This is a genomic window from Staphylococcus kloosii (assembly GCF_003019255.1).
GTDB lineage: Bacteria > Bacillota > Bacilli > Staphylococcales > Staphylococcaceae > Staphylococcus > Staphylococcus kloosii.
The window spans coordinates 1,557,130-1,614,800 of record NZ_CP027846.1; the positions used below are offsets into that span (position 1 = coordinate 1,557,130).

General features: G+C 33.0%; 61 protein-coding genes, 1 other RNA gene and 1 other annotated feature (2 of these 63 only partly in view). Of the genes, 58 read left to right on the forward strand and 4 right to left on the reverse strand.

Annotated elements, in window-relative coordinates; all coding sequences use genetic code 11:
• From aspS to C7J89_RS07760, 3 genes are all read left to right on the forward strand, one after another.
• On the forward strand, window positions 1–949 hold the 3' portion of the coding sequence (gene aspS, locus C7J89_RS07750) for an aspartate--tRNA ligase (RefSeq protein ID WP_103294712.1). 818 nt of this gene lie to the left of the window's left edge; the window shows 949 of its 1,767 coding nt (coding positions 819–1,767); its start codon lies beyond the left edge, outside the window; the stop codon is at window positions 947–949.
• Window positions 950–1,010: 61 nt separating this feature from the next.
• A non-coding RNA gene (ssrS, locus tag C7J89_RS07755) (6S RNA) lies at window positions 1,011–1,200 on the forward strand.
• A 120-nt stretch (window positions 1,201–1,320) separates the two neighbouring features.
• Window positions 1,321–2,097: a tRNA threonylcarbamoyladenosine dehydratase gene (locus C7J89_RS07760; protein WP_103294713.1), complete on the forward strand. Its 777-nt coding sequence runs from the start codon at window positions 1,321–1,323 to the stop codon at window positions 2,095–2,097.
• A gap of 59 nt (window positions 2,098–2,156) precedes the next feature.
• Here the strand turns inward: C7J89_RS07760 and C7J89_RS07765 are convergent, their stop codons facing one another.
• On the reverse strand, window positions 2,157–3,440 hold the full coding sequence (locus tag C7J89_RS07765) for a replication-associated recombination protein A (RefSeq protein WP_170066445.1): 1,284 nt from the start codon (window positions 3,438–3,440) through the stop codon (window positions 2,157–2,159).
• An 86-nt stretch (window positions 3,441–3,526) separates the two neighbouring features.
• Here C7J89_RS07765 and cymR point away from each other — a divergent pair, with 86 nt between their 5' ends.
• The 3 genes from cymR to C7J89_RS07780 all read left to right on the forward strand — a co-directional run bounded on the left by cymR (window position 3,527) and on the right by C7J89_RS07780 (window position 4,428).
• Complete coding sequence (gene cymR, locus C7J89_RS07770) at window positions 3,527–3,946, forward strand: cysteine metabolism transcriptional regulator CymR (protein WP_061854516.1); 420 nt, start codon at window positions 3,527–3,529, stop codon at window positions 3,944–3,946.
• A gap of 78 nt (window positions 3,947–4,024) precedes the next feature.
• Window positions 4,025–4,207 (forward strand): CsbD family protein, encoded by a 183-nt coding sequence (locus C7J89_RS07775; RefSeq protein WP_061854517.1) that lies wholly within the window; start codon window positions 4,025–4,027, stop codon window positions 4,205–4,207.
• Between the two features lie 32 nt (window positions 4,208–4,239).
• A complete protein-coding gene (locus C7J89_RS07780) occupies window positions 4,240–4,428 on the forward strand; it encodes a hypothetical protein (RefSeq protein ID WP_061854518.1) in 189 nt (62 codons plus the stop codon).
• Between the two features lie 43 nt (window positions 4,429–4,471).
• On the opposite strand, the gene C7J89_RS07785 is transcribed toward C7J89_RS07780, so the two are convergent.
• Complete coding sequence (locus tag C7J89_RS07785) at window positions 4,472–5,479, reverse strand: LLM class flavin-dependent oxidoreductase (RefSeq protein WP_103294714.1); 1,008 nt, start codon at window positions 5,477–5,479, stop codon at window positions 4,472–4,474.
• Window positions 5,480–5,745: 266 nt separating this feature from the next.
• Here C7J89_RS07785 and sal point away from each other — a divergent pair, with 266 nt between their 5' ends.
• The 33 genes from sal to holA all read left to right on the forward strand — a co-directional run bounded on the left by sal (window position 5,746) and on the right by holA (window position 37,418).
• Window positions 5,746–7,380, forward strand: a complete 1,635-nt coding sequence (sal, locus tag C7J89_RS07790; RefSeq protein WP_103294715.1) for a Sal family ABC-F type ribosomal protection protein — start codon at window positions 5,746–5,748, stop codon at window positions 7,378–7,380.
• Window positions 7,381–7,444: 64 nt separating this feature from the next.
• A complete protein-coding gene (locus C7J89_RS07795) occupies window positions 7,445–8,584 on the forward strand; it encodes a cysteine desulfurase family protein (protein ID WP_061854520.1) in 1,140 nt (379 codons plus the stop codon).
• A 3-nt stretch (window positions 8,585–8,587) separates the two neighbouring features.
• Window positions 8,588–9,700: a tRNA 2-thiouridine(34) synthase MnmA gene (gene mnmA / locus C7J89_RS07800; RefSeq protein ID WP_103294716.1), complete on the forward strand. Its 1,113-nt coding sequence runs from the start codon at window positions 8,588–8,590 to the stop codon at window positions 9,698–9,700.
• Between the two features lie 181 nt (window positions 9,701–9,881).
• Complete coding sequence (locus C7J89_RS07805) at window positions 9,882–10,559, forward strand: tetratricopeptide repeat protein (protein WP_103294717.1); 678 nt, start codon at window positions 9,882–9,884, stop codon at window positions 10,557–10,559.
• 4 nt (window positions 10,560–10,563) lie between these two features.
• Complete coding sequence (recD2, locus tag C7J89_RS07810; protein ID WP_103294718.1) at window positions 10,564–12,960, forward strand: SF1B family DNA helicase RecD2; 2,397 nt, start codon at window positions 10,564–10,566, stop codon at window positions 12,958–12,960.
• A 29-nt stretch (window positions 12,961–12,989) separates the two neighbouring features.
• Window positions 12,990–13,193: a binding site (T-box leader), on the forward strand.
• Window positions 13,194–13,264: 71 nt separating this feature from the next.
• Window positions 13,265–15,895, forward strand: a complete 2,631-nt coding sequence (gene alaS / locus C7J89_RS07815; RefSeq protein WP_103294719.1) for an alanine--tRNA ligase — start codon at window positions 13,265–13,267, stop codon at window positions 15,893–15,895.
• 65 nt (window positions 15,896–15,960) lie between these two features.
• A complete protein-coding gene (locus C7J89_RS07820; RefSeq protein WP_061854525.1) occupies window positions 15,961–16,224 on the forward strand; it encodes an IreB family regulatory phosphoprotein in 264 nt (87 codons plus the stop codon).
• 2 nt (window positions 16,225–16,226) lie between these two features.
• Window positions 16,227–16,655: a Holliday junction resolvase RuvX gene (gene ruvX, locus C7J89_RS07825; RefSeq protein ID WP_103294720.1), complete on the forward strand. Its 429-nt coding sequence runs from the start codon at window positions 16,227–16,229 to the stop codon at window positions 16,653–16,655.
• A 16-nt stretch (window positions 16,656–16,671) separates the two neighbouring features.
• Window positions 16,672–17,004: a DUF1292 domain-containing protein gene (locus C7J89_RS07830; RefSeq protein WP_103294721.1), complete on the forward strand. Its 333-nt coding sequence runs from the start codon at window positions 16,672–16,674 to the stop codon at window positions 17,002–17,004.
• Between the two features lie 287 nt (window positions 17,005–17,291).
• Window positions 17,292–17,927: an O-methyltransferase gene (locus C7J89_RS07835; protein ID WP_103296133.1), complete on the forward strand. Its 636-nt coding sequence runs from the start codon at window positions 17,292–17,294 to the stop codon at window positions 17,925–17,927.
• Between the two features lie 2 nt (window positions 17,928–17,929).
• Window positions 17,930–18,853 carry a peptidase U32 family protein gene (locus C7J89_RS07840; protein ID WP_061854528.1) on the forward strand — a complete coding sequence of 308 codons (924 nt, stop codon included), beginning with the start codon at window positions 17,930–17,932 and terminating at the stop codon, window positions 18,851–18,853.
• A gap of 13 nt (window positions 18,854–18,866) precedes the next feature.
• Window positions 18,867–20,138: a peptidase U32 family protein gene (locus tag C7J89_RS07845; protein ID WP_061854529.1), complete on the forward strand. Its 1,272-nt coding sequence runs from the start codon at window positions 18,867–18,869 to the stop codon at window positions 20,136–20,138.
• On the forward strand, window positions 20,138–20,761 hold the full coding sequence (gene udk, locus C7J89_RS07850) for a uridine kinase (protein WP_061854530.1): 624 nt from the start codon (window positions 20,138–20,140) through the stop codon (window positions 20,759–20,761). Before C7J89_RS07845 ends, udk begins: the two co-directional genes overlap by 1 nt.
• Window positions 20,762–20,789: 28 nt before the next feature.
• Window positions 20,790–21,266, forward strand: a complete 477-nt coding sequence (gene greA, locus C7J89_RS07855) for a transcription elongation factor GreA (RefSeq protein WP_061854531.1) — start codon at window positions 20,790–20,792, stop codon at window positions 21,264–21,266.
• A gap of 206 nt (window positions 21,267–21,472) precedes the next feature.
• Entirely contained in the window at window positions 21,473–22,207 is a 735-nt protein-coding gene (pxpB, locus tag C7J89_RS07860; RefSeq protein WP_103296134.1) for a 5-oxoprolinase subunit PxpB, read from the forward strand.
• Window positions 22,197–23,201 (forward strand): 5-oxoprolinase subunit C family protein, encoded by a 1,005-nt coding sequence (locus tag C7J89_RS07865; protein ID WP_103296135.1) that lies wholly within the window; start codon window positions 22,197–22,199, stop codon window positions 23,199–23,201. Before pxpB ends, C7J89_RS07865 begins: the two co-directional genes overlap by 11 nt.
• A gap of 2 nt (window positions 23,202–23,203) precedes the next feature.
• Entirely contained in the window at window positions 23,204–23,650 is a 447-nt protein-coding gene (locus tag C7J89_RS07870) for an acetyl-CoA carboxylase biotin carboxyl carrier protein (protein ID WP_061854534.1), read from the forward strand.
• A 23-nt stretch (window positions 23,651–23,673) separates the two neighbouring features.
• On the forward strand, window positions 23,674–25,029 hold the full coding sequence (locus C7J89_RS07875) for an acetyl-CoA carboxylase biotin carboxylase subunit (RefSeq protein WP_103296136.1): 1,356 nt from the start codon (window positions 23,674–23,676) through the stop codon (window positions 25,027–25,029).
• A gap of 2 nt (window positions 25,030–25,031) precedes the next feature.
• The gene (gene pxpA, locus C7J89_RS07880) at window positions 25,032–25,790 is read left to right on the forward strand and encodes a 5-oxoprolinase subunit PxpA (RefSeq protein ID WP_103296137.1); all 759 of its coding nucleotides are present in this window, start codon (window positions 25,032–25,034) and stop codon (window positions 25,788–25,790) included.
• Window positions 25,791–25,794: 4 nt separating this feature from the next.
• Entirely contained in the window at window positions 25,795–27,027 is a 1,233-nt protein-coding gene (locus C7J89_RS07885; RefSeq protein WP_061854537.1) for an NRAMP family divalent metal transporter, read from the forward strand.
• A gap of 239 nt (window positions 27,028–27,266) precedes the next feature.
• The gene (locus C7J89_RS07890; RefSeq protein WP_061854538.1) at window positions 27,267–27,953 is read left to right on the forward strand and encodes a 5'-methylthioadenosine/adenosylhomocysteine nucleosidase; all 687 of its coding nucleotides are present in this window, start codon (window positions 27,267–27,269) and stop codon (window positions 27,951–27,953) included.
• A 17-nt stretch (window positions 27,954–27,970) separates the two neighbouring features.
• Window positions 27,971–28,498: a YqeG family HAD IIIA-type phosphatase gene (locus C7J89_RS07895; protein ID WP_061854539.1), complete on the forward strand. Its 528-nt coding sequence runs from the start codon at window positions 27,971–27,973 to the stop codon at window positions 28,496–28,498.
• Window positions 28,499–29,605 (forward strand): ribosome biogenesis GTPase YqeH, encoded by a 1,107-nt coding sequence (yqeH, locus tag C7J89_RS07900; RefSeq protein WP_103296138.1) that lies wholly within the window; start codon window positions 28,499–28,501, stop codon window positions 29,603–29,605.
• 12 nt (window positions 29,606–29,617) lie between these two features.
• A complete protein-coding gene (aroE, locus tag C7J89_RS07905; protein WP_103296139.1) occupies window positions 29,618–30,415 on the forward strand; it encodes a shikimate dehydrogenase in 798 nt (265 codons plus the stop codon).
• A gap of 12 nt (window positions 30,416–30,427) precedes the next feature.
• A complete protein-coding gene (gene yhbY / locus C7J89_RS07910) occupies window positions 30,428–30,718 on the forward strand; it encodes a ribosome assembly RNA-binding protein YhbY (RefSeq protein WP_061854542.1) in 291 nt (96 codons plus the stop codon).
• Window positions 30,718–31,290, forward strand: a complete 573-nt coding sequence (locus C7J89_RS07915) for a nicotinate-nucleotide adenylyltransferase (protein ID WP_103296140.1) — start codon at window positions 30,718–30,720, stop codon at window positions 31,288–31,290. The genes yhbY and C7J89_RS07915 overlap by 1 nt, the downstream gene beginning before the upstream one ends.
• Window positions 31,280–31,864 carry a bis(5'-nucleosyl)-tetraphosphatase (symmetrical) YqeK gene (gene yqeK / locus C7J89_RS07920; protein WP_061854544.1) on the forward strand — a complete coding sequence of 195 codons (585 nt, stop codon included), beginning with the start codon at window positions 31,280–31,282 and terminating at the stop codon, window positions 31,862–31,864. The genes C7J89_RS07915 and yqeK overlap by 11 nt, the downstream gene beginning before the upstream one ends.
• Window positions 31,865–32,218: a ribosome silencing factor gene (gene rsfS, locus C7J89_RS07925; protein WP_061854545.1), complete on the forward strand. Its 354-nt coding sequence runs from the start codon at window positions 31,865–31,867 to the stop codon at window positions 32,216–32,218.
• A 2-nt stretch (window positions 32,219–32,220) separates the two neighbouring features.
• Window positions 32,221–32,937 (forward strand): class I SAM-dependent DNA methyltransferase, encoded by a 717-nt coding sequence (locus tag C7J89_RS07930; RefSeq protein WP_103296141.1) that lies wholly within the window; start codon window positions 32,221–32,223, stop codon window positions 32,935–32,937.
• Between the two features lie 49 nt (window positions 32,938–32,986).
• The gene (locus C7J89_RS07935) at window positions 32,987–33,649 is read left to right on the forward strand and encodes a ComEA family DNA-binding protein (RefSeq protein WP_103296142.1); all 663 of its coding nucleotides are present in this window, start codon (window positions 32,987–32,989) and stop codon (window positions 33,647–33,649) included.
• 55 nt (window positions 33,650–33,704) lie between these two features.
• Entirely contained in the window at window positions 33,705–34,166 is a 462-nt protein-coding gene (locus C7J89_RS07940) for a ComE operon protein 2 (protein WP_103296143.1), read from the forward strand.
• Between the two features lie 3 nt (window positions 34,167–34,169).
• The gene (locus C7J89_RS07945) at window positions 34,170–36,368 is read left to right on the forward strand and encodes a DNA internalization-related competence protein ComEC/Rec2 (RefSeq protein WP_103296144.1); all 2,199 of its coding nucleotides are present in this window, start codon (window positions 34,170–34,172) and stop codon (window positions 36,366–36,368) included.
• Window positions 36,369–36,443: 75 nt separating this feature from the next.
• Entirely contained in the window at window positions 36,444–37,418 is a 975-nt protein-coding gene (gene holA, locus C7J89_RS07950; RefSeq protein WP_106884404.1) for a DNA polymerase III subunit delta, read from the forward strand.
• Between the two features lie 47 nt (window positions 37,419–37,465).
• Here the strand turns inward: holA and rpsT are convergent, their stop codons facing one another.
• Window positions 37,466–37,717 (reverse strand): 30S ribosomal protein S20, encoded by a 252-nt coding sequence (gene rpsT / locus C7J89_RS07955; protein WP_061854551.1) that lies wholly within the window; start codon window positions 37,715–37,717, stop codon window positions 37,466–37,468.
• A gap of 301 nt (window positions 37,718–38,018) precedes the next feature.
• Here rpsT and lepA point away from each other — a divergent pair, with 301 nt between their 5' ends.
• From lepA to recO, 19 genes are all read left to right on the forward strand, one after another.
• Complete coding sequence (gene lepA / locus C7J89_RS07960; protein ID WP_061854552.1) at window positions 38,019–39,842, forward strand: translation elongation factor 4; 1,824 nt, start codon at window positions 38,019–38,021, stop codon at window positions 39,840–39,842.
• A 560-nt stretch (window positions 39,843–40,402) separates the two neighbouring features.
• Entirely contained in the window at window positions 40,403–41,527 is a 1,125-nt protein-coding gene (gene hemW, locus C7J89_RS07965) for a radical SAM family heme chaperone HemW (RefSeq protein WP_103295080.1), read from the forward strand.
• Window positions 41,528–41,627: 100 nt separating this feature from the next.
• A complete protein-coding gene (gene hrcA / locus C7J89_RS07970; protein ID WP_061854554.1) occupies window positions 41,628–42,608 on the forward strand; it encodes a heat-inducible transcriptional repressor HrcA in 981 nt (326 codons plus the stop codon).
• A 26-nt stretch (window positions 42,609–42,634) separates the two neighbouring features.
• Complete coding sequence (grpE, locus tag C7J89_RS07975; RefSeq protein ID WP_103295081.1) at window positions 42,635–43,276, forward strand: nucleotide exchange factor GrpE; 642 nt, start codon at window positions 42,635–42,637, stop codon at window positions 43,274–43,276.
• Between the two features lie 51 nt (window positions 43,277–43,327).
• Entirely contained in the window at window positions 43,328–45,163 is a 1,836-nt protein-coding gene (gene dnaK, locus C7J89_RS07980) for a molecular chaperone DnaK (RefSeq protein WP_103295082.1), read from the forward strand.
• Between the two features lie 146 nt (window positions 45,164–45,309).
• Window positions 45,310–46,443, forward strand: a complete 1,134-nt coding sequence (gene dnaJ, locus C7J89_RS07985) for a molecular chaperone DnaJ (RefSeq protein ID WP_103295083.1) — start codon at window positions 45,310–45,312, stop codon at window positions 46,441–46,443.
• Between the two features lie 6 nt (window positions 46,444–46,449).
• A complete protein-coding gene (prmA, locus tag C7J89_RS07990; protein WP_103295084.1) occupies window positions 46,450–47,388 on the forward strand; it encodes a 50S ribosomal protein L11 methyltransferase in 939 nt (312 codons plus the stop codon).
• 2 nt (window positions 47,389–47,390) lie between these two features.
• The gene (locus tag C7J89_RS07995) at window positions 47,391–48,143 is read left to right on the forward strand and encodes a 16S rRNA (uracil(1498)-N(3))-methyltransferase (protein WP_103295085.1); all 753 of its coding nucleotides are present in this window, start codon (window positions 47,391–47,393) and stop codon (window positions 48,141–48,143) included.
• Between the two features lie 5 nt (window positions 48,144–48,148).
• The gene (mtaB, locus tag C7J89_RS08000) at window positions 48,149–49,495 is read left to right on the forward strand and encodes a tRNA (N(6)-L-threonylcarbamoyladenosine(37)-C(2))-methylthiotransferase MtaB (protein ID WP_103295086.1); all 1,347 of its coding nucleotides are present in this window, start codon (window positions 48,149–48,151) and stop codon (window positions 49,493–49,495) included.
• Between the two features lie 117 nt (window positions 49,496–49,612).
• Window positions 49,613–49,789, forward strand: coding sequence for a 30S ribosomal protein S21 (rpsU, locus tag C7J89_RS08005; protein ID WP_000048060.1), 177 nt, complete (start codon window positions 49,613–49,615; stop codon window positions 49,787–49,789).
• A gap of 233 nt (window positions 49,790–50,022) precedes the next feature.
• A complete protein-coding gene (locus C7J89_RS08010; RefSeq protein WP_103295110.1) occupies window positions 50,023–50,691 on the forward strand; it encodes an NfeD family protein in 669 nt (222 codons plus the stop codon).
• A 19-nt stretch (window positions 50,692–50,710) separates the two neighbouring features.
• Complete coding sequence (gene floA / locus C7J89_RS08015; protein ID WP_048793565.1) at window positions 50,711–51,697, forward strand: flotillin-like protein FloA; 987 nt, start codon at window positions 50,711–50,713, stop codon at window positions 51,695–51,697.
• Window positions 51,698–51,708: 11 nt separating this feature from the next.
• Window positions 51,709–52,356, forward strand: coding sequence for a hypothetical protein (locus C7J89_RS08020; protein ID WP_061854561.1), 648 nt, complete (start codon window positions 51,709–51,711; stop codon window positions 52,354–52,356).
• Window positions 52,357–52,619: 263 nt separating this feature from the next.
• Window positions 52,620–53,567, forward strand: a complete 948-nt coding sequence (locus tag C7J89_RS08025) for a PhoH family protein (protein ID WP_061854562.1) — start codon at window positions 52,620–52,622, stop codon at window positions 53,565–53,567.
• A gap of 3 nt (window positions 53,568–53,570) precedes the next feature.
• Window positions 53,571–54,035, forward strand: coding sequence for an rRNA maturation RNase YbeY (gene ybeY, locus C7J89_RS08030; protein ID WP_103295087.1), 465 nt, complete (start codon window positions 53,571–53,573; stop codon window positions 54,033–54,035).
• A 4-nt stretch (window positions 54,036–54,039) separates the two neighbouring features.
• The gene (locus tag C7J89_RS08035; protein WP_103295088.1) at window positions 54,040–54,387 is read left to right on the forward strand and encodes a diacylglycerol kinase family protein; all 348 of its coding nucleotides are present in this window, start codon (window positions 54,040–54,042) and stop codon (window positions 54,385–54,387) included.
• A gap of 61 nt (window positions 54,388–54,448) precedes the next feature.
• Entirely contained in the window at window positions 54,449–54,856 is a 408-nt protein-coding gene (cdd, locus tag C7J89_RS08040; RefSeq protein ID WP_061854565.1) for a cytidine deaminase, read from the forward strand.
• On the forward strand, window positions 54,856–55,752 hold the full coding sequence (gene era / locus C7J89_RS08045; protein WP_103295089.1) for a GTPase Era: 897 nt from the start codon (window positions 54,856–54,858) through the stop codon (window positions 55,750–55,752). The genes cdd and era overlap by 1 nt, the downstream gene beginning before the upstream one ends.
• Window positions 55,753–55,772: 20 nt before the next feature.
• Window positions 55,773–56,534, forward strand: coding sequence for a DNA repair protein RecO (recO, locus tag C7J89_RS08050; protein WP_061854567.1), 762 nt, complete (start codon window positions 55,773–55,775; stop codon window positions 56,532–56,534).
• A 693-nt stretch (window positions 56,535–57,227) separates the two neighbouring features.
• Here recO and C7J89_RS08055 read toward each other — a convergent pair.
• Window positions 57,228–57,671: the end of a glycine--tRNA ligase gene (locus C7J89_RS08055; RefSeq protein WP_106884405.1), read on the reverse strand. 948 nt of this gene lie beyond the right edge of the window; the window shows 444 of its 1,392 coding nt (coding positions 949–1,392); its start codon lies beyond the right edge, outside the window — the gene reads right to left on this strand; its stop codon occupies window positions 57,228–57,230.

The following is a 57,671-nucleotide window of genomic DNA, read 5'->3' on the forward strand; positions in this document are numbered from 1 at the left end:
ATTCCCACGTATGACTTATGACGAAGCGATGAGAAGATATGGTTCAGATAAGCCAGATACACGTTTTGACATGGAATTAATTGATGTATCTGAATTAGGTAAAGTTATGGACTTTAAAGTGTTTAATAGCGCAGTTGAAAAAGGTGGACAAGTTAAAGCTATCGTTGCCAAAGGTGCTGCTGACCAATACACACGAAAAGATATAGATGGATTAACTGAATTTGTAAATATCTATGGTGCTAAAGGTTTAGCATGGGTTAAAGTTGTAGAAGATGGCGTAAGTGGTCCAATAGGACGTTTCTTTGAAGATGATCACGTTGCTACTTTACAAAGCCTAACAGGTGCCGAAGCAGGTGACTTAGTCCTATTCGTAGCAGATTCACAAAGTGTCGTATCACAAAGTTTAGGTGCATTACGTGTGAAATTAGCTCGAGAATTAGGCTTAATTGACGAAAGTAAATTGAACTTCTTATGGGTAACTGATTGGCCATTATTAGAATATGATGAAGAATCTAAACGTTATGTAGCTGCTCACCATCCTTTCACTGCACCAAAAGATGAACATATAGATAAATTGTCTACAGAACCTGAAAACGTGCAAGCTAAAGCATATGACATTGTGTTAAATGGTTATGAGCTTGGCGGTGGTTCAATAAGAATTCACGAAGGCGACTTACAAGCTAAAATGTTCGAAGCTTTAGGTTTCACAGAGGAACAGACAAGAGAGCAATTTGGTTTCTTATTAGATGCATTCAAATATGGTGCGCCACCACATGGCGGTATCGCTTTAGGTCTTGATAGATTAGTAATGTTATTAACAAACAGAACAAATCTTAGAGATACAATTGCATTCCCTAAAACTGCATCAGCTACATGTCTATTAACTGATGCACCTAGCGAAGTATCTGATAAACAATTAGAAGAGTTGTCATTACGCATTAGACATTAATTAGATGCGAGTTTAAATTCTTGCCATTACAAAAAATTGTGGTATGATATATTCATAAGATAGTCATCTGTAATGTTCGTATGTTTGCTTTTTAATTTGGGCCTAACACTCTTTGATCAGGGAGCCCAATGGGTTTTCTTGTAGCGCAAACGCCTCTAGGAGGACTTGCAAAACAAGAAACAGGGCACCCACCTGTATATAGCAGGCCGAATGATCAAGCTACTTATAACTACGGCATATACGGACTCTATCGGTACGCAAGACTTACGTCTTGCGTATTTTTTTGTTTAAATAAAAATTATGAGTAAAAATATGAGTGAATTTCATGTATAATCTTAACTATTAAAATAGAGAAAAAGAGGAGTATTGTTATGAAGCATCAATTTTCAAGAAATGAATTGGCTTATGGTCAAGAAGGTTTGGATTTATTAAAAGAACAAACCGTAGTTGTACTAGGGGTTGGCGGTGTAGGTTCATTTGCTGCTGAAGCTTTGGCAAGAACTAACATAGGTCATATTATACTTATTGATAAAGATGATGTTGATATTACAAACGTAAACCGTCAGTTACATGCTTTAACATCTACTATAGGACAAAGTAAAGTTACATTGATGGAAGAACGTATTAAGTTGATAAATCCTGATTGCAAAGTAACTTCTTTACATATGTTCTATACAGAAGATACTTACGAAGAACTATTCGAACAATATGATATAGATTACTTTATAGATGCGAGTGACACTATTATGTATAAAGTACATTTAATGGAACAGTGTTTAAATAGAGGTATAAAAGTGATTTCAAGTATGGGTGCAGCAAATAAAACAGATCCAACAAGATTTCAAATTGAAGATATTTCTAAAACGCACACTGATAGAATGGCCCGCATTATTCGTCAGAAATTAAAGAAAAAAGGTATCCGCAAAGGTATACCTGTAGTTTTTTCAGATGAAAGTCCAATAATTATTAGAGAAGATGTTAAGGCGACTGTAGGTGATGAAAATGCACCAACTAGAAAAGCGCAAATTCCACCATCTTCTAATGCCTTTGTGCCAAGTGTTGTGGGTTTAATATGCGCAAGTTATGTTATTAATGATATAGTAAAAGATATTCCAGTAACTAGAATAAAAGACAAAGGCCAAGTGTAACTTTTTATAAATTAAAAACCGTTACTGCTCCTCATAAGGGTAGTAACGGTTTTTTTGTGTTATTTTGAATTTTGTTGTTGCGCTTGAGTAATGTTTTCATATATCGATTTAAATTGTTGTTCAGATTTTGAAGTTGTTTTTGGTTCATAATAAATTTTATTTTTAAGTTTATCAGGTAAATACTGTTGTGCAATAAATCCACTTTCGTGACTATGAGGATATTGATAACCTATAGCTCGACCTAATTCTTTTGCTCCTGAATAATGTCCATCTTTTAAATGGTCAGGTATTTGTCCGACATGGCCTTTTCTTATATCTGAAAGTGCTTTATCTATAGATGTTATCGCCGAATTTGATTTAGGTGATAAGCATAACTCAATTACAGCCTGACTTAATGGGATACGTGCCTCAGGGAATCCGAGTCTTTCTGCTGCATCAATAGCGGCTAATGTCCGTTGACCTGCATTAGGAGAAGCTAAACCGACATCTTCAAAACTTATAACAAGTAAACGACGTGCAATCGTGGGTAAATCACCAGCTTCGATTAAACGCGCAAGATAGTGCAATGCGGCGTTCACGTCGCTACCACGAATCGACTTTTGAAATGCACTCATTACGTCATAATGCATATCTCCATCTTTATCACTAAGAAAAGCACCTCGTTGTAAACAATCTTTAGCATCCTGTAATGTAATGTGGCGCATATCTTCATTCACTTCTGAACTTAAGACTGCTAATTCCAAAGCGTTTAAGGCACTTCTAACGTCTCCTTGACTTTGTGTTGAAAAATATTCCATTGCATCATCATCGACTTGTGCGTTATAGCTTTTTAATCCTCTTTCATCGTCCTCCAAGGCTCTTTTGAGTGCTAAGTTCACATCTTCATCAGTTAGTGGGTATAATTCGAATATTTGAGCTCTTGAACGTATTGCTGGATTGATTGCATGGTATGGGTTTGAAGTAGTTGCACCAATCAATACGATTTTGCCATTTTCTAGGTGTGGTAATAAAAAATCTTGTTTCGTTTTATCTAATCTATGGATTTCATCTAATAGCAAAATTACTTGGCCAGACATTTTAGCTTCTTCAACTATAAGTTGCATATCTTTTTTAGTGTTAGAAACAGCATTTAACTGTCTGAATTTATATTGCGTACTCCCAGCAATTGCTTTAGCAATGCTCGTTTTACCAATGCCAGGTGGCCCATAAAAAATCATTGATGATAAACGTTTAGTGTCTACCATTCTTCTAATAATACCTGTTGGACCAACCAAATGTTGTTGGGAAATAATTTCGTCTATATTTTCTGGACGCATTCTTGCAGCTAATGGTTCATTAGTCACGTTGTTTCACACCTTTCTAATTCTATATTAACGCAAAAAATGATACTATGGGAATATATAAGTATTCGATTAAGTGAGGTTATACAATGAAAATTTCAACTAAAGGAAGATACGGACTAACTTTAATGATTTCCTTAGCTAAAAAAGAAGGGCAAGGTTGCGTATCATTAAAATCTATAGCAGAAGAAAATAATTTAAGTGATTTGTATTTAGAGCAACTTGTAGGTCCGCTAAGAAATGCAGGATTAATACGTAGCGTGCGTGGTGCTAAAGGCGGTTATCAATTAAGAGTGCCAGCAGAAGAAATAAGCGCTGGAGATATTATTCGACTTTTAGAAGGGCCTATTACATTCGTTGAAAGTATCGAGTCTGAGCCACCAGCACAAAAACAATTATGGATTAGAATGCGTGATGCAGTAAGAGATGTACTTGATAATACTACACTTAAATATTTAGCAGAATATAAAGAAACAGATAATCTAGACGGGTACATGTTCTATATTTAAAAAAATTAGAATTAATATGTTTATAACTTAATTATTGTGGTATTCAATTAGTATGTACACACTAAGGAGGTTATTATAATGGCTGATGAAAACAAATTTGAACAAGCTAAAGGTAATGTTAAAGAAACAGTAGGTAACGTTACTGATGATGACAAACTTGAAAAAGAAGGTAAGAAAGACAAAGGTTCAGGCAAAGCTAAAGAAGTTGTAGAAAATGCAAAAGATAAAGCTAACGATGTAATTGATAAATTTAAAAAATAATTATTAGATAAACAACAAAGGAGCCGATTAATATGGCAGAGAACTTCTTCGATAAAGCAAAAGAAGCAGCAAAAAATGTATCAGATAAATTAAAAGATACTGATAACGATAAAGCTAAACAAGCGAGTGAACAAATTGATAAATTCACTGGCGGTGGCGACAAAAAAGAAAGTGATCACAAAGATGAACATAAAGATCACAAAGATCACGATAAAAAATAATAACTAAAAAATGCCTACAGCTAATGAGTGCTGTAGGCATTTTTTAGTTATTATTCATTTCTGAAACTAATTTATTCAATCTCTTATATGAATCTAATTGTGCTTCTTGGTCGTAGATATAACTAATAGCCATTAATTCGTCTATATCACCATTTTCCGCAATAAAGTTCTGAAGTTTTTCTTTTACTGTTGCTTCAGAGCCAATAAGAGATTGTGACATACGTTGTTTTGCTAATTCAAATTCTCTAGGTGTTAATAATCCTTGTAAATCATCTGTTGGTGGTTGAACAGGTTGCATTCTACCACGTGTAATACTGACCATGACTTGTGCTTGTGTTGAAGCTAAATATTCGGCTTCTGCATCAGTTTCAGCTACGATCGCATTCAAACAAACAATCATATAAGGTTTGTCTAAAACATCAGATGGTTCGAATAATGACTTATATATTTCCATGGCATCTTGCATCTGTTGAGGGGCAAAATGACCAGCGAATACATATGGTAAACCTTTACGAGCAGCCAAATGAGCTGAATCAGTTGAAGAACCTAAAACATAAAGTGGAACATTTTTATCTACGGCTGGATAAGCACGAACATATCCTTGTTGATTAGCTGGACCAAAATAAGTTGCAAGTTGTTCAACTTCGTCTGGGAATTCGTATACGCCATTATGTTGATCTCGGCGTAAAGCGCTAGCAGTCATCATGTCTGTACCTGGCGCTCTACCAAGTCCTAAATCTACACGATTTGGAAATACGGTTGCCATAGTACCAAACTGCTCTGCGACGATTAATGGTGCATGGTTTGGCAACATGATACCACCAGATCCAACTTTAATAGAATGTGTATGTTCTAATGTATGTTGAATTAGTAATGCTGTAGCCGAACTAACCAAATTAGGGGCATTATGGTGTTCAGCTATCCAATATCTTTCGAAATTAAGCTTTTCAAGATTTTGAGCTAATTTGACCATATCATCAATTGCGTCTTTATCTGTTTGTCCTTCTCTAATAGGAACAAGATTTAGCGCGGATAACTTTATTTCTGTCATTTCAGTATCCTCCTTAGTAATAACTAATAATTGAAAGTATAACAGGCGACTGTGAACTTGCGTAAAAAATTGCTCACTGGTATAATATAGTAAATTTTAACGATAGGTGGCCTTAATAAGACAATGGATAAATCTCATAAGCAAATTTCAACTCAAATTCTTATAAAAAACGCGTGAGATATGTCATTGTCCAAGTTTATTAAAAAATAGGCTGTTATATTTATTTGAAAAGACATGCATATCTCCAAGAGAGCGAGGAATATGTTATGTCTTTTTATTATGCACGAAAACCGTTCGAACCATATGGCAAAACACTAATTGATAATATAAATATAAGTATAGAAGATGGGGAACATGTCGTTATCATTGGTAATAATGGCGTAGGAAAGACCTCATTATTAGCAAAAATCTATGAAACTTATAGTGATAATGCTTACTATATGGAACAAGATTTAACAAACTACAGAGAACTAACTGCGATAGATTACATTATTTCATTAGATTCAAATTTGTATCAGATGAAAATGAACTTAGAAGCCGATTTAAATGCTTTAGCCAAATATATTGAATATGATGGCTATGGCTTTGAACAGAAGATAGTGACTCAAGCGAAGCAATTTAAAATTACTGAAGATACTTTAACTAAACCACTTAAACATTTAAGTGGTGGCGAACAAACGAGGATAGCTATTATTAGAGCTATATTATCGCGACAAACATTGTTATTACTCGACGAACCAACAAACCATTTAGACAATGATATGGTAAAAGATTTATGTCGTTTTATTAATCATTCTACTCAAACCATTATAATGATTTCACATCATCGTACCTTTATTAACAATGTTGCAAGTCATATCATTGCTATTAATAATAAAGAAACCACAAAATATGAAGGTAATTATGATGATTATAAAAATATTACAGATTTAGCCATTAAATCTCAGAACAATGCTTACATTAAGCAACAACAACAGATTAAACAGTTAGAAAAAAATATTCAACGTGTCAAACAATGGCATGAATCATCTAGTGCACAGACTAGTGTGCGAGATCCAGTAGGACAGAAAAAATTAAGTAAACTTATGAAACGTGCTAAAACTAAAGAAACACAAACGCAGCAGCTTATAGCAAATAAGAATGTAACTAAGCCTACTTCGGATAATATTGCTCAAATTAAACTCTATAACGGGCAACAGTTTAACAATAGAAGCCTTTTCCAATTACATCAAATGAGTTATCAAAACGAACATGAAATATTATTTGATAATGTAGATATTACAATGAAAAAGGGGGAAAATGTTTTATTAACTGGACCGAACGGTAGTGGCAAATCGATGTTTGTAAAATTACTTACGGGGCTTATTCAGCCAACAAGCGGTACAATCAATATTTCACCGTCATTAGAAGTAGCATGCTTTGAGCAACAAAATAATAATTTAAACTTTGATAACACACCTATGGAAATGTTATTGGAACTGCCTAATATGACTCGGAGTAGTGCCCAAACAATTTTAAATGCATTTAATTTTGGCCATGATAGTTTATTTGAGAAGATCAGTAATCTTTCTATGGGTGAAAAAAGTAGACTTCAATTTGCATTATTATTTTTTGCAGAACCACATCTGCTTATTTTAGACGAACCAACTAATTATTTCGATATTCACACGCAAGAGTTAATCATGGAGATGTTAAAAGAATTTAGTGGCCAAGTATTATTAATTACACACGATGAATATTTAAAAAGTAAGTTTGCTGGGACACATTGGTATATTAAAGATTGCAAAATAATAAATTCAGCCTTACAACCTAAATTAGATGACGACGTGGATAGCACGTTGTCTTTATTAGAAGATTTTAAACATATAGATGAATTTGGTCATTACCAAACAGACGACTAGAAAAATTAGAAACATGGTGCTATCATTGGACCATTGATAAAATTGTGAGGAGTGTCGAAAAGTCATGGAAGTTTATGCAGATAATGCTGCAACCACACCGGTTAAACAGCCAGTAATTGATAAAATGATGGAACTTTATACTTTACATTATGGTAATCCATCTTCAATTCATAGTATTGGTAGAGATGCACGTAAATATTTAGACGAATCACGTAGAGCAATTGCTCAAATGTTAGGTGCTAAAACGAACGAAGTTATATTTACAAGTGGCGCTACTGAATCTAATAATACAGCGATTAAAGGTATTGCTTATAAGCATCAACATAAAGGTAAGCATCTTATTACATCAAAAATTGAACATCATTCTGTATTACATGTCTTTGAACAACTTGAAAACGAAGGATTCACTGTAACTTATCTTGATGTAGACGAACAAGGCATTATCGACATTGAACAATTGAAAAATGCTATAACGAATGACACAATTTTAGTATCAATTATGTTTGTTAATAATGAAGTAGGTACTGTGCAACCTATGTATGAAATAGATGATATCGTCAAAAACTCAAATGCAATGTTTCATGTTGATGCTGTGCAGGCGATAGGTCATTTGGATATAGATTTTAACGAATTTAGCATTGATTCTATGAGTATTACTGCACATAAATTTGGTGGGCCTAAAGGTATTGGCGTATTATTAGTTAAAGAAGGTACAATGATGCGTTATATGCAACTAGGTGGAGAACAAGAAACCAAGCGTCGTGCAGGTACAGAAAATATCCCTCAAATTGCGGGACTAACAGAAGCATTAAAGCTAGCCACAGATAATTTGGATGACAATAACGTACACTTAATGTCATTGAAAAATTTGTTTTTAGTTAAATTACAAGAAAGATCAGTACCATTTGAAGTGAATGGATCGATGGTAGATACGACTGGTCACGTAGTAAACTTATATTTTCCGTTTATAGATGTTGAAACAATGCTGACATTATTAGATTTGTCTAATATATATGTTTCTTCAGGTTCAGCATGCACAGCAGGATCTACGACACCTTCGCATGTATTAGCGGCAATGTACGATGACGATGAGCGAGCAAAACATTCAGTAAGGTTTAGTTTTAATGAATTAAATACAGAGGCAGAAATCAAATATATAGCGATGGAAATTCACAAAATCTATCATAAATTTAAGGAGGAATAATAGTTGGGCAATGAAAATACACGTGTAGTTGTTGGTATGTCAGGTGGTGTTGATAGTTCCGTTACAGCGCATTTATTAAAAGAGCAAGGTTATGATGTCATTGGCATCTTTATGAAAAATTGGGACGATACAGATGAAAATGGCGTATGTACAGCGACAGAAGATTATAATGATGTCATTGCAGTTTGTAATCAAATTGGTATCCCGTATTATGCGGTCAATTTTGAACAACAATACTGGGATAAAGTATTCACATACTTCCTAGATGAATATAAAAAAGGTAGAACACCAAATCCAGATGTAATGTGTAATAAAGAAATTAAATTTAAAGCATTTTTAGAACATGCACTTAAACTAGGTGCAGATTTTGTAGCAACAGGTCATTATGCCCGCATTAAACGACATGAAGATGGTCATGTAGAAATGTTAAGAGGCGTTGACAATAATAAAGACCAAACTTATTTCTTAAACCAATTATCTCAAGAACAATTATCAAAAGTTATGTTCCCTATTGGAGATATTGATAAAAAAGAAGTTAGAAAAATAGCAGAAGAACAAAACTTAGCCACTGCTAAGAAAAAAGATTCAACTGGTATTTGTTTCATTGGTGAAAGAAACTTCAAAACATTTTTATCACAATATTTACCGGCTCAAGCAGGTAAAATGGTAACATTAAATGGCGAAGTTAAAGGTGAACACGGTGGTTTGATGTATTATACGATTGGCCAACGTCATGGTCTAGGTATAGGTGGCGATGGTGACCCATGGTTCGTAGTAGGTAAAAACTTAGAAGAAAACGTACTTTATGTTGAACAAGGTTTTGACCACGATGCACTTTATAGTGATTATTTAATTGCTTCAGACATCTCATTCGTAAATGATGTAGATTTAACAAATGGCTTTGAATGTACTGCTAAATTTAGATATCGTCAAAAAGATACAAAAGTATTTGTACAAAAAGAATCAGATAATGCAATACGTGTTACTTTTGATGTGCCAGTACGTGCAATTACTCCAGGTCAAGCAGTCGTATTTTATGACGGCGAAGTTTGTTTAGGTGGAGCAACAATTGACGACGTTTATAAAAATTCTGGTCAATTAAGTTACGTAGTATAATAGAAAATTTCAATATAGAGATTGAGAAGTAAATGTTTACTAAAATCAAATGTGTAATGCTTGTAATATGCATTCATTATTTAAGTGAAACATATTATTTCTCATTCTCTTTTTTTGTTAAAAACTATCTAACTATTTTAATATAATGTTATACTAAACTATTAGAAATGGGGTATCGAGCATGGAACAAGAAGAAATTTATAATTATATTAAACAAGGTCAAAATGATAAGGCGTTACAAGCTTTATTTGATAATATAGAAAATAACCCACAAGAAATAGAAAATTACATCAATGCAGGTATATTAATAGCAGAAGCGGGCGAAATTGAACATGCTGAAACATTTTTCCAAAAAGCATTAACAATAGATGCTGAGAACGGTGCTGTTTATTATAATTTAGCAAATGTATATTATAATGAAGGTCGTTTTAATGAAGCTATCAAGTTATATCAAACTGCATTACAACATGCCAAAGATGGTTTAGTGGATAAGATTGACGCAAATTATATGATAGGTATGTCATTTAACCAACTTGAATCATTTAAACAAGCGATGCCATTTTTAATGACGGCAGCTGAAGCGGATGACCGACAAGATGTGGAAGTTCAATTCCAATATGGTTTAGTATTATGTCATTTAGAGATGTTTGATCAAGCAATTGAACAATTAAATTACGTATTAACATTAGACAATGAACACGTTGATGCGCTTTATAATTTAGGTTTAGCTACATATATGAGTACTGAAAACGTTGATGATGCTTTAAATTACTTTAATAAAGCAGTAGCTATTAACCCGGAACACCATATGAGCCAACACGCGATAACAACTTTTAAATCAATTCAAGAGGAGGAGTAAAGCCATGGCTGATTCTACACTGTTTAACTATTCAATGGTTAAAGGCACAGTTGACGCAATTCTATTTCAAAATAAAGATAACTTTTATACTGTGTTAAAAGTCGATACAATTGAATCAAATGAAACCTTTGATAGTATGCCGACAGTTGTAGGATTTTTCCCTGAAGTGGTTGAAGGTGATGTTTATACTTTCAAAGGACAAGTCGCTACGCATCCCAAATATGGTAAACAACTAAAGGCCGAAACATTCGAAAAAGAGTTACCTCAAACAAAAGAAGCCATCGTCAGTTATCTTTCTAGTGATCTATTTAAAGGAATTGGTAAAAAAACTGCTCAAAATATTGTAAACGCCCTAGGTGAAAATACAATTTCAGATATTTTAAATGATGCAACAGTACTTGAAAAAGTGCCTGGCTTACCTAAGAAAAAACAACAACAAATTGCCGAACAAATCGCGAGTAATCAAGAAACTGAGCGAATTATCATTCGACTGCATGACTTAGGTTTCGGTCCTAAGTTAGCCATGAATATTTACCAAACATATCTCGGTGAAACTTTAAATGTAATTGAGAAGAGTCCGTATCAACTTGTTTATGATGTAAAAGGTATTGGTTTCAATAAGGCAGATGTATTAGCTAAAAATATTGGTATTCAATATAATGATCCTGAACGTATTAAAGCAGGTATTCTATATTTACTAGAAGAAGAATGTATTAAACAAGGTCATACTTATTTACCAAGCCAATTTTTAATAGATAACGTCCAGGATATGTTATCAAATCCACCAGCTGAAGAGATAGAAAGAAAGCAAATTGAAGCGCAAATCGATCAACTCGTGAATGATAGTAAATTAATACAACAAGAAGATCAGTTCGCTATTCCAAGTTTATATTACTCAGAAATTAAAAGTGTGCAAAATTTATATCGTAATTTCACATATACAAAGAAATTAAAAGATATAGAAACTTCAGAATTATTGTTAGAAATTGGAGATATTGAAGATAAGAACAATGTCAGCTATGCCGAATCTCAAAGAGAAGCTTTACAAACGGCTATTAATTCTAAAGTAATGTTATTAACAGGTGGACCTGGTACAGGTAAAACTACTGTTATAAAAGGTATTGTAGAATTATATGCTGAAATTCATGGCTTATCGTTAGATTATGATGATTATAAGGAAGATGATTATCCAATTGTATTAGGAGCACCAACGGGTCGAGCTTCTAAAAGATTATCTGAGTCGACAGAACTTGAAGCCATGACGATTCATCGGTTAATTGGGTGGAATCAAGATACACAGCCAGAAGATATATTGGATAATGAAATTAATGCGAAATTAATCATTATCGATGAAATGTCTATGGTCGATACGTGGTTGTTCCATCAATTTATGAGCGCCGTGCCAATCGATGCTCAAATTGTATTGGTGGGGGACGAAGACCAATTACCATCTGTAGGACCAGGACAAGTCTTTAAAGATTTAATTGATTCTAAAGTAATTCCTAGAGTAAATCTTACTGAAGTTTATCGACAACAAGAAGGTTCAAGTATTATTGAGTTAGCACATCGTATCAAATTAAATCAACATGTTGATATTACGCAACGCTTTCACGATAGAAACTTTATAAATTGTTCTACAGAACAAATTCCTGAAGTCGTTGATAAGGTAGTTAATAGTGCAGTTTCAAAAGGATATGATATGAGTGATATCCAAGTGCTAGCTCCGATGTATAAAGGTTCAGCAGGTATTAAAAAATTAAATTCAGTATTGCAAGGTATTTTGAACCCTAAGGATAAAGACACTAGAGAAATCGAATTTGGAGAAGTACTGTTTCGTAAAGGCGATAAAGTATTACAACTGGTCAATCGCCCAAATGATAATATTTTTAATGGCGATATAGGTGTTATAGTTGGCATATTTTGGGCGAAAGAAAATGCGTTAGATAAAGATGTCGTAGTTGTAGATTTTGAAGGCAATGAAATTACATTTACGAGACAGGATTTAATGGAATTGACACATGCATATTGTACGTCTATTCATAAATCTCAAGGTTCTGAATTTCCGATTGTTATTATGCCTATGGTCAAACAATATTATAGAATGTTGCAGAAGCCTATCTTATATACTGGTTTAACTAGAGCTAAACAATCTTTAGTCTTTTTAGGCGATCCACAAGCCTTTGATTTAGGTTTGAAAACGAACGGGCAAGTTAGAATGACGCAACTTTGTTCATTATTACAAGCTTACTTTAACAATGATGAAGATGAAGCACAAGCTGACGCAAAAGAAGTTAACAATAGTTTTGATGCATCTATAGAATTAAGCGAAACAACAATATATAAAATAGATCCCATGATAAATATGGGACAAATGTCGCCTTATGACTTCGTTAATGATTGACACGAAGTTAGAAAATAAATACAATGTATTTAAAGTTTATAAAGAAGATGAGTAAATAACTTTGAACATATAGAGATGTGCTGGTTGGTGAAAAGTACAGTCTGAGTTATTGAACGCTACTTCGTGTCATTGTTAATAAATACTTAATTGAGTGATAAACAAAATGTACGTTTTCCGAAACGCTATTGTTTTGTTTATAACTAGGGTGGTACCGCGAATCGTTCGTCCCTTTTATAGTGGATGAACTTTTTTTGTGCGCAAAATTATTTATAAATGATGTATGTATTAAATTGGAGGGTTATAAATGAAAAACTTAAAAGCAAGTGAGATTAGACAAGGTTTTATAGACTTCTTTGTAGAAAAAGGGCATATGGTAGAACCTTCTGCACCATTAGTACCTATCGATGACGATTCATTATTATGGATTAACTCAGGGGTAGCAACATTAAAAAAATATTTCGATGGTCGTGAAACACCAAAAAAACCTAGAATTGTAAATTCACAAAAAGCGATTCGTACGAATGATATTGAAAATGTTGGTTTCACTGCACGTCACCATACATTTTTCGAAATGTTAGGTAATTTTTCTATTGGTGATTATTTCAAAAAAGAAGCTATTGAATATGCTTGGGAGTTTTTAACTAGCGACAAATGGATGGGCATGGAACCAAGTAAATTATATGTAACAATACATCCTGAAGATACTGAAGCTTATAAATTATGGCATGAAGATATTGGACTTGAAGAAAGTCGTATTATTCGAATTGAAGGTAACTTTTGGGATATAGGTGAAGGACCTTCTGGACCAAACACTGAAATATTTTATGACCGCGGAGACGAATATGGTCAGGAAGACCCTCCAGAAGAAATGTATCCAGGTGGCGAAAACGAACGTTACTTAGAGGTATGGAACTTAGTATTTAGTGAATTTAACCATAATAAAGACCATACTTATACGCCACTTCCTAATAAAAATATTGATACTGGTATGGGTCTTGAAAGAATGGCATCTGTGGCTCAAGATGTACGTACTAACTATGAAACAGATTTATTTATGCCAATTATTGAAGAAGTAGAAAAAATTTCTGGCAAAAAATATTTAACTAATAATGAATATGATGTTGCGTTTAAAGTTATATCAGATCATATTAGAACAATTTCATTTGCTATTGCTGATGGCGCGTTGCCAGCAAATGAAGGACGTGGCTATGTATTACGTAGATTATTACGTAGAGCAGTACGTTTTAGCCAGTCACTAGACATTAATGAACCATTTTTATATAAATTGGTAGATATCGTTGCTGAAATTATGGAACCATACTACCCAAATGTAAAAGAAAAAGCACAGTTTATACAACGTGTTATTAAATCAGAAGAAGAGAGATTCCATGAAACATTACAAGAAGGTTTAGCAATCTTAAACACACTTGTACAAAAAGCTAAGGACAGCGATAAAACAATTGCTGGTGAAGATGCGTTTAAGCTTTATGATACTTATGGTTTCCCAGTAGAGTTAACTGAAGAATTTGCGCAACAAGAAGGTTTATCAATAGATATGGATACTTTTGAAGTTGAAATGCAAAAACAAAGAGATCGTGCACGTCAAGCGCGTCAAAGTGGACAATCTATGCAAATCCAAAGTGATGTGTTAAAACAAATTAATACTGACAGTACGTTTGTTGGCTATGAACAAATGGCTGCAGATTCTACAATAACTGACATTATTAAAGATGGTGAGCTTGTTAATACAGTTGAAGCTGGTGACGAAATTAGTCTTATCTTAAAAGAAACACCATTCTACGCTGTTAGTGGTGGACAAGTTGCTGATAAAGGTACGATAAGTAATGAAAGTTTTGAAATCTATGTAGAAGAAGTAACCAAAGCACCAAACGGTCAAAACTTACACACAGGTAAAGTACAATTTGGTAAAGTAACTACAGGTGCTAAAGTAACTGCAGAAGTAAATCACAACGAACGTCAAGCAATTAAGAAAAATCACAGTGCGACACATTTACTACATGCAGCATTAAAAGAAATTTTAGGTGATCATGTTAACCAAGCAGGTTCATTAGTAGAGCCTGATAGATTACGTTTTGACTTTTCACATTTCGGTCCGCTATCTGAAGAAGAAATCGAAATTGTTGAACGTCGCGTAAATGAAGAAATATGGAATAATATTTCAGTTTCTATTAAAGAAATGCCAATTGACGAAGCTAAAAAAATGGGTGCTATGGCATTATTTGGTGAAAAATACGGTGACGTAGTTAGAGTTGTCGACATGGCACCATTTTCAATAGAATTATGTGGTGGTATTCACGTAAGCAATACGTCAGAAATCGGTTTATTCAAAATTGTAAGTGAATCAGGTACAGGTGCTGGGGTACGTAGAATTGAAGCATTAACTGGAAAATCAGCATTCCTATATTTAGAATCAATTCAAAATCATTTCAAACAATTGAAAAAACAAATTAAAGTAAAAGCTGATGATCAAGTTTTAGATAAAGTTGTACAAATGCAAAATGATGAAAAATCATTACACAGACAGTTAGAACAACGTAGTAAAGAAATTACGGCGTTGAAAATGGGTGACATTAAAGATCAGGTTGAAGAAATAAATGGCTTGAACGTATTAGCTACCGAAGTGGAAGTAGATAATGCCAATGCAATCCGCGAAACGATGGATGATTTCAAATCTAAATTACAAGATACTGTTATTATTTTAGTAAGTAAGGTGGGCGATAAAGTTTCACTTATTGCTACAGTACCAAAATCATTAACTGATAAAGTTAAAGCTGGAGATATCATTAAAGAAATGGCTCCAGTAGTTGGTGGTAAAGGTGGCGGTCGTCCTGATATGGCTCAAGGTGGCGGTACACAGCCTGAAAACATAACAGAATCATTACGTTTTATTAAAAATTACATTAAATCACTGTAACTTGAAGATAGAGTAAGTTAAAATAGTGTTGTACAATTTTTACTATATTTGAAGGAGTGTTTGACGTGGAAAACTTAGATAAAACAATGAAGTTTAGTTATGATGAAATACCTAAGAAAGATGTCAGAACAGTGTTACTAAATGTATATAATACATTAGAAGAACGTGGCTACAACCCTGTAAACCAAATCGTGGGATATTTACTTTCAGGTGATCCTGCATATATCCCAAGACACAACGATGCGCGAAATCAAATTAGACATATCGATAGAGATGACATTATGGAAGAACTAGTGTCAAGCTATCTCCAAGATAGTACGAAAGAATAATTATGTTAACGAAAAAAATAATGGGTCTTGATGTAGGAAGTAAAACTGTTGGTATTGCCATTAGTGATTTAATGGGTTGGACTGCACAAGGCTTAGACACACTCCAAATAAATGAAAAAGAAAATGAGCTTGGTATTGATAAGCTTGTACAAATAGTAAAAAAAGAAAACGTGGGCACAGTTGTTATTGGATTACCAAAAAATATGAATAATTCTATTGGATTTCGAGGGGAAGCTTCGTTACAATACAAAGAACAGCTTCAAGAAGCTTTACCCTCACTTGAAATAATCATGTGGGATGAACGTCTTAGCACAATGGCTGCAGAACGTTCTTTGCTAGAGGCTGATGTATCTAGACAAAAAAGAAAAAAAGTTATCGATAAGATGGCAGCAGTATTTATCTTGCAAGGTTACTTGGATTCAATTCAATAAAAAGGAGAAATTTAAGATGACAGAACATAACAATGCAGAATTACAAATTAATAATGAGGAAGAATTACTAACTCTATATGACGAAGAAGGAAATGAAGTTCTTTACCGCAAAGTTTTAGAATTCTATCATCCTGAATTTAAAAAAGAATATGTCATTTTAGCAGAAGAAGGCGCAGAAGCAGATGACGACGATTTAATTGAATTAGTCCCAATGATTAATGACCCAGATGAAAATGGTGAAGGTGGTAAGTTCTTACCGGTAGAAACTGATGAAGAATGGGATATGATTGAAGAAGTTGTTAATACTGAAATGGATGACGCGTACGACCATGATCACGATCATGAATAATTAACACTTTAAAGAATAAATTCTATTACTTTTTAATAGAATTTATTCTTTTTTTATAATTAAACATACAAATTAAGTTCATACAGTAATTTTTATGAATAGAAATGCAGTCATTGCCTTTTCAATCTTATCTTTCTCAATAAAATATGGTAGAATATTTAAAGTTAAATTATATTTACCGTATGTAAACAACTACTATAAACAAAAACTGTATTTTGTCATTTTAATAATCAATATGATAGACACTATAATTAATTGTTTTAAGATAATATAAAGGAAGTAATAATTTGGAAAAAAATCAAGCTTATTTATTAAATTTACTAGACTATAATTCTACTAACATAGAAGAATTGAGAGCATATGCAGAAGAAAATGATGTGCCTATTGTCGATCGAATGACACTTGAAATGATTAAACAAATAATTAGAATACATAAACCTACTAAAATTCTTGAAATTGGTACAGCCATAGGATATAGTTCAATGCAATTTGCTGCAATTAATCCGCAAATCCAAGTTACGACAATTGAAAGAAATGAACAAATGCAAGCACAGGCATCAAGCAATTTTGAACGTTATAATTTTCAACAGCAAATTCATATGATTCAAGGCGATGCATTAGAACAATTTGACACTGTAAAAAATCAGACCTTTGATATGATTTTTATCGATGCTGCCAAAGCACAGTCAAAGAAATTTTTTGAGTTATATACCCCTTTATTAAAACAAAATGGTGTCGTTATTACAGACAACATCTTATATCATGATTTTGTTGCAGATATTGATGTAGTTAGAAATAGAAATATAAAACAAATGGTCAAAAAAATACAAAAATATAATGAATGGTTAATACAAAACGATTCGTTTACTACTAATTTTTTAAATATTGATGATGGTTTAGCTATTTCAATTAAAGGAGAGTAAGTATGACTGAATTATTAGTGACACCCAAATCTGTTGCTCATATTGCAACCCTAATAGACAAAGGGGCAGATGCTTTTGTTCTTGGAGAACAAAAATTTGGTTTGAGACTTGCTGGTGAATTTGATCGCGATACTTTAAAAGAGGCTGTTGAATTAATACATCAGCATGGTAAAAAAGCTTACATCGCAGTAAATGGTATTTTTCATAATTATCATTTGAACGCACTTGAGGATTATATTTCATATTTACATGAAATAAATGTGGATAGAATAATTTTTGGCGATCCTGCTGTAGTCATGTACGTCAAACAACAAGCGCATCCTATTCCGCTAAATTGGGACGCTGAAGCTTTAGTAACAAACTACTTCCAATGTAATTATTGGGGGGAGAAGGGCGCTAACAGAGCGGTATTAGCTAGAGAATTAAGTTTAGAAGAAATATTAAACATTAAACAACATGCCAATGTAGAAATTGAAGTTCAAGTACATGGCATGACATGTATGTTCCAATCAAAACGTATGTTATTAGGGAATTATTATACTTTCCAACAACGTCAAATGAAAATTGAACGTAATGATGTATCTAAACAATTGTTATTGTATGACGAAGAACGTGATAACAAATATCCTGTGTATGAAGATTATAACGGAACACATATTATGTCTCCGAATGATATTTGTTTAATAGAAGAATTAGATGCGCTTTTAGAAGCCGGTATCGATGCCTTTAAAATTGATGGCGTATTACAAACAGAGGAATATATCAATGTTTGCACTGCTCAATATAGAGAAGCTATCGATTTATATAATGAGGATCCAGAAGCATACGAGGATGAAAAATTTATGCTCGTAGATCCGATTGAAGAAATCCAACCAGAACATCGACCATTTGACGAAGGATTTTTATTTAAGCAAACAGTATATTAAGGAGGAGAATTAAGTGAAATTATTAGAAAAAGCAAATACTTCTATTACTCCTAAAATAAAAAAACCTGAATTACTAGCACCTGCTGGGAATTTAGAAAAACTTAAAATTGCAGTTCATTATGGCGCAGACGCTGTCTTTTTAGGTGGCCAAGAGTATGGTTTAAGATCCAATGCTGGCAATTTCACAATGGCTGAAATTGAAGAAGGCGTTAATTTTGCACGTAAATATGGTGCTAAAATATATATAACAACTAATATTATTGCTCACGATGAAAATATAGAAGGTTTAGATGCATATTTAAAAGACCTGGAAGCAACAGGTGCTACGGGAATAATCGTTGCCGATCCACTAATAATAGAAACATGTAAAAAAGTGGCTCCGTCACTTGAAATTCATTTATCCACGCAACAATCTTTATCAAATTATAAGGCTGTCGAATTCTGGAAAGAAGAGGGATTAGATCGTGTGGTTTTAGCACGTGAAACAGGCGCTATGGAAATGCAAGAAATGAAGGACAAGGTTGATATAGAAATCGAAGCCTTTATTCATGGAGCTATGTGTATTGCATATTCCGGTAGATGTACATTGAGTAATCATATGACTGCACGCGATTCAAACCGTGGTGGTTGTTGTCAGAGCTGCCGTTGGGACTATGATTTACTAGCAGTTGATGACGATGGAGAATTAGATTTATTATATAATGAAAATGATGTCGTGCCATTTGCAATGAGTCCGAAAGATTTAAAATTAATTGAATCTATTCCTAATATGATGGATATCGGTATCGATTCACTTAAAATTGAAGGAAGAATGAAATCAATTCATTACATAGCAACTGTTGTATCTGTATATCGAAAGGTTATCGATGCATATGCTGCTGACCCTGATAACTTTAAAATTGACCCAAGCTGGTTAGTTGAGTTAAGTAAATGTGCGAATAGAGCTACTGCTCCAGCATTTTTTGAGGGTACACCAGGTTATGAGGAGCAAATGTTTGGTTCAGTAGGTGAAAAAAATCAATCTTCTTATGATTTTTGTGGTTTAGTATTAGATTATGATGAAACATCACAAATTGCGACCATACAACAACGTAATAAATTTGCACCGGGCGAAGAAATAGAGTTTTTCGGTCCAGAGATCGATACATTTAAACAAGTTGTAGAGCATATTTACGACGAAGAAGGTAACGAATTAGATGCTGCGCGTCATCCACTTCAAATTATACAAATAAAAGTCGATAAACCTTTATATGCAAACAACATGATAAGAAAGGAAATTGGGTAATGAAAAGTACGACCATTATAGGAATTGCTGGCGGCTCAGGTTCAGGGAAAACAACGGTTACTGACGAAATTATGAAAAATTTAGAAGGTCATAGTGTTGCACTTTTAGCGCAAGACTATTACTATAAAGACCAATCGCATTTATCTTTTGAAGAGCGATTAGAAACAAATTATGATCATCCTTTTGCATTTGATAATGATTTATTAATCGCTAATTTAAATGATTTGAGAAATGATAAGGTTGTCGAAGTACCAACGTATGATTATAAGAACCATACTAGAAGCGATGAAACGATTGCATTTGAACCAAAAGATGTTATTATCGTAGAAGGTATATTTGCACTGGAAAATAAAACATTAAGAGATTTAATGGACGTTAAAATATATGTTGATACAGATGCAGACTTAAGAATATTACGTCGTTTACTACGTGACACTAAGGAACGTGGACGTACAATGGAATCGGTAGTAAATCAATATCTAAATGTAGTGCGCCCTATGCACAATCAATTTATTGAACCTACTAAAAAGTATGCCGATATCATCATTCCAGAAGGTGGCAGTAATAAAGTCGCAATCGACATAATGACAACTAAAATCCAGACATTAGTAAGTAAACAATAGTAATTTTATAGTAAAGGAAGATGACATTATGGAAAACCAAAAACAATATCCAATGACTCAAGAAGGTTATGAGAAATTAGAACAAGAATTAGAAGAATTAAAGACTGTAAAACGACCAGAAGTTGTCGAAAAAATAAAAGTTGCTCGTTCTTTTGGTGACTTATCTGAGAACTCAGAGTATGATGCAGCTAAAGACGAACAAGGTTTTATAGAGCAAGACATTCAACGTATTGAAAATATGATTAGAAACGCACTTATCATTGAAGATACTGGCGATAATAACGTCGTACAAATCGGTAAAACAGTGACATTCGTTGAATTACCTGGTGACGAAGAAGAAAGTTACCAAATCGTTGGTTCAGCAGAAGCTGACGCATTTAACGGTAAAATTTCTAACGAATCTCCTATGGCGAAAAACTTAATTGGTAAAGGCTTAAATGATGAAGTACGTGTCCCTCTTCCAAATGGTGGAGAAATCAACGTTAAAATTGTTGATATTAAATAAGTTATACTTTAAAAAACCCTTGATATCATAACGATATTTAGGGTTTTTAAAATTCAAGTTTAAAAAATGATATACTATTTCATGAAAGTTTGATAAATTTAGTTTAGTTGGGGTAAATATAAAAGTCAGACTTTAAATTTGCTTTAATTGAAATTTACTGAAATGAATTATCTGATAATTTAATTTATTCAAAGGGGAGTAATATTTTGGAAACCAAAATATTGAATGAACAAACAATTATATATTACTTCGAGAACGAAATTTCTCGGACAACATTTAATAAAGTGCAACATGTAGTTACATATATAGAAGAACAGCAACTTACTTCAATTTTAGAGATTGTACCATCTTATCGTTCTATTATGTTAACGATTGATACTACGGTTGACGTGCCTAAAACTGTAATTGCACAGTTAAATATTGAAGCATTAAATTTAAATTCAATATCAAAAGAAATGGAACAAACACGTACTATTAATATTCCAGTGCTTTATGGTGATGAGCATGGCCCAGACCTAGAAGAAGTTGCACAACATAATGATTTAAGTATAGACGAGGTAGTAAAGATACATAGTTCAAATCCATATTTGATTTATCTACTTGGTTTTATGCCAGGGTTTCCATTTTTAGGTGGCTTAAGCGAAAAAATACATACGCCTAGGAGAAATGAACCTAGAACAAAAATACCAGCAGGTTCTGTCGGGATTGCTAACAATCAAACTGGGCTTTACCCAAAGCAATCACCAGGAGGTTGGCAAATTATTGGGCAAACGCCAATTGATGTTTTTAATATCAATAGAGAACCAATGTGTCTGTATCAACCGGGCGATTACATAAAATTTTATAGTATAACACAAGAAGAATTTGAAGATATTAAAAAACAACAACAAAATAATACATTTGATTATGAAAGGTTGGTGACGATTGAAAATGGCAATTAAAATTAAACAACCTGGATTATTCACTACAGTTCAAGACGAAGGCCGTATTGGCTATCAAAATTTAGGATTTTCAATTGCAGGTGCATTAGATCAATATGCATTAAAAATTGGGCAACAACTTATTGGCAATAAAGGACCTGCTTTAGAATGTACTATCATGGGTCCGACTATCGAATTTAAAGCTAATAACACATTCGTTATAACAGGTGCACCTTTTAATGCACAACTTAACGAAACATCAGTACCACACCAGACCGTTGTTCAAGCCAATAAAGGAGACATTTTAAAATTAAATAATGTTGTAGAGGGAGCTAGATGTTACATACTTTTTGGTAAACCTTTAGATATACCACAAGTAGCTAATAGTTATTCCACACATACTCGAAGCCAAATTGGTGGTTTCAAAGGACGCGCATTAAAATCAGGTGATTACATAAATTGTATTGAAAATGATTATGGTCACAATACGTTAGGGCATAAGTACAATGGTCAACTCGTTTTAGATGAAGAAGTAACCATTCATATAGTGGAAGGCCCACAAATTGACGCTTTTTCAGCAACTGCACAAAATGAACTTACGACAAATACGTTTACTATTTCTGATAGTTCTGACCGTATGGGTTATCGTTTAAAAGGGCCAACTATTAGTCCTGAACATTCTGCAGATATAATATCAGAACCTGTTGCATTGGGCAGTATTCAAGTACCTAATGATGGTAATCCAATTATTTTATTAAATGATAAACAAACGGTGGGCGGCTATACAAAAATCGCGAATGTTTGTCAGGCTGATTTAAATGTTTTGGCACAATTGAAACCTGGAAATAAAATACAATTCAAATGGATAACGATTGAAGAAGCTACTGATAAATTAATTGCAGAACAAGAAGAATTTGCAAAAACGTTAACAGCCATTACTGAAACACCACAGTTTGAAATTAATGAAATGAGAAATACTTCATCAAAAATAGCAAAATTATTAAAAGGGGAATAACAATGAATTTAGAGCAAATAGAAAAATTAATAACACTCGTTAAGGAAAATGACGTTAAAAAATTTAGATATAAAGATTATAGTAGTGAAATTGATATAGATTTTACAGAACCACAAAGTGGTGGAAATGCTGTTCAACATACAGCCAATGTATCTTCATCTGAGGGTGCAAATAACGCGTCTCAAAACGAAGAAAGCGCTGAATCAGACAATACTAAATCAATAAATGCTTCTATGGTTGGTACATTTTTCCTACAAGATGAAAAAGAATTAACTAATCCAATAATTGAAGTTGGTTCGACTGTAAACAAAGGTGATGTAATTGGTTATATCGAAGCAATGAAAGTTTTAAATGAAGTTGTAAGCGATGTTGAAGGAACGGTAAGTGAAATCGTTGTGGATCATGGTACACAAGTGGAATATAACCAAACGTTAATTAAAGTGGACTAAGTGTAATTTAGGGGGTTAAGTTAATGTATCGATGTCTAATCGCAAACAGAGGAGAAATTGCAATACGTATCATTAGGGCGTGTCGTGAACTCAATATTGAAACAGTTGCTGTCTATGCTTTAGGAGACGAAAAAAGTTTACACGTGAGCTTAGCGGATCAAGCTGTTTGTATCGGTGAAGCAAACGCTTTAGATAGTTATTTAAACCAAGATAGAATTATAAGTGCCGCAATCAATACTGGTGCAACGGCTATCCATCCAGGCTACGGTTTTTTATCAGAAAGCGCATCTTTTGCTCGTAAAGTTGAAGAAAACGACATTTATTTTATTGGACCGACATATCGTACTATGGAAATGATGGGTGATAAAATAACGGCAAGACAAACTGTTCATGGTGCTGACGTACCCATCATACCTGGTTCAACAGGGGCAGTGGAATCTATCGATGAAGTAGAAGAAATTGCAAAAGATACTGGTTACCCATTAGTGTTAAAAGCAGCTAGTGGTGGAGGCGGTAAAGGAATTCGTATCGTAAAAAGTAAAGAAGCACTGAGCAAAGCATTCAAGGAAGCGAAGAGCGAAGGAGCAAAATACTTTGATGACGATAGAATTTATGTCGAAGCGTTTATTCCAGTAGCAAAGCATGTTGAAGTGCAGGTAGTAGGAGATGGTCAGGACAACTTTGTGCATTTGGGCGAAAGAGATTGTTCTGTACAACGTAAAAATCAAAAGTTAATAGAAGAATCACCATGTTCTGCTTTATCTGAAGAAAGAAGAACACAAATTTGTAACGATGCTGTTAAAGTAGCACGCGCTTCTAATTATAGAAGTGCTGGTACGATAGAATTTTTAGTTACTGAAGACGCTTATTATTTCATCGAAATGAATGCCAGAATTCAAGTAGAACATACTGTTACTGAAATGAGAGCCAATAGAGATTTATTACAAGCTCAATTATATTTAATGATGCAAAATCAGTTACCTTTTACTCAAGATGAAATAGCTTTCGACGGTCACGTAATCGAAGCACGTATTAATGCGGAAGATCCAGAAAAAGGATTTCAACCTTCACCTGGAAAAGTAAAAGGACTACATTTACCACATGGATTTAACGTAAGAGTAGATTCATTACTTTATTCAGGTTATGTGGTTTCGCCATATTATGACTCGTTAGTAGCTAAAGTAATTGTCAAAGCACCAAATAGACAATTAGCTATAGATAAACTTAAAGTTACTTTAGATGAAATGGTAATTGATGGTTTTACGACTACAGCCGATTTCTTATATGCTGTATTGAATTACCCACCATATGCACATGGAGACGCAAAAGATGTAGATATTAAATTCTTAGATAGACATAATATTATTAAGGAGGCTTAATCATGAAAGTAGATTTAAATTGTGATTTAGGTGAATCATTTGGTAATTACAAGATAGGTAATGATGAAAATATCATACCGGTAATAACTTCGGCGAATATTGCTTGTGGATTCCATGCAGGTGATGCTCAGGTTATGAATAATACAGTTAAATTAGCACATGAAAATAATATTGGAATTGGTGCTCATCCAGGACTACCCGATTTACAAGGATTTGGTAGACGCAATATGGATTTATCACCTCAAGAAATTTATGATACCGTAATTTATCAACTTGGTGCAATTTCTGGTTTCTGTGCGATTCATAATGCAAAATTAAATCATGTTAAGCCTCATGGTGCGCTATATCAAATGGGTGCTAGAGATGAAGAAATAGCTCATGCAATTGCACAAGCAGTTCATGATTTTGATGCTTCTTTAATATTTGTTGGTTTATCTAACACATTATTAATTTCTAAGGCAAAAGAATTAGGCTTACAAACTGCGTCTGAAGTTTTTGCTGATAGACGATATGAAGCAAATGGCCAATTAGTAAGTAGAAAAGAATCTGATGCTTTAATCACAGATACTGAAGAAGCCATTAGTCAAGTTATTTCAATGGTTAAAGATCAACAAGTGATTGCAAAAAATGGCGAGAAAATTGCAATTCAAGCCGATACTATTTGTGTGCATGGCGATGGCGCACATGCTTTTGAATTTGTATCACAAATAAGAGAAAGATTCTCGAAAGAAGGTATTTCTATTTCGACTTTAGGAGGATAAAACAATGGGGAAGAAATTAGCAAAAAAAGATGGGGATTTTCAGTTCACAAAAAATCATAAACGTCTATTGTTAGGTTCAGTATTTTTAATGGCTACTTCTGCGATAGGTCCAGCATTTCTAACACAAACAGCTGTATTTACAGCACAATTTGCAGCAAGTTTTGCTTTTGCAATACTGTTATCAATCATTATTGATATTGGTGCGCAAATTAATATTTGGCGTGTGTTAGTCGTTACTGGTAAAAGGGGGCAAGAAGTAGCAAACGATATTGTTAAAGGATTAGGGACTTTTATTTCGATATTAATCGCCATAGGTGGTCTCGCTTTCAATATTGGTAATATCGCAGGTGCAGGCTTAGGTCTAAATGCAATATTCGGTTTAGACGTTAAATGGGGCGCTGCTATTACGGCAATACTTTCAATCGCTATTTTTATTAGTAAAAGCGGTCAAAAGATTATGGATGTCGTTTCTATGGTCTTAGGAGCTTTAATGATTGTAGTCGTTGCCTTTGTTATGTTTAAAGCACATCCTCCTTATGGAGATGCATTGAAGCATGTCGTAATGCCAGAACATCCAATCGCTTTAGTGTTACCAATTATTACATTAGTTGGCGGAACAGTCGGCGGTTATATTACATTTGCTGGTGCCCACAGAATATTAGATTCAGGTATTGAAGGAAAATCATTTTTACCGTTCGTTAATAAAGCTGCCATTGCAGGTATTTTAACAACTGGTGTATTACGTACATTATTATTCCTTGGTGTACTAGGTGTAGTAGTTACAGGTGCAACATTAAGTTCTGATAATCCTCCTGCATCAGTATTCGAACACGTTTTAGGACCTATAGGTAAAAATATCTTTGGTGTTGTGTTATTTGCTGCTGCTATGTCATCAGTAATTGGATCAGCATACACAAGTTCAACATTCTTAAAAACATTGCATAAATCATTGTTTAATAAAGCCAATTTAATGGTTATTGCTTTTATCGTAGTATCTACAATTATCTTCTTATTTGTTGGTAAACCAGTGTCGTTATTAATTATTGCTGGCGCATTAAATGGATTAATCTTACCAATTACATTAGGTACTATTCTAATTGCAAGTAAACGTAAGTCTATCGTTGGCGATTACAAACACCCTAACTGGATGCTTTGGTTCGGTATTTTAGCAGTGATTGTAACAATTGTTACAGGTATTTTCTCACTGCAAAGTTTAGGAACTTTATTCGGTTCATAAGTTTAAAAATCCATATAGTAGTATTTGTTAACAGGAGTAAGATCATTTATTTAAATGGTTTTACTCCTGTTTTTATGTGTAGTACATTGATGTGCGGATGTGATTGGAACATCGAACAGTATAAAAAAGGTTGCTAAATAGTAGATATAAATTTATAATTATTTGATTCTATAATCGAGCTATGTGCTTAAATATGATAAAATGGCAAAGGCTATGAAATTACATCGAGGTGAACTATAATGATAGGTATAATAGGAGCAATGGAAGAAGAAGTTGCAATACTAAAAGATAAATTAACTCAATTAGAAGAAGTGACAATCGCGCATGTGAAGTTTTATAAAGGAAACTTAAATGACGCACCTGTAGTCTTAACTCAAAGTGGTATTGGAAAAGTAAATGTAGCGATGTCTACGACACTATTAATAGAAAATTTTAAACCATCTAAAATAATAAATACTGGCTCAGCTGGTGCTCTAGATGAAGAACTTAAAGTCGGCGATGTTGTCGTCAGTGAGGCTTTAGCATATCATGATGCAGATGCAACTGCTTTTGGTTATCAATTTGGACAAATACCACAAATGCCTGCAGTTTTTGAAGCAGACAAAACACTATTAACACAATCAATCGAAGCGATTAAAGCGTCTAATTTGCCTGCCAAAACAGGACTAATAGTAAGTGGTGATAGTTTTATAGGTTCTAATGAACAACGTATACAAATAAAACAAAATTTTGCTGATGCCTTAGCTGTAGAGATGGAAGCAACGGCAATTGCACAAACTTGTTATCAATTTAAAGTACCTTTCGTTGTGACTAGAGCAATTTCTGATTTAGCGAATGGAGAAGCAGAAATGAGTTTTGATGAATTTTTAAAAACTGCTGCACGTTCTTCAAGTGAAATAGTAGAAAGATTAATTAAAACAATTTAAAAAGGTGATTATCAAAAATGGGAATTTTCAAGAAATATTTTATGCCAAATGAATATGTGCAATCTATATTTCAAATTGATATAGAAAAACTTGCTGCTTCTGGAGTTAAAGGTATTATAACTGATTTAGATAATACATTAGTTGGTTGGGACGTTGAAGCACCGACAGAAGAAGTTAGAGCATGGTTTAAAAAAGCTAATGACTTAGGTATTACAATTACTATCGTTTCTAACAACAATGAACAACGCGTTGGTAGTTTCTCTCAATCTTTAGATGTAGATTTTATTTTTAAAGCGCGTAAACCTATGGGTAAAGCGTTTATAAAAGCGACGAATCATATGCAATTAAAACCAGAGGAAATCGTAGTAATAGGGGATCAAATGCTTACTGATGTATTCGGCGGCAAAAGAAGAGGACTATTCACTATTATGGTAGTACCAGTAAAACAAACGGATGGATTTATTACTAAATTCAATAGAATAATTGAACGTAGATTACTCCAGCACTTTAGAAAAAAAGGCTATATCACATGGGAGGAATATTGATTGTCAGAAACTGAAGAACTAAAATGTATCGGTTGCGGTGCAACATTGCAATCTGAAGATCCAAATGCAGCTGGTTATGTGCCAGAATATAACTTATTTAGAGAAGATGTTGTTTGTAAAAGATGTTTTAGATTAAAAAACTATAATGAAGTACAAGATGTTGGAATGAATAGCGAAGACTTTTTAGATTTATTAAATGGTCTAGCAGATAAAAAAGGTATCGTTGTCAATGTCGTCGATATTTTTGACTTTGAAGGGTCATTTATTAATGCCTTAAAACGTATCGTTGGTAATAAGAAAGTTATATTAGCTGCTAATAAATTAGATTTGTTACCTAAACAAATTAATAAAAGAAGAGTTAAAGAATGGCTGAAAAAAACTGCAAGAAAATACGGTTTAGAAGCTGAAGAAGTTACACTAATTTCTGCAGATAAAGGTTGGGGCATTGAAGAATTAATGTCTACAATCGAGCAAAAACGTAATCAGCAAGATGTTTATATTGTAGGGACAACAAACGTTGGTAAATCTACGCTTATTAATAAACTCATTGAACAAAGTGTAGGAGAAAAAGATATCGTTACAACTTCTCGCTTCCCAGGAACAACTTTAGATATGATAGATATTCCTTTAGATGAAACAACATTTATGTATGATACGCCAGGTATTATACAAGATCATCAAATGACGCATTATGTTACTGAAAAAGAACTTAAAACAATCATGCCTAAAAATGAAATTAAACAACGTGTCTACCAACTTAATGAAGGTCAAACTTTATTCTTTGGTGGTTTAGCACGTATTGATTACGTTAGTGGTGGCAAACGACCTCTCGTTTGTTACTTTTCAAACGAATTAAACATTCATAGAACTAAAACAGAAAACGCTAATGATTTATGGCGCAAACAACTTGGTGCAGTATTATCACCACCAAAAGATAGTCAAAATTTTGATTTAGCAAATGTTAAAGCTGTTAGATTAGAAACTGGTAAAGAAAAACGTGATGTTATGATTTCAGGTCTTGGTTTTATTACAATAGAAGCAGGAGCAAAAGTTATCGTTAGAGTACCGAAGAATGTAGATGTAGTGTTAAGAAATTCAATTATGTAAGGTGTGTTAAATATGAAATATGCAGTAATAGGTAGCCCAATAGATCATTCATTATCTCCAGTAATGCATAATGCGAATTTTAAAGCACTTGGCTTAGAATACGACTATGAGGCTCTGAATATTGATCCTAGTAACTTTGATTCGATAAAAGAAATTATTAAAAAGCAAAATCTCTCAGGTTTTAATATTACAATTCCGCATAAAGAAAATATTATACCTTATCTCGATGAAATAGATGAACAATCAAAAACGGTTGGCGCTGTAAATACAGTGAAAATAAACGACAATAAATGGATTGGTTATAATACGGATGGTATTGGCTATGTCGAAGGGTTAAAAACTGTTTATCCTGACTTATCAAATGCGTATATTTTAATAATAGGCGCGGGTGGAGCAAGCAAAGGCATTACTAATGAATTGATGAAGCATGTTAATCCTAAAATTACAGTAGCCAATCGAACACTTAGTAGATTTGATAATTGGCAAATGAATATTAATAAAATCGGTTTAAATGATGCAGAAAAAGCATTATCTGAATTTGATATCATAATTAATACAACGCCCGTCGGCATGAATAACAATAGTGATTTAGTGATTAATTTGGATAATCTAGCACCTCATACTTTAGTGAGTGATATCGTTTATATTCCATTTAAAACACCCATTTTAAAAGCAGCAGAAGCAAAAGGAAATCCAATACAAAACGGCTTAGACATGTTCGTAAACCAAGGTGCAGAAAGTTTTAAAATTTGGACAGATTTAACACCAAATTATGACGTTATGAAAGACACGGTATTAAACCATTTATAAAGGAGCTATTATATGTTAACGGGTAAACAAAAAAGATTTTTAAGAAGTAAGGCACATAATGTTGATCCAACTTTCCAAATTGGTAAAGCTGGTATTAACGACAATATGGTCGAGCAATTAGTTGATATTTTAGAAAACAGAGAATTAATTAAAATACACGTATTACAAAATAATTTTGAAGATAAAAATGATTTGGCACAAGAAGTGAGTCAAAAAACGAATAGCGAAATCGTACAAGTTATCGGGTCAATGATTGTTCTTTACAAAGAATCACAAGATAATAAAACAATAGAATTACCATAATGACTAATTCTATTGTTATTTATGGTGGCCAATTTAACCCGATACACACTGCACATTTGCTAGTCGCAAGTGAAGTGAATAACTTATTAACACCAGACAAATTTTATTTTATGCCGAGCCATATGTCTCCGCTCAAAACACATGAAGATTATCTTGATGCACGTTATAGAGTGAAAATGATTGAAAACTCAATTAAAGAACTTGGATTTGGTGAACTTTGTTTAGACGAAATCGAAAGAGAAGGACAAAGCTATACGTATGATACAATTACGCGTATTGTTAATAAAAATCCAAATAGTAAAATTTACGTCGTTATCGGTACCGATCAGTATGATCAATTAGATAAATGGTACAAAATTGATGAACTAATGCAATATATTACATTTGTCATTGTGAATAGATATAAGGAAACACAAGAGGTAGAAGATAATATGATAGCCATTAATATCCCACGTATGGATATTAGTTCTACAATGATTAGAGAACGCGTTAAAAATAAACAATCTATTCAAATTCTTGTCCCTCAAAGTGTTGAACAATATATTAGAGAGGAACGATTGTATGAAAATTGATAGTGCTGTTGAATTAGTTAAAGAAAAGTTACCAGAAAAACGTTTTATACACTCAATGAATGTGGCGAAGACAGCTGTTAAGCTTGCAGAAATATACGATGGTGACCCACAGAAAGCTGAATTAGCTGGTGTTTTACACGATTATTGTAAATATGATGATTTGGGGACTATGTATCAAATCGTTACTCAAAATGGCTTAGACAGTAATTTATTGAGTTATGGTTCTGAGATATTACACGGGCCAGTGGCCGCCGTTATTATGAATAAAGACTATGGAGTCAACGATGAGGAAGTTTTATTAGCCATCAAAAACCATACAACTGGCCGTGCGCAAATGACTAAAACTGAAAAATTAGTTTTTATTGCTGATTATATTGAACCGGGTCGACAAACACCTGGCGTTGAAGAAATAAGAGATTTAGCATACAATCAAGGTAGTTTAGATAAAACAATTTATGAGATATCTAAACGCACAGTACTACATTTGATTAGTAAGGATATAAACGTATATGACGCTACAATTGCTTGTTTAAATTATTATAATTATAGTGATGAAAGAATAAAGGATGATTAAATGAATTCAGATCAATTATTAAAATTAGCCATTCAGGCTACAGAAGATAAAAAAGCAGAAGATATAATTTCAATCGACATGCGAGGAATCAGTGATATGACTGATTATTTCGTTGTTTGTCATGGGAATAACGACCGTCAAGTTCAAGCTATTGCAAAAGCTGTAAAAGACGCTGCGCACGAAGCTGAAATTGAAGTTAAACGTATGGAAGGATATAACGAGGCGCGTTGGGTATTAATAGATTTAGCTGACGTTGTTATCCATGTGTTCCATAAAGACGAACGTGATTATTATAATATCGAAAAATTATATCAAGACGCACCAATCGAAACTTATAGACAGGCAGTTTATTAATTATGTCACAGTATGAAGGCTTAAGTTTATTTTATGATCAATTAACTTTTGACCAACCTTACGAGTCTTGGTTAAAAATCGTTGAACATTTTGCGCCACATCACCATTCTCTATTAGATATAGGATGTGGCACAGGAAACTTAACAACTTTATTGACGCAGTTTGATAACGTCACAGGTATGGACCTAAGTGTAGATATGTTATCATTGGCTGCAAATAAAGCTCATAATATTAATTGGATCGAAGGAGACATGACTGATTTCACATTAAATTCAAAATTTGATGTCATTACTATCTTCTGTGATTCATTAAATTATTTAGCTGATTTAGAAGATGTTAAGGCGACATTTACAAATGTCTATCAACATTTAGAAGATAACGGTGTATTGATGTTTGATGTGCACACGATAAATAAATTCGACTCATTGTTTAATAACCAAAGTTATATAGACGAAACTGATGAAGTATTTTTAGGTTGGGATGCTATTAGAGGTGAAGAGCCCTATAGTGTTTGGCACGATATGTCTTTCTTTATGAAGCAATCCAATGACTTATATCAAAGATTCGACGAAAGTCATTATCAACGAACATTCACCGAAGATACTTATAAAAAATTATTAAATGACATTGGTTTTACTAATATTACTACTTTTGTAGATTTCGATATTAATAACCATGATGAAAATGGAAATAGACTATTTTTTATCGTAAATAAATAAAGTAACTACACTTCTTTACACGTGTTTATCTGTAAAGGAGTGATTTTTTATGTCTCAATGGTTAGTACAACTAAGGTCAGCTTTATTAAAGAAACGATATTTAATTTTTATATTTTGCCTAAGTGTTATAGCAATTATAATTTTAGCTTTCTCAAGCTTTGGTAAAACAAATATATCGCATTATTCTAATATAGAGATGAAAAATCAGCATGATAATTTAAAAAAGCATACAACTATTGCTGCACAACAAAACACTAAAATTAAACAGCCTGAAATTATATATGTAGATATCAAAGGGGCAGTTAAATATCCCAACGTTTATCAAATGAAATCCACTGATAGGGTAAAACAACTTTTAGATAAAGCTCAACCCACTAATGATGCCGAGTTATCTACAGTTAATCTTGCTGAGAAATTATTAGATCAAAAATTAGTGATAATACCAAGTAAAAATGATAAAGTAAATGCATTAAATACTAATTTAACTTCTACTCATCAACCACCTAATAAAAACGCTAAATCACCAGTTAATTTAAATACAGCAACCATCGATGAACTAAAATCAATCAATGGTATTGGAGAGTCTAAAGCTCAAGCTATTATTAACTATAGAGAACAACATGGGCAGTTTGATAGTATTGAAAAATTAAAAGAAGTCAAAGGTATAGGCGCGAAAACATACGAAAAATTACAAGCAGAATTCACATTATAAATGCATTGTATTAAAATTGTCTTATTAGTTATTAAATTTAATTGGAGGCTTCAATATGGACAGAATTAAATGGGACGAATACTTTATGGCTCAAAGCCAACTATTAGCATTACGATCAACTTGTGAGCGATTATCAGTAGGAGCTACAATTGTTAAAGACAATAGAATTATCGCAGGTGGTTATAATGGCTCCGTTACTGGGGAAGTCCACTGCATAGATGAAGGGTGCTTAGTTGAAGATGGGCATTGCATTAGAACTATTCATGCAGAGATGAATGCACTATTACAATGTGCTAAACAGGGCGTGTCTACAGAAGGTGCAACGATTTATGTGACGCATTTCCCTTGTTTAAACTGCACTAAATCTATAATACAAGCTGGCATTACGACGATTTATTATGCGGAAGATTATCATAATCATGCTTATGCATTAAAATTATTAGATCAACAAAATATTGAATATAAAAAAATTCCATTTAACCCTGAACACGTAGCGCAATATTTATTAAATAAATAGCACATGTTTTATTTTGCTTTAGCATTTTTAGTTGGCTTATTGTGGTTACATAACGAAATATTAGCGATAACATTATTTGTAATAATTATGTTTAGTATGTATAGAAAAAAATGCAGTTGGTCTATGATAGGTATCGTTCTTATCATACCAATAGTAAGCTTTACATATTTTGAAAAACATTTTGTACAAACATTTCAACAACGTACACATATATTACAGAATCCAAAGATAAACCAATATGTAACATTTGTAGCTGTACATCAATCTAACAAAAACAGTATTAATGGCACTTTAAAGATTGATGATAAAAAGTATCGTTTTTTTCACTTTAGCAATGAACCATTGAACATTGACGTAATTAATAATCGCACATGTCCTGTAGATGGTTCATTTAAGCCTATTACTTCTTCAGTTTATCGTCCTTTAATAATCAATATAAAACATATCAATATAAATGAGTGCATACCTACGCATAAAACACTATTAACTGCTTTTAACGACCACAAATATTATTTATACCATAAAATTAAAAGTTCAGGTCTTCAACAATACGATAAGATTATAGCTTTATTATTAGGAGACGTAACCTTTTTACCTAAGAACCTACTAGATGCTGTTAAAGTTATAGGAATTTATCATTTAATGGCGGTGAGTGGGTCTCATATAATAGCCATCGTTGCTATGCTTTATTTTATTTGCATTAGATTGGGATTACCGATTCCTTTCATAAAAGTAGCCATTTGCATCATTCTTCCTATATACGCATGTTATACAGACTTCGCTCCAAGCGCATTAAGAGCTATCACAATGGTCATAATAGTCACATTATTGCCTCGCTTTTTATTATATAGAGCTCTTGATGTGCTAGGTAGCACATTTATTATACTTTCTACAATAAATCCTCAACTTGTCTATGACATTGGTTTCCAATTTTCTTTCCTTATAACGCTTTTTATTCTACTATCTGCACCATTATTAATTCAGCATAATAAAGCAATTGCGCTACTGTTGTTAAATGTTATAACATTTTTAGGAAGTTTTATGATAAGTAGTATTCATTTTAATCAAATTCAATGGATTGGCCTCTTTTCAAATATTCTTTTTATACCGTTATATACTTTTATATTTTTTCCATTAGCAATATTTTACTTATTTTATATTCATGTACCAATATCATTTCAATGGGTACCATTAATAGTTGATAATATATTTATTTTTCACGATAAGTTGGTCCAATTTTTTATAATATTTAAGAGTATACGTTGGTTTGTTCCTGAATTGAATCATTTTGAAGTTACACTATACTTTCTATTTATTTTAGTAATTTTAAGAGCGCTTGTATTAAGAAAATTTATACAGACAGTAGTATTATTTACTATATTTGCATTCGCCATAACTTATTTAACTAGAGATTATTCGGCTCAGCTCACTATGTTTGATGTGGGTCATGGAGATGCATTTTTACTGAAAACTACAAAAAATAAGACACTTATGATCGACACAGGAGGCAAACATGTAGACGATAAAATACACTATATTGGTACTTTATCTAAATATAAGATTTTACCTACGCTGAAGAAAAAAGGGATTAAAAAAATTGATTATCTTATCATTACACATCCACATAATGATCATATGGGTGAATTGGAATTTTTATGCCAAGACTTAACATTCTCCAATATAATAATTAATAAGCAATCATTTACACAACAACAACTAGCATATATCAATACATTAGCTACCATTTATAATTTTAAGATTGTTGATTTTCATTCATTGAACAAAGTCTACCTTGATCAATTTTTTATAGAACTATTAGATGCTACAATTCCGCAATCTGATGATCCAAATAAGCAGTCCATTGTGACTTTAGTAAAATATAAAGACTATAAATTATTGTTTATGGGTGATGCAACTAGCGACAACGAACAAATATTGCTATCTAAATATGATCTTTCAAATATTGATATTTTGAAAGTAGGGCATCATGGTAGTAAAACAAGTAGTAGCGAATCATTTATTCAGATCACAAAACCACGAATTACTTTAATATCTAACGGACAAAATAACAGATTTCAGTTACCACATATGCAAGTATTGAATAAGTTAAAAATAATTAATTCGAACGTTTATGACACTGCGCAACATGGACAAGTTACGATAACTTTAAATAAAGAATTAGCAATAAGTACTGAAAAATAATGAAACCTTCTAGAGTGTAGCACTGACAAATGATATAATTAGTAGTGTTTTTAGTTGTGAAAGGATGCTATTTTAATGAGCGAGAATATTATTACTATATATGGTGAAGCACCTGAACTTATAGAGAAGAAAAGTAATGAAATTATAGCTAAATATTTGAATGAACCAAAAGATGACTTCAATTTTATTAAGTTTAATTTATATGAAACTGAAATAGCGCCAATAATTGAAGAATCATTAACGATGCCTTTATTTTCTGATAAAAAAGTCGTATTAGTACAAAATGCGTATGTTTTTACAGGAGAAAAGCCACCTAAAGATATTAATCATAATATTGATCAATTACTTGAATTTATTAATAAATATGATGGTGAAAGTTTAGTTATTTTTGAAGTTTATCAATCTAAACTTGATGAACGTAAAAAATTAGTTAAACAGCTTAAGGCCAATACTAAACTTATAAAAATTGAACAAATGTCTGAAGAAGATATAAAAAATTGGATTAAACAATCCCTTCATGAAGAATATAAAGATATTAAACAAGATGCATTAAATTTATTTATCGAATTAACAGGCATAAATTTTAATGTAGTAAAACAAGAATTAGGAAAGTTAATATTATTTTTAGGGGATAGACCGACGATAAATAGACAAGACATCTCTCAAATCGTCAATAGAAGTTTAGAGCAAAACGTGTTTTTGCTAACAGAGTATATTCAAAAAAATAAAAAAGAAAAAGCCGTGCAACTCGTTAAAGATTTAATAGTTATGAAAGAAGAACCAATTAAATTATTAGCTTTAATAACGAGCAATTATAGGCTATATTATCAAAGTAAAATATTGAGCCAAAAAGGTTACAGTGGGCAGCAAATAGCCAAAACGATAAATGTACATCCATATCGCGTAAAATTAGCGCTTAACCATGCTCGTCAGTATAATATCGATGATTTATTAAACATTATAAACAGCTGTGCCGAGACTGACTACAAATTGAAGTCCTCATACATGGATAAAGAGTTAATTTTAGAATTATTTATATTATCACTTTAATTAAAAAAAGGTATAAAAAAAGTTCAAGCATAGGCTTGAACTTTTAATTATTTAGCAGCTGACATTAATGATGATTTAATACGATCAGCTTTGTTTGAGTGGATTAAGTTGCGTTGCGCAGCTTTATCTACTTTTTTAATTGCAAAGTTTACTAATTCTGATTTGTTATCAGCATTAGTTTCAATTGCTGATTTTGCTCTTTTAACTGCTGTACGCATTTCTGATTTTTGAGTCACGTTTTGTGTTTCAGCAGATTGTGTTGTTTTAACACGTTTTACTGCAGATTTAATGTTTGGCATGAGTGTCACCTCCTAAAAGTGAGCTTAGCTATCAAATTTTATTTGATTACAACAAAAAATATTTTATCAAATCAGTAACCTTTGTGCAATCATTTATTTAATGATAGTGACTTTATTTTTGATTTAAAAATAATAATTGGAAACTCTGACAAATATCTTTATAATGAATATGTTACACATAATATCATTATAAATACAAGTTTTTCAACGAGGTTTGCATTTATAATATAAAAACGTTATTCTGACAAAGATGTCTTACATAATATACGGGTTAGAATTATGAAAGTGAGAATGATAATACATGGATAAACAAGAACGATTCAATAGACGAAAAAATATTAGAAACTTTTCTATTATCGCACATATCGACCATGGAAAATCTACATTAGCAGATAGAATTCTTGAAAATACAAAATCTGTAGAAACAAGAGATATGCAAAATCAGTTATTAGATTCAATGGACTTAGAAAGAGAACGCGGTATAACGATTAAATTAAATGCTGTACGTTTAAAATACGATGCTAAAGATGGGGAGACATATACCTTTCATTTGATTGATACACCAGGACATGTCGATTTTACATATGAAGTATCTAGATCACTAGCTGCATGTGAAGGCGCAATTCTTGTTGTAGATGCCGCACAAGGTATTGAGGCTCAAACGTTAGCTAATGTTTATTTAGCTCTAGATAATGACTTAGAGTTATTACCAGTCGTAAATAAAATAGACTTACCAGCTGCTGAACCTGAAAGAGTAAAACAAGAGCTTGAAGATGTTATTGGTATCGACCAAGATGATGTCGTACTAGCGAGTGCCAAATCAAATATAGGTATTGAAGAAATACTAGAACAAATTGTAGAAACAGTGCCACCTCCAGAAGGAGATCCTGAAGCACCATTAAAAGCACTTATTTTTGATTCTGAATACGATCCTTATCGAGGCGTTATTTCATCAATTAGAGTTGTTGAAGGCGTAGTTAAAGCAGGAGACCGTATCAAAATGATGGCTACAGGCAAAACTTTCGAAGTTACTGAAGTAGGTATTAACACTCCAAAACAATTACCAATCGACGAATTAACAGTTGGAGATGTAGGTTATATTATAGCGAGTATTAAAAATGTGGACGATTCACGTGTTGGGGATACAATTACACATGAAGATCGTCCTGCAGAAAAACCATTACAAGGTTATAAAAAAATGAATCCAATGGTTTATTGTGGTTTATTCCCAATAGACAATAAGGATTATAATGATTTAAGAGAAGCATTAGAAAAATTACAATTAAATGACGCATCATTAGAATTCGAACCAGAATCATCACAAGCTTTAGGTTTTGGTTATAGAACTGGTTTCTTAGGTATGTTGCACATGGAAATTATTCAAGAACGTATCGAAAGAGAATTCGGCATTGATTTAATTGCAACTGCACCTTCAGTAATTTACGAATGTGATTTGAAAAATGGTGAAACTGTCTCAGTAGATAACCCAGCCCAAATGCCTGAACGTGATCGCATTGAAAAAATCTTTGAACCTTATGTTAAAGCTACGATGATGGTACCAAATGATTATGTTGGTGCTGTTATGGAATTATGTCAACGTAAACGTGGTAATTTCGTAAATATGGATTATTTAGATGATATTCGCGTTAATATTGTTTATGAAATTCCATTAGCCGAAGTTGTATTCGACTTCTTCGACCAGTTAAAATCAAATACTAAAGGTTACGCGTCATTTGATTATGAATTTATCGAAAACCAAGAAAGTGACTTAGTGAAAATGGATATTTTACTAAACGGCGAAAAAGTAGACGCTTTAAGTTTTATCGTTCATAAAGATTTTGCGTATGAAAGAGGCAAAGCTTTAGTAGAAAAACTAAAAACCTTAATACCACGTCAACAATTTGAAGTGCCTGTTCAAGCTGCAATTGGTCAAAAAATTGTTGCACGTACGAATATTAAATCTATGGGTAAAAACGTGTTATCTAAATGTTATGGTGGCGATATTAGTCGTAAACGTAAATTATTAGAAAAGCAAAAAGCCGGTAAAGCTAAAATGAAGGCAGTAGGGAATGTTGAAATTCCGCAAGACGCTTTCTTAGCAGTACTAAAAATGGATGAAGAATAAAACTAATAATACTCGACTTGAGTTCCACTAATTAATATCGATAAATAAAGCAAAGACAAAACTGTCTTTGCCCCTATAAAAGAATAGCAGTGGCTGACTGAATTGAAACGACGCGTTATACGCTTGTTTCAACTCTAGTCAACTGTGCGTGGGTGGGACTACGAAATCATTTAGATTTCTGTCATCGATATCTCGTGGTTGTACAAAATAAAGCAAAGACAAAACTGCCTTTGCCCCTATAAAAAGAATAGCAGTGGCTGACTGAATTGAAACGGCGCGTTATACGCTTGTTTCAACTCTAGTCATCTGTGCGTGGGTGGGACTACGAAATCATTTAGATTTCTGTCATCGATATCTCGTGGTTGTACAAAATAAAGCAAAGACAAAACTGCCTTTGCCCCTATAAAAAGAATAGCAGTGGCTGACTGAATTGAAACGGCGCGTTATACGCTTGTTTCAACTCTAGTCATCTGTGCGGGGGTGGGACTACGAAATCATTCTGATTTCTGTCCCACTCCCTTTCTTATTAACAATAATTATTATAATAGGAGGTGTTCCACATGAAGGTGAAGAGTGCGTATATTCATATTCCGTTTTGCGTTAAAATTTGTACTTATTGTGATTTTAATAAGTATTTTATTCAAAACCAACCTGTAGATCATTACTTGGATTGTCTAATTAAAGAAATGGAAATGAGCAAAACAAGAAAGTTACAAACTATGTTTGTTGGTGGAGGGACACCTACCGCGTTAGATGTAAATCAATTAGAAAAGTTATTAAAAGCGATTAATAATATATTTACGATTACTGGTGAGTATAGTTTTGAAGCTAATCCTGACGAGCTGACTCTTGAAAAATTAGAATTATTAAAACGTTACGGCGTGAATCGTTTATCAATGGGTGTGCAGACGTTTAATCCTAAACTATTAGATGTATTAGGTAGAAGTCATAAGACTGAAGATATATATTCGGCAGTCGATAATGCAAGAGCTGTCGGTTTTGAATCAATTAGCTTAGATTTAATGTATCAATTGCCTCAACAATCGTTAGAAGACTTTAAAGAAAGTTTAGATTTAGCCTTAGCCTTAGACATTGATCATATTTCAAGTTATGGCCTTATTTTAGAACCACAAACTCAATTTTATAATATGTATCGAAAAGGTAAATTGACTATGCCCAATGAAGATGTTGGCGAGGCAATGTATGAATATTTAATAAAAAGAATGAACGAAAGTGAAATGCATCAATATGAATTATCCAATTTTGGTAAAGTTGGCCATGAGTCAGAACATAATAAAGTTTATTGGAAAAATGAAGGCTATTATGGTTTTGGTGCAGGAGCAAGTGGTTACGTCAATGGTGAACGTTATACAAATGTTAACCCAGTAAATCACTATATTAAAAAAATCGAAAATAATGAACGTCCAGTATTACATGCCACTAAGCCAACTAGAACGGAACAAATGGAAGAAGAAATGTTTTTAGGTTTAAGAATGAATCAAGGAGTTAGTATTTCACGCTTCCATAAAAAATTCGATATTTCTATTAATGAGATCTTTGGTCAAACACTTTCTGATTTATTAAATCGAGGATTAATTAAACAAAATAATGATTATTTTTCATTAACTGAACGTGGCAAAGTCATAGGGAATGAGGTTTTCGAGGCTTTTTTACTTAGTGTGTAAATTTTTAATATTTTTCAATGCTTTAACATTGACTTACTTTGACCAATTTGATAAATTATAATTAGCACTTGAAACAAATGAGTGCTAATGAGGTGAAAACATGATTACTCATAGACAATTGAGCATTTTAAATGCCATTGTTGAAGATTATGTCCATACTGACCAACCCGTTGGCTCAAAGTCTTTGATAGAGCGACATAATTTAAATGTTAGCCCTGCTACTATTAGAAATGAGATGAAACAGTTAGAATCTCTAAACTTAATAGAAAAGACACATACGTCTTCAGGAAGATCACCTTCCGAACTAGGGTTTAGATATTATGTTGATCAATTATTAGATCAAACATCTCATCAACAACAACAAAAAATCCAACGTATTAGAGAAATATTAATTGAACATCAATATAATATTTCGACTGCTTTAGATGCTTTCGCAAATGAATTGTCTATTGCTTCACAATATACTACGTTGGTTATGCGTCCGAATCATAAACAAGATATTATAAGTAATATTCACTTAGTCCGTGCTAATGATTATTTAGTAGTAATGGTTGTTGTGTTTACGTCAGGTCATGTTGAACACTTACATTTAGCTACTCAAAGTCGTTTAGACAATGATGAGTTAAACAAAATTTCAAATTTTGTCACTGCTAAATACAATGAGTTGTCCACATACCACTTCGAAAATGATTTAAATTCATTTACACAATCTGTAAATGAACGCAAATTTATTCGAGATATGCTAGAGACATTACAATTACATTTTGATAATCAAAGTAATGGCATTTTTATGGGTGGAAAGGTTAAACTAATTGATGCGTTGAATGAAACCAACGTCTCATCAATACAACCTATTTTACAATATATTGAGTCTAATAAAATAAATGACTTACTCAATGAAATGTCAGGTTCGTCTATTAATGTCAAAATAGGACATGAAATTGACGAAAGCTTAAGTGATATTTCTATCGTTTCAAGTGATTATCATATTGATGATAGATTAAAAGGAAAAATTGCGGTAATTGGACCAACTGCAATGAACTATCAAAATGTAATACATTTACTAAATAAGATTTGGTAATTAATATTTGTATTGGAGGGCAGGAAATGACTGAGAATAACGAATCAGTAAGCAACAATCAAGAAACAGAAGAACAGACATCTCAAACGGCAAACCAAAATCATGAAAATGATGCTGCCGACAGTGTTGCTAATGAACAAACACAAGATGCGAACGATAACCTGCAAGACAACGAGACAGAAACAACTGAAACAGAAGAAGCACAGGTTGATCCTAAAGACGCAGAAATTGAAAAACTTCAACAAGAAGTTCAACAAAATGAAGAAAAATATTTACGTTTATATGCAGAATTTGAAAACTATAAACGACGTATTCAAAAAGAAAATCAAACAATGAAAGAATATCAAGCACAAAGTGTGCTAAATGATATTTTACCAACAATTGATAACATTGAACGTGCATTACAAATTAATGGCGAAGATGAACAATTTGTTTCACTTAAAAAAGGTGTCCAAATGGTTTATGATAGCCTTTTAAAAGCACTTCAAGATAATGGTCTAGAAAAAATTGAAACAGAAGGCCAACAATTTGACCCAAATTTCCATCAAGCAGTTATGCAAGATAACAATGATGATTTTGAGTCAGGTCAAATTACTCAAGAATTACAAACAGGATATAAATTAAAAGATCGTGTACTTAGACCTTCAATGGTTAAAGTAAATGAATAAAATTTAATTTTACAATAAATATATTATATAACTAACAGGAGGAATATTTTTATGAGTAAAGTAATAGGTATTGATTTAGGTACTACAAATTCATGTGTTGCTGTATTAGAAGGTGACGAACCTAAAGTTATTCAAAACCCTGAAGGTGCAAGAACTACTCCATCAGTAGTTGCATTCAAAAACGGTGAAACACAAGTTGGTGAGGTTGCTAAAAGACAAGCAATCACTAATGCTAACACTATCCAATCAATCAAACGTCATATGGGTACTGACTATAAAGTTGATATCGAAGGTAAATCTTATACACCACAAGAAATTTCAGCTATGATTTTACAAAACCTTAAAAAAACAGCTGAAGATTATTTAGGCGACACTGTAGATAAAGCTGTTGTAACAGTTCCAGCTTATTTCAATGATGCTGAACGTCAAGCTACTAAAGATGCTGGTAAAATTGCTGGTTTAGAAGTAGAACGTATCATTAACGAACCAACTGCAGCTGCTTTAGCTTATGGTTTAGACAAAACTGAAAGTGACCAAAAAGTATTAGTATTTGACCTTGGTGGCGGTACTTTTGACGTATCTATCCTAGAATTAGGCGATGGCGTATTCGAAGTACTTTCAACTTCAGGTGACAACAAACTAGGTGGGGATGACTTTGACCAAGTTATCATCGATTATCTAGTATCTGAATTTAAAAAAGAAAATGGCGTAGACTTAAGCCAAGACAAAATGGCATTACAACGTCTTAAAGATGCTGCTGAAAAAGCTAAAAAAGACTTATCAGGTGTATCTCAAACACAAATTTCTCTACCATTCATTTCAGCTGGAGAAAGTGGCCCATTACACTTAGAAATTAACTTAACTCGTTCTAAATTTGAAGAGTTAGCTGATAGCTTAATTAGAAGAACTATGGAACCAACTCGTCAAGCTATGAAAGATGCTGGATTATCAAGCTCTGACATTGATGAAGTTATTTTAGTAGGTGGTTCTACAAGAATTCCAGCAGTTCAAGAAGCTGTTAAAAAAGAAATCAACAAAGATCCACACAAAGGTGTTAACCCAGACGAAGTTGTAGCTATGGGTGCTGCAATCCAAGGTGGCGTAATCACTGGTGATGTTAAAGACGTAGTATTATTAGACGTAACTCCACTTTCATTAGGTATCGAAATCATGGGTGGACGTATGAATACTCTAATCGAAAGAAACACTACTATCCCAACATCTAAATCACAAGTTTACTCTACAGCTGCAGATAACCAACCTGCCGTTGATATTCACGTATTACAAGGTGAACGTCCAATGGCATCAGATAACAAAACATTGGGTAGATTCCAATTAACAGACATTCCACCAGCTCCACGTGGCGTACCTCAAATCGAAGTAACATTCGATATCGACAAAAATGGTATTGTAAATGTTACTGCAAAAGACTTAGGTACAAACAAAGAACAAAACATCACTATCCAATCAAGCAATACTTTATCTGATGATGAAATCGATCGTATGGTTAAAGATGCTGAAGAAAATGCTGAAGCAGACGAAAAACGTCGTGAAGAAAGTGATCTTAGAAACGAAGCTGACAGCTTAGTATTCCAAGTTGAAAAAACAATCACTGACTTAGGCGAAAATGTTTCTGAAGAAGATAAATCAAATGCTGAAGAGAAAAAAGAAGCATTAAAATCAGCACTTGAAGGTTCAGACCTTGACGATATCAAAGCTAAAAAAGAAGAATTAGAAAAAGTAGTTCAAGACTTATCAGCTAAAGTATATCAACAAGCTCAAGAACAAGCGCAAGCTCAACAAGGCGAACAAGGACAAGCTCAAGACGATAACGTTGAAGATGCTGATTTTAAAGAAGTTAACGATGACGACGAACAACAAAAATAATTTGAACTATGCAGCACAAGTCGTAGTTAATTAAATAAGAAATCCAATTGCTTAGCCAAAATAAGTCAAAGTCAATTGCACATTGGCTTTGACTTTTCTTTTTAATTAGTTACAATTCAAATAATAACTAGAGGGAGAGATAAACTGTGGCCAAACGAGATTACTATGAGGTCTTGGGTGTAAGCAAAGACGCATCAAAAGACGAAATTAAAAAAGCTTACCGTAAACTTTCTAAAAAATATCACCCTGATATTAATAAAGAAGAAGGTGCAGACGAAAAGTTCAAAGAGATTTCAGAAGCTTATGAAGTACTAGGCGATGAAAATAAAAGAGCTAACTATGATCAATTCGGTCATAGTGGACCACAAGGTGGCTTTGGTGGTCAAGGATTCGGCGGTCAAGACTTTAGCGGTTTCGGCGGTGGCGGATTTGAAGACATCTTTAGTTCATTCTTCGGTGGCGGCCGTCAACGTGACCCTAATGCACCTAGAAAAGGTGACGACTTACAATACACGATGACAGTTACTTTTGATGAAGCTGTATTTGGTACTGAAAAAGAAATTTCTATCAGAAAAGATGTCACTTGTCATACATGTGATGGTGAAGGTGCTAAACCTGGTTCTAAGAAAAAAACTTGTCACTATTGTAATGGTGCTGGGCATGTGTCAGTTGAACAAAATACTATATTAGGCAGAGTCAGAACTGAAAAAGTTTGTCCAGTCTGTGAAGGTTCAGGTCAAGAATTTGAAGAACCTTGTGAAACTTGTCACGGTAAAGGTACAGAAAATAAAACTGTTAAAATTAAAGTTACTGTACCAGAAGGTGTAGATAACGAACAACAAATTAGATTAGCAGGAGAAGGTACTCCAGGTGAAAATGGTGGTCCTCACGGCGATTTATATGTTGTATTCAGAGTTAAGCCTTCAGAAAAATTCGAAAGAATGGGCGATGACATTTATTACAGCTTGGATATCACATTCCCACAGGCTGCTTTAGGTGATGAAATCAAGGTACCTACACTAAAAAGTAGTGTAATGTTAACGGTACCTGCTGGAACACAAACTGGTAAACAATTCCGCTTAAAAGATAAAGGTATTAAAAACGTACATGGATACGGCTACGGAGATTTATTCGTCAACGTCAATGTAGTAACACCAACTAAAATCAATGATCGTCAAAGAGAACTTTTAAGAGAATTTGCCGATATTAATGGCGAAGAATTATCTGAACAACCATCAAATTTTAGAGATAAAGCTAAACGTTTCTTTAAAGGAGAATAATTTATTATGCAGTGGACCGAAGTTTCCATAACAGTTAATCACGACGTAGCTTCTTTAGTTAGTAACATATTAGAAGATTATGGCTCTAACGGGGTCGTTATTGAAGATTCAAATGATTTAAATCATGATTTTGAAGATAAATTTGGAGAAATTTATAATTTAAGTAAAGATGCATACCCAGATGCAGGCGTAAGACTTAAAGCATATTTTAACGAGATGAAATTCACCAATGATTTAAAAACCAATATTATCAATTCAATAAAGTCACTTGAGTCATTAAACCGTGATGTTTTTGATTATCAAGAAAATAATATCCAAGAACAAGACTGGGAAAATGAATGGAAAAATTATTTTCATCCATTTCGAGCGTCTGAACGATTTACTATTGTCCCAAGTTGGGAAGATTATCAAAAAACAGATTCAGATGAATTATGTATTGAACTAGATCCTGGTATGGCATTTGGTACTGGTGATCATCCAACTACTAATATGTGTTTAAAAGCTATTGAAAAATACGTCGATGCTAACGATAGTGTGATTGATGTTGGAACTGGTTCAGGCATATTAAGTATTGCTGCGCATTTGCTAGGTGTTAAACGTATCAAAGCTTTAGATCTAGATGAAATGGCAGTTAAGGTAGCAGTTGATAATTTTAAAAAGAACAACTGTGAAGATTCAATCGAAGCTGTACCTGGTAACTTATTGACTGAGGAAACTGAAAAATTTGATGTAGTTATAGCAAATATTTTAGCTCATATTATTGATGAAATGATTGATGATGCTTATAATACTTTAAATGAAGATGGTTATTTCATTACTTCTGGTATAATAGAAGAGAAGCACGAAGAAATAATCGAACACATGAAGCGTACAGGTTTTAAAATCATTTCAGTAAACCATGATAACAGTTGGGTCTGTATTGTGGGACAGAAAGAGAGCGAATAATTTTGCAAAGATATTTTTTACACCAAAACGCTGATCTTAATCAGCGTTTTTTTATTACACAAAGCGATGATATTCATCATATTTCTAAAGTTATGCGACATCAAATGGGCGACGAAATTATAGTTACTTTCAATGAACAAGTAGCTTATCAATGTGAAATTATAAACATTGATAATGAAGGTATAGAAATTAAAACTGTTCAACAGTTAGATATTAATACCGAATTACAACAAGCTGTTACGATTTGTAGTGGCCTTATAAAAGCCGATAAATATGAGTGGTTATTACAAAAAGCAACTGAGCTAGGTGCACACCACTTTATCGCCACAACGATGGATAGATCTGTGGTTAAGTTAAATGCTTCAAAAGTAGAAAAAAAATTAGATAGATGGCAAAAAATTGCTAAAGAGGCAGCTGAACAAAGTTATAGGTTAATCATACCTAACGTTGAATATGTGTCGAATTTACAAGTTTTATGTGATAATATAGATAAATATGATTATGTACTTGTAGCATATGAAGATGCAGCGAAGAATGGTGAAACCAATAATTTTAAAACTTTATTACAACGATTTGAACCTAATGCAAGCGTGTTAGTAATTTTTGGACCAGAGGGTGGATTCTCCGAGAATGAAATTAAGTTGTTAGATAAAGTAGGCGAACAAATTGGTTTAGGACCAAGAATTTTACGGGCAGAAACTGCACCATTATATGTGTTAAGTGCGATAAGTTATCAAAAAGAATTATTGGGGTGATATTTATGTCCACAGTTGCATTTCATACTTTAGGTTGCAAAGTAAATCACTATGAGACAGAAGCAATTTGGCAATTATTTAAAGAAGCTGAATACGATAGAGTAGATTTTGAAACGAATGCTGATGTATTTGTTATTAATACGTGTACAGTAACAAATACTGGAGATAAAAAAAGTAGACAAGTTATTCGTCGTGCAATTAGACAAAATCCAGAGGCAGTCGTTTGTGTAACAGGTTGTTATGCACAAACTTCACCAGCAGAAATAATGGAAATACCTGGTGTAGATATTGTTGTTGGTACACAAGATCGTACAAAATTAATTGACTACATAGAGCAATATAAACAAGAGCGTCAACCGATTAACGGTGTGGGTAATATTATGAAAAATCGTACTTATGAAGAATTAGAAGTACCTTATTTTACAGACCGTACTCGTGCTTCATTAAAGATACAAGAAGGTTGTAATAACTTCTGTACTTTCTGTATTATTCCATGGGCAAGAGGATTAATGCGTTCACGTGATCCAGAAAAAGTTGTAGAACAAGCAACACAACTCGTTGATTCTGGTTATAAAGAAATCGTCTTAACTGGTATCCATACTGGTGGCTATGGTCAAGACTTAAAAAATTATAATTTGGCTCAATTGTTACGCGATTTAGAAACTATCGATGGATTAGAGCGTATACGTATATCATCTATAGAAGCAAGTCAGTTAACAGACGAAGTTATCGATGTTATTTCGGCATCAAACAAAGTTGTGAGACATTTACACATACCTTTACAATCTGGCTCTGATTCAGTGCTGAAAAGAATGAGACGTAAATATTCTATGGCTCATTTTTCAGAGAGATTAACAAAATTACACGCAGCATTACCAGGTTTAGCAGTAACAAGTGATGTGATAGTTGGTTTCCCTGGTGAAACTGATGAAGAATTCCAAGAAACATATGATTTCATTGTTGATCATCACTTCTCAGAATTACACGTCTTCCCATATTCTCCTAGAATTGGTACACCAGCGGCTAGAATGGATGACCAAATCGATGAAAACATTAAAAATGATCGTGTACATCGTCTCATCAATTTAAGCGATCAATTGGCTAAAACTTATGCTTCTAACTTTGAAGATGATGTCTTAGAGGTGATTCCAGAAGAAGCAGGTAGTGAAGAAGGTACTTTAGTTGGCTATGCAGACAACTACATGAAAGTTCAGTTCAAAGCTGACGAGTCATTAATTGGTCAACTTGTAAAAGTTAAAATCACTAAAGCAGATTACCCAATTAATGATGGGGAGTTACTTCGTGTAATTGATCATGCTACAAATAAGTCAGAACATAAACTTTTAGTATAAATTTGTAAATTTTACTAATTGACCGTTAAAGTTAGATATATTATACTAATTTATACATAGTTAAACTATGTATTAAAAGTAAAAGTTTCGTTGATATTTGGAGGGAGGGAAATACAGATGTCTAAAACAGTAGTCCGTAAAAACGAATCACTTGAAGATGCGTTACGTCGATTCAAACGTTCTGTTTCTAAAAGCGGTACAATTCAAGAAGTGCGTAAACGCGAATTTTACGAAAAACCAAGTGTTAAACGTAAAAAGAAATCAGAAGCTGCACGTAAACGTAAATTCAAATAATTAATAGTTTCGTTGACTCCCTCAACAATATTAATTATATATAGTAACCACAGTTGATATGCTCAACTGTGGTTTTTTTATTTTCTCGAGTCTTTTAGAAGCATAAAAAACATAGCATTTGTAGTTGTTGAATTCCCCATAACTGTATTAATGACTGCCTGTTTATTGTATAATTAATATGAGAGCGGGGTGAAATCGTGAATTTATTATCTAATATACATACGTTGAGTTTTATGACCTCAATCCAAAGCCACAGTTGGTTAGATAACTTGGCTAATTTTATCGTAAGTCCAGTAATAGCTTTGATATTAACTTGTGTTATATTTTTAGGTCTTCTATATCAATTATATTCTAAAAGGATCAATATTATTGGTATTATTGCTACACTAGCAATGCTAATTTTCTTTTTAGGCTTCTTAATTAAAGGTGATGTTAATTTAATTACTGTGATTCTATTTAGTATCGGTGTGCTATTCGTAATTATCGAACTATTTATTGTAGGTGCAATTATTGGCATCATTGGTTTAACATTAATAATATTTAGTATTATTACATTGGGCGATAATTTAGTTTTCATGATAGGTAATGTTGTAATAGCATTAATTTTAGCAATCGTCGAGTGGGTGATATTAGTGAAAATTTTCAAACGTAACATACCATTTTTAGATAAAGTTGTACTGAAAGATTCTACTAGTGCTGAATCTGGTTATACTTCTCATGATGACCGCTCTTATTTAGTTGGTGAAACAGCAGTAACAATGACTGACTTACGACCAGCTGGTATTATCTCAATCAATAATGAACGTATCGACGCAGTTTCAGACGGCTCATTTATTTTACGCAATAAAAGTGTGAAAATTCTTGAAGTTGAAGGTACGCGTGTTGTTGTGAGAGAAATTTAAAATTTAAAGGAGAAAACATATGCTAATTAGTATAGGTATTATCGTAGTAATAGTTATTATTGCATTATTAATATTGTTTTCATTTGTACCTGTCGGTTTATGGATTTCAGCCATAGCTGCCGGTGTTAAAGTAGGAATTGGTACTCTTGTAGGTATGAGATTAAGAAGAGTATCACCAAGAAAAGTTATCGCGCCATTGATTAAAGCGCATAAAGCTGGTTTAAATTTAACTACGAATCAATTAGAGTCACACTATCTTGCAGGTGGTAATGTTGATAGAGTAGTTGATGCAAATATCGCGGCACAAAGAGCAGATATTAATTTACCATTTGAACGTGGTGCTGCTATAGACTTAGCAGGTCGTGACGTGCTTGAAGCTGTTCAAATGTCTGTAAATCCAAAAGTTATCGAAACTCCATTTATTGCAGGTGTTGCAATGAACGGTATCGAAGTAAAAGCAAAAGCTCGAATTACAGTACGTGCTAATATTGCTAGATTAGTAGGTGGTGCTGGTGAAGAAACTATCATCGCGCGTGTTGGTGAAGGTATCGTTTCAACGATTGGTTCAAGTCAACATCACACTGAAGTATTAGAAAATCCTGACAATATTTCAAAAACTGTACTAAGTAAAGGTTTAGACTCAGGTACTGCATTCGAAATACTATCAATCGATATTGCTGACGTTGATATTAGTAAAAACATTGGTGCTGATTTACAAACTGAACAAGCACTTGCCGATAAAAATATTGCACAAGCTAAAGCCGAAGAACGTAGAGCAATGGCAGTAGCGCAAGAACAAGAAATGAAAGCTAAAGTTCAAGAAATGCGTTCTAAAGTTGTTGAAGCCGAAGCAGAAGTTCCACTTGCAATGGCCGAAGCATTACGTTCAGGTAACATCGGTGTTGGCGATTACTACAATCTAAAAAATATTGAAGCAGATACAGGAATGCGTAACGCAATTAATAAACGTACGAACAACAATGAAGACGAATCACCAGAAGAATAAGGGGTGATTAAATGAGTATCGGTATTATCATTTTTGCTATATCTGTGATAGTTACTATTATAGGTGCAATTAAAGATAATAGTCATAAAGAAAGACAACGTCAACAAACACCAAAAAAACAACAAGAAACGCAACAACCTCGTGGTAAAAGTTTTCTCGAAAAACTTGAAGAAACTTTTAATGAATTAGAAGGACAAATGGAGGGCAAACCTCCTGGTCAAACAACGCCAGAACGACAAACATCAGAAGTCGAACCACAACCAGTGACTGAAACACGTGCTGAAAAGATGGAAACACCAACAGCTTCTTCACAATCCACTGAAGATAGTGCTGCAGACAAAGAAAAAGTTCGACAACGCAAACAAGACGAAGAACTTCAAAAAGAACTTGAAGCTAGCGTTTTTAATGATTTAGAAAATGTACGTAATGAAATTGATCGTGAAAAAGAAAAGCAATTACAATTAATGGAAAAACGTGCACGTGCAATTATCAATGATAAATACTTATCTGAAAGAACAAAACGTTTTCGTTTAAAACAACTTATCAATGCCAATGCTATGCATGTCAATGGCTCTTCTGATAATATACGTTTTGATGACGATGAAGTCGTTAATGGTATTATTTGGTCAGAAATCTTAAGTAAACCTAAACGCGTTTAACATTAAAACACTCTATCAAAGTGAATATACTTGATAGAGTGTTTTGCTATGTTACAGTATAAAATGCTATGTATATCTAATCCTTATAATGCACATTAAAATAACTTATTAAGGTTACATGTTATAATATAAAGGTATTTAATATATAGACAACTTTTGAAGTATCATCCTTAGTACTTATAGACAATTTATGTTTATTATTTTAAAATTTAAAGGACTTAATTACTAAATAAAAGAAAATTTATTTGCAAAGGAGCGCCTATATGCCTGGAATTATTTATATTGACGATATCAATGAAGCTCAAGCCCTCATCGGAAATAACGATGAACATTTGGAAGCTATTGAAGAAGGATTTGATGTCGTCGTACATGCTCGCGGTCAAGAAATTGCTGTTAAAGGAAATGTATTGGAGCATGTAGAACAAGCTGAATCAGTATTAATTAATTTATTGAAAGTGATTCAACAAGGCATTAATATATCTCTTAAAGATGTTGAGTCAGCTATAAAAATGGCTCATAATAACACAATTGATCAATTAATAGATTTATATGAAGATGAAATCACTAAAGACGCATTCGGTAAGTCTATTCGAGCAAAAACGATGGGACAAAGACTTTACATTAATGCAATGAATAGAAATGATTTAGTCTTTGGTATTGGACCAGCAGGAACTGGTAAAACATTTTTAGCAGTAGTTTATGCAGCAAAACAATTGCGTAAAGGAAATGTTAAACGAATCGTTTTAACAAGACCTGCCGTTGAAGCTGGTGAATCTCTTGGTTTCTTACCAGGTGACTTAAAAGAAAAGGTCGATCCATATTTAAGACCACTATATGACGGTTTGAATACAGTTTTAGGGAGAGAACAATCTGCACGCTTTATTGAACGTGGCATTATTGAAATTGCACCTTTAGCGTATATGCGTGGTAGAACGTTAGACGATGCCTTTGTCATTTTAGACGAAGCACAAAATACCACTCATGCCCAAATGAAAATGTTTTTAACTAGATTAGGGTTTGGTTCAAAGATGGTTGTTACCGGAGATCCAACACAAGTTGATTTACCTCCCGGCGTTAAAACTGGATTAAAAGAAGCGACTACAAAATTAAATGACGTAAAAGGTATCAGTATATTAAAACTTGATGCTAGCGATGTTGTACGCCACCCATTAGTCAATAAAATTATAGACAAATATGAAGGAGATGAATAGCCATTGTTTACTATAGATTTTAGCGATCACACTTCAGAAGTTAATGATGCATGGTTTACGCAAATTGATGAGCTATTAACTTTTGCTAAAGAACAAGAAAATATTAATGATGAAGCTGAATTATCAGTGACCTTTGTCGATAAAAATGAAATTCAAGATATTAATAAAATGTATCGTGACAAAGACAAAGTAACCGACGTTATTTCTTTTGCATTTGAAGAAGAGGATGCCGAAATTGTTGGTGCAGATATTCCTAGAGTACTGGGTGATATTATTATTTGCACTGATGTAGCTAAAGAACAAGCCGAACAATATGGACATTCATTTGGGAGAGAACTTGGCTTTTTAGCATTACATGGATTTTTACATTTATTAGGATATGACCATATCGAACAAGATGATGAGAAAGTCATGTTTGGTAGACAAGATGAAATCTTAAATGCTTATGGTTTAACAAGAGATAAGTGATATTATGGGCAGATTTAAACATGCATTTGCAGGTTTGTTAACTCTGTTAAAAAAGGATCATAATTTTTTCATTCATATAATTTGTGCATTGCTAGTTATTGTCTTAAGTTTTATCTTTCGACTTTCAGCAATAGAATGGATAATTATTATTATAGCTATTGGCATAGTATTAATAAGTGAAGCTATAAATACTGCAATAGAATTTGTTGTAGACTTAGTAACAGATTCTTATGCGACATACGCAAAATATGCAAAAGATATTGCTGCTTTTGCCGTGTTAATTGCTTCAATAGTAGCGCTACTGCTTGGTTTAATAATTTTCATCCCTCATATTATAAATTTAATACAGTAATTGCTTAATTTGTATTATACTTAAAGTAAATAGTGCAATATTTTGAGGGGGATGCTATTTTATGACATATAATAATGATTATTTTAATGAAGTAAGAAAAGCACAACAAAATGCATACGTTCCGTACAGTAAGTTTAAAGTAGGTGCTTACTTACGAACGAAAGACGGCAATGTATTTTATGGCGCAAATGTAGAAAATGCAGCTTATCCAATGGCTATTTGCGCAGAACGTTCTAGTTTAGTAGCCGCTATTTCAAATGGCTATAAACCAGGAGATTTTGAATCAATTACAATCACTGTAGATGCTTTAGAACCATCATCTCCATGTGGTGCATGCAGACAAGTATTAAAAGAGTTATGCGATGATGACATGCCTGTCTATATGACTAATCACAATGGAGACATGATTGAATCTACTGTGGACAAATTACTACCACTTGGTTTTTCAGGAAAGGATTTAAATAATTAATGGAACATAAATCAGGATTTGTATCAATTATAGGTAGACCTAATGTAGGTAAATCTACATTCGTAAACAGAGTTATTGGACACAAAATTGCAATTATGTCTGATAAAGCACAAACAACTCGTAACAAAATTCAAGGTGTTATGACTGAAGAAGATGCACAAATTATCTTTTTAGATACACCAGGTATTCATAAACCAAAACACAAATTAGGCGATTACATGATGCGTGTCGCTAAAAATACATTATCAGAAATTGATGCTATCATGTTTATGGTTAATGTAGATGAAGGTATTGGCCGTGGCGATGAATTTATAATGGAAATGTTAAAATCTGTAAAGACACCTGTCTTTTTAGTGTTAAATAAAATCGATTTAGTACATCCAGATAAATTGATGCCAATAATTGAAGAATATCAAACGTACATGGATTTCACTGAAATAGTACCTATGTCTGCATTAGAAGGACATAATGTCGATCACTTTTTAGGTGTACTTAAATCTTATTTACCTGAAGGACCAAAATATTATCCTGATGATCAAATCTCTGACCATCCCGAACAATTTGTAGTCGGTGAGCTTATTAGAGAAAAAATCTTACATCTTACTAGTGAAGAAATACCACACGCAATCGGTGTTAATGTAGACCGTATGGTTAAAGAAGATGAAGACAGAGTGCGAATTGAAGCTACGATATTCGTTGAACGTGACTCACAAAAGGGTATTGTCATTGGTAAAGGTGGTAAAAAACTTAAAGAAGTTGGTAAACGCGCGCGTCAAGATATTGAACGACTACTTGGCTCAAAAGTATATTTAGAACTATGGGTTAAAGTTCAAAAAGATTGGCGTAATAAAGTGAATTTTATTCGTCAAATGGGTTATGTAGAAGACCAAGATTAATATAAGGATTGTGAGTTAACTTGTTAATCAAGCAAAAAGGAATAGTTATTAAATCAGTAGATTATGGCGAATCCGATAAAATCATTACAATCTTAAATGAACATGGTGCTAAAGTGCCGTTGATGGCTCGAAGAGTTAAAAAAAGTAAAAGTGGATTACAAGCTCATACACAATTATTTGTGTATGGGTTGTTTGTTTATTCAAAATGGAAAGGCATGGGGACAATAAGTTCAATAGATGTTATAGAACAAAATTATAATCTGAGATTAGATATTTATGAAAGTAGTTTTGCGAGTCTATGTACAGAAGTGATTGACCGTGCAATAGAACCTGAAGATGTATCTAAATCGAATTATGAGCTTTTACATTTCGTGTTATCCAAAATTAATGAAGGGGTCTCGGCACAACTAATGTCAGTTATTGTTTTATTAAAAAATATGACTCACTTTGGTTTTAATGCCATTTTCGATAGATGTGTTGTTACGGATAGTAAAGACCAATCTAAACTCGCTGCATATAGTTTTAAGTTTGATGGGGCGATTTCAATGAATGTCTTAGATAGAGATCCACATGCACTCAAAATATCTAATAAAACATTATATCTTTTAACTTTATTACAGCAAATGCCAATTGCTAAAATGAACTCTTTAAATATCAATGATGCTATAGTAGATGAGATGTCCGAATTACTTATTATGTTATATCGAGAATACGCCGGAATGTTTTTCAAAAGTCAAAAATTAATAAATCAATTACATCGACTTGATGATCAACGTGAATAAGTCTAGGACAGAAATATTCTAGAAAGTAATAATATAGTGAAAATCCATTTTCTTTAAATTGTTCAATTACCTTACTACTATATATTTCAGTGTTTTTTCTCCACTCCAATGTAGACTTGTTAGCACTTGCTTCAATCTTAGCACCATATATGTATAGACTCTACAATATGATTTATACAATGTGCAATATCATTTTCTGGAATCAATACTTCAATATCAAGTGGTAGCGTTATTTGAGACATGTTATAATTTTTTTACATAAGGCACCTCGTTAATTTAGTTTAGTGATGTTTATTAAATTATACGAGAGCGCTTTATTTTTTGTATAAAATTGGAAATTTGTAACGATTTTGTAAAGTGCTGACGCCTGAGGGAGTCGTATGAGTGAGAGACTACAGGCTCGAACCATACTATACTAAATCAAGGCAAGCATGCACGAACAAAATCGTAGATTATAAAAAATAACACCTCATTTTTACTGAATAAATCAGTAGAATAAGGTGTTATTTAATTCGAGTTAGGAATTATGTCTCAGATTTTTTTATAACTACAAGGACCGCTTTATGCTAGTACGTGTTGAATATTAATTATTTTAGTAGCAAACAAATATCAAAAACAAAAAAATAGCCAATCAACGCGTTAAATTAGCGCGTGATTGGCTATTCATTATGATACAAAAGCAAATCTTATTAATTAAAATTTAACTTTTTCAGCTAAGAATGCTTCTAATTCTTCAATTGGCATACGAATTTGTTCCATTGTATCTCTATCTCTTACAGTTACTTTTTGATCTTCTAAAGAATCAAAATCGAAAGTAATACAATATGGTGTACCAATTTCGTCTTGACGACGGTAACGTTTACCGATTGATTGTGATTCATCAAAATCAATTGAGAATTTAGTACTTAATTGTTCAAAGATTTTAATTGCTTCGCTAGATAATTTTTTACTTAAAGGTAATACCGCTGCTTTGTATGGCGCTAGGGCAGGGTGGAAATGTAATACTGTTCTAGCATCTTTACTTCCTTCAACACCTTCTTCATCGTATGCATCACATAAGAATGCTAATGTAACACGGTCAGCACCTAATGATGGTTCGATACAATAAGGAATGTATTTTTCGTTTGTTTCTTGATC

What these genes read in the sequence shown, in the direction of transcription:
- C7J89_RS07785 (WP_103294714.1), bottom strand. Translation starts at nt 5,479, where the DNA reads ATGACAGAAATAAAGTTATCCGCGCTAAATCTTGTTCCTATTAGAGAA.
- aroE (WP_103296139.1), top strand. Translation starts at nt 29,618, where the DNA reads ATGAAATATGCAGTAATAGGTAGCCCAATAGATCATTCATTATCTCCA.
- C7J89_RS07875 (WP_103296136.1), top strand. Translation starts at nt 23,674, where the DNA reads ATGTATCGATGTCTAATCGCAAACAGAGGAGAAATTGCAATACGTATC.
- C7J89_RS07935 (WP_103296142.1), top strand. Translation starts at nt 32,987, where the DNA reads ATGTCTCAATGGTTAGTACAACTAAGGTCAGCTTTATTAAAGAAACGA.
- lepA (WP_061854552.1), top strand. Translation starts at nt 38,019, where the DNA reads ATGGATAAACAAGAACGATTCAATAGACGAAAAAATATTAGAAACTTT.
- C7J89_RS07795 (WP_061854520.1), top strand. Translation starts at nt 7,445, where the DNA reads ATGGAAGTTTATGCAGATAATGCTGCAACCACACCGGTTAAACAGCCA.
- C7J89_RS08025 (WP_061854562.1), top strand. Translation starts at nt 52,620, where the DNA reads ATGCCTGGAATTATTTATATTGACGATATCAATGAAGCTCAAGCCCTC.
- rsfS (WP_061854545.1), top strand. Translation starts at nt 31,865, where the DNA reads ATGAATTCAGATCAATTATTAAAATTAGCCATTCAGGCTACAGAAGAT.
- yqeK (WP_061854544.1), top strand. Translation starts at nt 31,280, where the DNA reads ATGAAAATTGATAGTGCTGTTGAATTAGTTAAAGAAAAGTTACCAGAA.
- C7J89_RS07945 (WP_103296144.1), top strand. Translation starts at nt 34,170, where the DNA reads ATGTTTTATTTTGCTTTAGCATTTTTAGTTGGCTTATTGTGGTTACAT.
- era (WP_103295089.1), top strand. Translation starts at nt 54,856, where the DNA reads ATGGAACATAAATCAGGATTTGTATCAATTATAGGTAGACCTAATGTA.
- hrcA (WP_061854554.1), top strand. Translation starts at nt 41,628, where the DNA reads ATGATTACTCATAGACAATTGAGCATTTTAAATGCCATTGTTGAAGAT.
- sal (WP_103294715.1), top strand. Translation starts at nt 5,746, where the DNA reads ATGTCTTTTTATTATGCACGAAAACCGTTCGAACCATATGGCAAAACA.
- C7J89_RS07870 (WP_061854534.1), top strand. Translation starts at nt 23,204, where the DNA reads ATGAATTTAGAGCAAATAGAAAAATTAATAACACTCGTTAAGGAAAAT.
- rpsU (WP_000048060.1), top strand. Translation starts at nt 49,613, where the DNA reads ATGTCTAAAACAGTAGTCCGTAAAAACGAATCACTTGAAGATGCGTTA.
- pxpA (WP_103296137.1), top strand. Translation starts at nt 25,032, where the DNA reads ATGAAAGTAGATTTAAATTGTGATTTAGGTGAATCATTTGGTAATTAC.
- cdd (WP_061854565.1), top strand. Translation starts at nt 54,449, where the DNA reads ATGACATATAATAATGATTATTTTAATGAAGTAAGAAAAGCACAACAA.
- C7J89_RS07890 (WP_061854538.1), top strand. Translation starts at nt 27,267, where the DNA reads ATGATAGGTATAATAGGAGCAATGGAAGAAGAAGTTGCAATACTAAAA.
- grpE (WP_103295081.1), top strand. Translation starts at nt 42,635, where the DNA reads ATGACTGAGAATAACGAATCAGTAAGCAACAATCAAGAAACAGAAGAA.
- prmA (WP_103295084.1), top strand. Translation starts at nt 46,450, where the DNA reads ATGCAGTGGACCGAAGTTTCCATAACAGTTAATCACGACGTAGCTTCT.
- C7J89_RS07830 (WP_103294721.1), top strand. Translation starts at nt 16,672, where the DNA reads ATGACAGAACATAACAATGCAGAATTACAAATTAATAATGAGGAAGAA.
- udk (WP_061854530.1), top strand. Translation starts at nt 20,138, where the DNA reads ATGAAAAGTACGACCATTATAGGAATTGCTGGCGGCTCAGGTTCAGGG.
- C7J89_RS07885 (WP_061854537.1), top strand. Translation starts at nt 25,795, where the DNA reads ATGGGGAAGAAATTAGCAAAAAAAGATGGGGATTTTCAGTTCACAAAA.
- greA (WP_061854531.1), top strand. Translation starts at nt 20,790, where the DNA reads ATGGAAAACCAAAAACAATATCCAATGACTCAAGAAGGTTATGAGAAA.
- C7J89_RS07915 (WP_103296140.1), top strand. Translation starts at nt 30,718, where the DNA reads ATGACTAATTCTATTGTTATTTATGGTGGCCAATTTAACCCGATACAC.
- mtaB (WP_103295086.1), top strand. Translation starts at nt 48,149, where the DNA reads ATGTCCACAGTTGCATTTCATACTTTAGGTTGCAAAGTAAATCACTAT.
- C7J89_RS07780 (WP_061854518.1), top strand. Translation starts at nt 4,240, where the DNA reads ATGGCAGAGAACTTCTTCGATAAAGCAAAAGAAGCAGCAAAAAATGTA.
- C7J89_RS07865 (WP_103296135.1), top strand. Translation starts at nt 22,197, where the DNA reads ATGGCAATTAAAATTAAACAACCTGGATTATTCACTACAGTTCAAGAC.
- C7J89_RS08010 (WP_103295110.1), top strand. Translation starts at nt 50,023, where the DNA reads ATGACCTCAATCCAAAGCCACAGTTGGTTAGATAACTTGGCTAATTTT.
- C7J89_RS07760 (WP_103294713.1), top strand. Translation starts at nt 1,321, where the DNA reads ATGAAGCATCAATTTTCAAGAAATGAATTGGCTTATGGTCAAGAAGGT.
- cymR (WP_061854516.1), top strand. Translation starts at nt 3,527, where the DNA reads ATGAAAATTTCAACTAAAGGAAGATACGGACTAACTTTAATGATTTCC.
- C7J89_RS07895 (WP_061854539.1), top strand. Translation starts at nt 27,971, where the DNA reads ATGGGAATTTTCAAGAAATATTTTATGCCAAATGAATATGTGCAATCT.
- C7J89_RS07805 (WP_103294717.1), top strand. Translation starts at nt 9,882, where the DNA reads ATGGAACAAGAAGAAATTTATAATTATATTAAACAAGGTCAAAATGAT.
- floA (WP_048793565.1), top strand. Translation starts at nt 50,711, where the DNA reads ATGCTAATTAGTATAGGTATTATCGTAGTAATAGTTATTATTGCATTA.
- recD2 (WP_103294718.1), top strand. Translation starts at nt 10,564, where the DNA reads ATGGCTGATTCTACACTGTTTAACTATTCAATGGTTAAAGGCACAGTT.
- C7J89_RS08020 (WP_061854561.1), top strand. Translation starts at nt 51,709, where the DNA reads ATGAGTATCGGTATTATCATTTTTGCTATATCTGTGATAGTTACTATT.
- C7J89_RS07840 (WP_061854528.1), top strand. Translation starts at nt 17,930, where the DNA reads ATGACTGAATTATTAGTGACACCCAAATCTGTTGCTCATATTGCAACC.
- C7J89_RS07775 (WP_061854517.1), top strand. Translation starts at nt 4,025, where the DNA reads ATGGCTGATGAAAACAAATTTGAACAAGCTAAAGGTAATGTTAAAGAA.
- holA (WP_106884404.1), top strand. Translation starts at nt 36,444, where the DNA reads ATGAGCGAGAATATTATTACTATATATGGTGAAGCACCTGAACTTATA.
- hemW (WP_103295080.1), top strand. Translation starts at nt 40,403, where the DNA reads ATGAAGGTGAAGAGTGCGTATATTCATATTCCGTTTTGCGTTAAAATT.
- ruvX (WP_103294720.1), top strand. Translation starts at nt 16,227, where the DNA reads ATGTTAACGAAAAAAATAATGGGTCTTGATGTAGGAAGTAAAACTGTT.
- yhbY (WP_061854542.1), top strand. Translation starts at nt 30,428, where the DNA reads ATGTTAACGGGTAAACAAAAAAGATTTTTAAGAAGTAAGGCACATAAT.
- C7J89_RS07930 (WP_103296141.1), top strand. Translation starts at nt 32,221, where the DNA reads ATGTCACAGTATGAAGGCTTAAGTTTATTTTATGATCAATTAACTTTT.
- dnaK (WP_103295082.1), top strand. Translation starts at nt 43,328, where the DNA reads ATGAGTAAAGTAATAGGTATTGATTTAGGTACTACAAATTCATGTGTT.
- rpsT (WP_061854551.1), bottom strand. Translation starts at nt 37,717, where the DNA reads ATGCCAAACATTAAATCTGCAGTAAAACGTGTTAAAACAACACAATCT.
- alaS (WP_103294719.1), top strand. Translation starts at nt 13,265, where the DNA reads ATGAAAAACTTAAAAGCAAGTGAGATTAGACAAGGTTTTATAGACTTC.
- C7J89_RS08035 (WP_103295088.1), top strand. Translation starts at nt 54,040, where the DNA reads ATGGGCAGATTTAAACATGCATTTGCAGGTTTGTTAACTCTGTTAAAA.
- C7J89_RS07940 (WP_103296143.1), top strand. Translation starts at nt 33,705, where the DNA reads ATGGACAGAATTAAATGGGACGAATACTTTATGGCTCAAAGCCAACTA.